The 57,671-nt window shown below is 41.1% G+C and carries 43 protein-coding genes and 1 pseudogene (1 of these 44 running past the window's edge); 15 read left to right on the top strand and 29 right to left on the bottom strand.

Annotated elements, in window-relative coordinates:
• The 6 genes from H6G18_RS13335 to H6G18_RS13310 form a co-directional block, all read right to left on the bottom strand.
• Window positions 1–1,633 carry the 5' portion of a M16 family metallopeptidase gene (locus H6G18_RS13335; RefSeq protein WP_190407582.1) on the bottom strand. 1,133 nt of this gene lie to the left of the window's left edge, so the window shows 1,633 of its 2,766 coding nt (coding positions 1–1,633); the start codon lies at window positions 1,631–1,633; its stop codon lies beyond the left edge, outside the window.
• 243 nt (window positions 1,634–1,876) lie between these two features.
• Window positions 1,877–2,518, bottom strand: a complete 642-nt coding sequence (locus H6G18_RS13330) for a Uma2 family endonuclease (protein ID WP_190407581.1) — start codon at window positions 2,516–2,518, stop codon at window positions 1,877–1,879.
• A gap of 212 nt (window positions 2,519–2,730) precedes the next feature.
• Window positions 2,731–3,456: a SagB/ThcOx family dehydrogenase gene (locus H6G18_RS13325; RefSeq protein ID WP_190407580.1), complete on the bottom strand. Its 726-nt coding sequence runs from the start codon at window positions 3,454–3,456 to the stop codon at window positions 2,731–2,733.
• An 18-nt stretch (window positions 3,457–3,474) separates the two neighbouring features.
• Window positions 3,475–4,821: a YcaO-like family protein gene (locus H6G18_RS13320; protein WP_242040301.1), complete on the bottom strand. Its 1,347-nt coding sequence runs from the start codon at window positions 4,819–4,821 to the stop codon at window positions 3,475–3,477.
• Window positions 4,785–5,918, bottom strand: a complete 1,134-nt coding sequence (locus tag H6G18_RS13315; protein ID WP_242040299.1) for a TOMM precursor leader peptide-binding protein — start codon at window positions 5,916–5,918, stop codon at window positions 4,785–4,787. The genes H6G18_RS13320 and H6G18_RS13315 overlap by 37 nt, the downstream gene beginning before the upstream one ends.
• Window positions 5,919–6,115: 197 nt before the next feature.
• Window positions 6,116–6,481, bottom strand: coding sequence for a hypothetical protein (locus H6G18_RS13310; protein WP_190407578.1), 366 nt, complete (start codon window positions 6,479–6,481; stop codon window positions 6,116–6,118).
• Window positions 6,482–7,418: 937 nt separating this feature from the next.
• Between H6G18_RS13310 and H6G18_RS13305 the strand changes: the two genes are divergently transcribed.
• From H6G18_RS13305 to H6G18_RS13295, 3 genes are all read left to right on the top strand, one after another.
• Window positions 7,419–9,248, top strand: coding sequence for an ABC transporter ATP-binding protein (locus H6G18_RS13305; RefSeq protein WP_190407577.1), 1,830 nt, complete (start codon window positions 7,419–7,421; stop codon window positions 9,246–9,248).
• 69 nt (window positions 9,249–9,317) lie between these two features.
• Window positions 9,318–9,731: a hypothetical protein gene (locus H6G18_RS13300; RefSeq protein ID WP_190407576.1), complete on the top strand. Its 414-nt coding sequence runs from the start codon at window positions 9,318–9,320 to the stop codon at window positions 9,729–9,731.
• A 141-nt stretch (window positions 9,732–9,872) separates the two neighbouring features.
• Window positions 9,873–10,790 carry an all3515 family Zur-repressed PEP-CTERM protein gene (locus H6G18_RS13295; RefSeq protein ID WP_190407575.1) on the top strand — a complete coding sequence of 306 codons (918 nt, stop codon included), beginning with the start codon at window positions 9,873–9,875 and terminating at the stop codon, window positions 10,788–10,790.
• A 78-nt stretch (window positions 10,791–10,868) separates the two neighbouring features.
• Here H6G18_RS13295 and H6G18_RS13290 read toward each other — a convergent pair whose 3' ends face one another.
• From H6G18_RS13290 to H6G18_RS13275, 4 genes are all read right to left on the bottom strand, one after another.
• Window positions 10,869–11,783: an alpha/beta fold hydrolase gene (locus H6G18_RS13290; RefSeq protein WP_190407574.1), complete on the bottom strand. Its 915-nt coding sequence runs from the start codon at window positions 11,781–11,783 to the stop codon at window positions 10,869–10,871.
• A gap of 18 nt (window positions 11,784–11,801) precedes the next feature.
• Entirely contained in the window at window positions 11,802–12,236 is a 435-nt protein-coding gene (locus tag H6G18_RS13285) for a SufE family protein (RefSeq protein WP_190407573.1), read from the bottom strand.
• 484 nt (window positions 12,237–12,720) lie between these two features.
• The gene (locus H6G18_RS13280) at window positions 12,721–13,842 is read right to left on the bottom strand and encodes a site-2 protease family protein (RefSeq protein WP_190407572.1); all 1,122 of its coding nucleotides are present in this window, start codon (window positions 13,840–13,842) and stop codon (window positions 12,721–12,723) included.
• A 154-nt stretch (window positions 13,843–13,996) separates the two neighbouring features.
• Window positions 13,997–15,937 (bottom strand): FAD-dependent oxidoreductase, encoded by a 1,941-nt coding sequence (locus H6G18_RS13275; RefSeq protein WP_190407571.1) that lies wholly within the window; start codon window positions 15,935–15,937, stop codon window positions 13,997–13,999.
• A gap of 316 nt (window positions 15,938–16,253) precedes the next feature.
• Between H6G18_RS13275 and H6G18_RS13270 the strand changes: the two genes are divergently transcribed.
• Entirely contained in the window at window positions 16,254–16,769 is a 516-nt protein-coding gene (locus H6G18_RS13270) for a hypothetical protein (protein WP_190407570.1), read from the top strand.
• 274 nt (window positions 16,770–17,043) lie between these two features.
• Here the strand turns inward: H6G18_RS13270 and H6G18_RS13265 are convergent, their stop codons facing one another.
• The gene (locus tag H6G18_RS13265) at window positions 17,044–17,997 is read right to left on the bottom strand and encodes a Rieske 2Fe-2S domain-containing protein (RefSeq protein WP_190407569.1); all 954 of its coding nucleotides are present in this window, start codon (window positions 17,995–17,997) and stop codon (window positions 17,044–17,046) included.
• Window positions 17,998–18,295: 298 nt separating this feature from the next.
• Between H6G18_RS13265 and H6G18_RS13260 the strand changes: the two genes are divergently transcribed.
• Window positions 18,296–18,946 (top strand): TetR family transcriptional regulator, encoded by a 651-nt coding sequence (locus H6G18_RS13260; RefSeq protein ID WP_190407568.1) that lies wholly within the window; start codon window positions 18,296–18,298, stop codon window positions 18,944–18,946.
• A gap of 10 nt (window positions 18,947–18,956) precedes the next feature.
• On the opposite strand, the gene H6G18_RS13255 is transcribed toward H6G18_RS13260, so the two are convergent.
• The 5 genes from H6G18_RS13255 to topA form a co-directional block, all read right to left on the bottom strand.
• Entirely contained in the window at window positions 18,957–21,590 is a 2,634-nt protein-coding gene (locus H6G18_RS13255) for an HD family phosphohydrolase (RefSeq protein ID WP_190407567.1), read from the bottom strand.
• Window positions 21,591–21,763: 173 nt separating this feature from the next.
• Window positions 21,764–22,699, bottom strand: a complete 936-nt coding sequence (locus tag H6G18_RS13250; RefSeq protein ID WP_190407566.1) for an ADP-ribosylglycohydrolase family protein — start codon at window positions 22,697–22,699, stop codon at window positions 21,764–21,766.
• 178 nt (window positions 22,700–22,877) lie between these two features.
• Window positions 22,878–23,321, bottom strand: coding sequence for a type II 3-dehydroquinate dehydratase (gene aroQ, locus H6G18_RS13245; RefSeq protein WP_190407612.1), 444 nt, complete (start codon window positions 23,319–23,321; stop codon window positions 22,878–22,880).
• A gap of 25 nt (window positions 23,322–23,346) precedes the next feature.
• On the bottom strand, window positions 23,347–23,469 hold the full coding sequence (locus H6G18_RS13240) for a DNA topoisomerase I (protein ID WP_190407617.1): 123 nt from the start codon (window positions 23,467–23,469) through the stop codon (window positions 23,347–23,349).
• A 286-nt stretch (window positions 23,470–23,755) separates the two neighbouring features.
• Window positions 23,756–26,401, bottom strand: a complete 2,646-nt coding sequence (gene topA, locus H6G18_RS13235) for a type I DNA topoisomerase (protein WP_190407565.1) — start codon at window positions 26,399–26,401, stop codon at window positions 23,756–23,758.
• A gap of 1,058 nt (window positions 26,402–27,459) precedes the next feature.
• On the opposite strand from topA, the gene H6G18_RS13230 reads away from it, so the two are divergent.
• Together H6G18_RS13230 and H6G18_RS13225 are read left to right on the top strand one after the other, a co-directional pair.
• Window positions 27,460–27,759, top strand: a complete 300-nt coding sequence (locus H6G18_RS13230) for an RNA recognition motif domain-containing protein (protein ID WP_190407564.1) — start codon at window positions 27,460–27,462, stop codon at window positions 27,757–27,759.
• Between the two features lie 92 nt (window positions 27,760–27,851).
• Window positions 27,852–28,994 carry an NAD(P)/FAD-dependent oxidoreductase gene (locus H6G18_RS13225; protein ID WP_190407563.1) on the top strand — a complete coding sequence of 381 codons (1,143 nt, stop codon included), beginning with the start codon at window positions 27,852–27,854 and terminating at the stop codon, window positions 28,992–28,994.
• Here H6G18_RS13225 and H6G18_RS13220 read toward each other — a convergent pair.
• The 3 genes from H6G18_RS13220 to ilvD all read right to left on the bottom strand — a co-directional run bounded on the left by H6G18_RS13220 (window position 28,991) and on the right by ilvD (window position 35,711).
• Entirely contained in the window at window positions 28,991–29,725 is a 735-nt protein-coding gene (locus tag H6G18_RS13220; protein ID WP_199311678.1) for a hypothetical protein, read from the bottom strand. The genes H6G18_RS13225 and H6G18_RS13220 overlap by 4 nt on opposite strands.
• Window positions 29,726–29,898: 173 nt before the next feature.
• The gene (locus H6G18_RS13215) at window positions 29,899–33,702 is read right to left on the bottom strand and encodes an ExeM/NucH family extracellular endonuclease (protein WP_277875588.1); all 3,804 of its coding nucleotides are present in this window, start codon (window positions 33,700–33,702) and stop codon (window positions 29,899–29,901) included.
• Window positions 33,703–34,022: 320 nt separating this feature from the next.
• Window positions 34,023–35,711, bottom strand: a complete 1,689-nt coding sequence (ilvD, locus tag H6G18_RS13210; protein WP_190407561.1) for a dihydroxy-acid dehydratase — start codon at window positions 35,709–35,711, stop codon at window positions 34,023–34,025.
• A 583-nt stretch (window positions 35,712–36,294) separates the two neighbouring features.
• Here ilvD and H6G18_RS13205 point away from each other — a divergent pair.
• Both H6G18_RS13205 and H6G18_RS13200 read left to right on the top strand, forming a co-directional pair.
• A complete protein-coding gene (locus H6G18_RS13205; RefSeq protein WP_190407560.1) occupies window positions 36,295–37,533 on the top strand; it encodes a glycosyltransferase in 1,239 nt (412 codons plus the stop codon).
• Window positions 37,534–37,618: 85 nt separating this feature from the next.
• Window positions 37,619–39,226 (top strand): glycosyltransferase family 39 protein, encoded by a 1,608-nt coding sequence (locus H6G18_RS13200; protein WP_190407559.1) that lies wholly within the window; start codon window positions 37,619–37,621, stop codon window positions 39,224–39,226.
• A gap of 20 nt (window positions 39,227–39,246) precedes the next feature.
• On the opposite strand, the gene H6G18_RS13195 is transcribed toward H6G18_RS13200, so the two are convergent.
• From H6G18_RS13195 to H6G18_RS13180, 4 genes are all read right to left on the bottom strand, one after another.
• On the bottom strand, window positions 39,247–39,867 hold the full coding sequence (locus H6G18_RS13195; protein WP_190407558.1) for a TenA family protein: 621 nt from the start codon (window positions 39,865–39,867) through the stop codon (window positions 39,247–39,249).
• Window positions 39,868–39,920: 53 nt separating this feature from the next.
• A complete protein-coding gene (locus H6G18_RS13190) occupies window positions 39,921–40,691 on the bottom strand; it encodes a pentapeptide repeat-containing protein (RefSeq protein WP_190407610.1) in 771 nt (256 codons plus the stop codon).
• Window positions 40,692–40,906: 215 nt separating this feature from the next.
• Complete coding sequence (dtd, locus tag H6G18_RS13185) at window positions 40,907–41,359, bottom strand: D-aminoacyl-tRNA deacylase (RefSeq protein WP_190407557.1); 453 nt, start codon at window positions 41,357–41,359, stop codon at window positions 40,907–40,909.
• Between the two features lie 80 nt (window positions 41,360–41,439).
• Entirely contained in the window at window positions 41,440–42,567 is a 1,128-nt protein-coding gene (locus tag H6G18_RS13180) for a CobW family GTP-binding protein (RefSeq protein ID WP_190407556.1), read from the bottom strand.
• A gap of 173 nt (window positions 42,568–42,740) precedes the next feature.
• Here H6G18_RS13180 and cysS point away from each other — a divergent pair, with 173 nt between their 5' ends.
• From cysS to H6G18_RS13160, 4 genes are all read left to right on the top strand, one after another.
• Complete coding sequence (cysS, locus tag H6G18_RS13175; RefSeq protein WP_190407555.1) at window positions 42,741–44,201, top strand: cysteine--tRNA ligase; 1,461 nt, start codon at window positions 42,741–42,743, stop codon at window positions 44,199–44,201.
• 24 nt (window positions 44,202–44,225) lie between these two features.
• Window positions 44,226–45,662, top strand: coding sequence for a TldD/PmbA family protein (locus H6G18_RS13170; protein WP_190407554.1), 1,437 nt, complete (start codon window positions 44,226–44,228; stop codon window positions 45,660–45,662).
• 71 nt (window positions 45,663–45,733) lie between these two features.
• The gene (locus H6G18_RS13165) at window positions 45,734–47,080 is read left to right on the top strand and encodes a TldD/PmbA family protein (RefSeq protein WP_190407553.1); all 1,347 of its coding nucleotides are present in this window, start codon (window positions 45,734–45,736) and stop codon (window positions 47,078–47,080) included.
• Window positions 47,081–47,871: 791 nt separating this feature from the next.
• Window positions 47,872–48,198: an STAS domain-containing protein gene (locus H6G18_RS13160; protein ID WP_190407552.1), complete on the top strand. Its 327-nt coding sequence runs from the start codon at window positions 47,872–47,874 to the stop codon at window positions 48,196–48,198.
• Here H6G18_RS13160 and H6G18_RS13155 read toward each other — a convergent pair.
• The 5 genes from H6G18_RS13155 to H6G18_RS13135 all read right to left on the bottom strand — a co-directional run bounded on the left by H6G18_RS13155 (window position 48,195) and on the right by H6G18_RS13135 (window position 53,690).
• Window positions 48,195–49,331, bottom strand: coding sequence for a PP2C family protein-serine/threonine phosphatase (locus H6G18_RS13155; protein ID WP_190407551.1), 1,137 nt, complete (start codon window positions 49,329–49,331; stop codon window positions 48,195–48,197). The two genes, H6G18_RS13160 and H6G18_RS13155, sit on opposite strands and share 4 nt — an antisense overlap.
• Window positions 49,332–49,443: 112 nt before the next feature.
• On the bottom strand, window positions 49,444–50,211 hold the full coding sequence (locus H6G18_RS13150; RefSeq protein ID WP_190407550.1) for a DUF1350 family protein: 768 nt from the start codon (window positions 50,209–50,211) through the stop codon (window positions 49,444–49,446).
• 109 nt (window positions 50,212–50,320) lie between these two features.
• Window positions 50,321–51,046 (bottom strand): hypothetical protein, encoded by a 726-nt coding sequence (locus H6G18_RS13145; RefSeq protein ID WP_190407549.1) that lies wholly within the window; start codon window positions 51,044–51,046, stop codon window positions 50,321–50,323.
• A gap of 148 nt (window positions 51,047–51,194) precedes the next feature.
• Window positions 51,195–53,087 carry a M48 family metallopeptidase gene (locus H6G18_RS13140; protein WP_190407548.1) on the bottom strand — a complete coding sequence of 631 codons (1,893 nt, stop codon included), beginning with the start codon at window positions 53,085–53,087 and terminating at the stop codon, window positions 51,195–51,197.
• Between the two features lie 6 nt (window positions 53,088–53,093).
• The gene (locus H6G18_RS13135) at window positions 53,094–53,690 is read right to left on the bottom strand and encodes a LemA family protein (protein WP_242040298.1); all 597 of its coding nucleotides are present in this window, start codon (window positions 53,688–53,690) and stop codon (window positions 53,094–53,096) included.
• 734 nt (window positions 53,691–54,424) lie between these two features.
• Between H6G18_RS13135 and H6G18_RS13130 the strand changes: the two genes are divergently transcribed.
• A complete protein-coding gene (locus H6G18_RS13130) occupies window positions 54,425–56,083 on the top strand; it encodes a fasciclin domain-containing protein (protein ID WP_190407547.1) in 1,659 nt (552 codons plus the stop codon).
• Window positions 56,084–56,816: 733 nt separating this feature from the next.
• Complete coding sequence (locus H6G18_RS13125) at window positions 56,817–57,200, top strand: DUF6632 domain-containing protein (RefSeq protein ID WP_190407546.1); 384 nt, start codon at window positions 56,817–56,819, stop codon at window positions 57,198–57,200.
• Window positions 57,201–57,482: 282 nt separating this feature from the next.
• On the opposite strand, the pseudogene H6G18_RS13120 reads toward H6G18_RS13125, so the two are convergent.
• A pseudogene (locus H6G18_RS13120) lies at window positions 57,483–57,671 on the bottom strand (photosystem II q(b) protein); the annotation flags it as partial.

Genomic DNA, 57,671 nt, shown 5'->3' with positions numbered 1-57,671 from the left:
CTTTTTTATTACCATCAAACTCATTCCCTGCGTTCACTTGTCCACTCAAGTTAACAGTGGGAACACTATGATCAGGTAATAATAGTAGGCGCAAACCATTTGTCAGAGAAAATTGCTGAGGTAAAGATTGTTTACTAGTATCTGTAGTTGATGTAGCCGCAGGCAAATATTTAGCTAATTCTGCGGGGTCTACTGGCTGACCAGGGTCGAATTTTTCTACAGTGCGACCGGAAGCATCAGAAATTGCGGGTTCACTATCTAATTGGGTTGGTTCAAAATAACCGATAGTTTGTTTTGTCGGGTTGAGGTAGGTTTTCGCTACTCGTTGGATATCATTTGGTGTCACCTTGGCGATCGCACTCAAATATTGTTCAATGTAGTGATAATCACCCGCTATTGTTTGGCTATATCCTAATTGACTGGCTTGGCTGGTAATGTCCTGATTCCCCAAAATAAACGAGGCTTGTAATTGTGTTTTCGCCCGATTCAACTCTGCGGTGGAAACCGGTTGCTGTTGTAGTTCCTGTAAAGATGCTTGCAATACTTGGTTAATTTTTACTAACTCTTGTCCTTGAGCCGCAGTTGCACTAATCTCATACCAGCCAGGCTCGATCAGTTCCACTGCACTACCACTAACAGAACTGACAAGCCCAGACTCTACCAAAGCCTGATAAAGTCTAGAACTCCGCCCACCAGTGAGGATAGCATCCATCACATCAATTGTCGGTACATCAGGATGTTTGACATCTGGTAAGGGATACACAGCTTGCAATAATGCTGCACTTCCTGGCTGCTTGAGGACAATTGGCGCTTTTGTAGAAGATGCAGCAACAAGAGTTTTTTTATCGCCTTCCTTCGCCTGTCCTCGCCGTGGTAATTTTCCAAACACTTCTTTGACAGTCTTGAGTGTAGGTATTGTGTCAAAGTCTCCGGTAATAACCAAAGTGGCATTATCTGGACTGTAATAAGTTTGGTAATAGTTCCTTACCTGCTCCAGAGTAAATTGTTCAACATCGGCTTTAGTTCCACCGACAGGTAAACCATAGGCGCGGTTGGGGAAAGCAGCCTGCATCACTGCCCGACTTAACCGATAATTAGGTGAGTTTTCATACCCTTGTAACTCAGAAATTACTACCCGTTTTTCACTAATTAATTCTTCTGCACCAATTAAAGCATTTTCCATGCGGTCTGCTTCTAGGATTAGCAGTGCTTTGAGTTTATCTCTCTGCACTGTGCCAAAATAAGCCGTTTCGTCGTAGCTGGTGAAAGCATTAAATTGACTACCCAAAGCACTAAATAAACGTCCAAACTGTACTGGACGGTCAGTAGTACCCTTGAACATCAAATGCTCAAGCTGGTGAGAAATACCACTTTCTCCCTTCTGCTCATTGCGTGAACCAACTTTATACCAAACCTGTACACTCACCACTGGCGCAGTATGCACTTCCTTAGTGAGGACAGTTAAACCGTTATTTAATCGAGTTTTTTGTACTCCTTGGGTAAAGGATAGACCAGATACAGGTGCAACATCTGGTGTAGGTGTTGCTGCATAAGTAAAATTACCCGCAATAGGCAAAATACTAAACAAAAGGCTGAGGACAAAACCTATCAGCATATATAAACGTAGTTTCATAGACGATGTACACTTTTAAGTTATTAGTGTAACGAGCGATCGCTCTCATCGTCTCTGATTCTTTTGACTTTTGACCGAAGAGGCAGGGGAGCGGGGAGCAGTTCTTGCTAGGAGAAAGATTCTGGAATTCCCCCTGCCATTGGGTCTCATACCCCTCCATACCCCTACGGGGAAGCAAGCTACATGGATGGGGTTTCCCCCTGCTCCCTTCCCCCTGCCCCCTGCCTCTTGTTGACCAAGAGATTAGGTGTCTTTTTCACCCATCTGTCCCTTTACCCATTCCCTGATTACTTGCCGGAAAACCAGTCTTCCTGCCATACGATATCTTTCAATTAATGAGGGAATTTCTTGAATGTTCAGAAGAGGAAACACTAAACTTGTTTCGCTTTCGATATATTCTTCACCTTGCAACTGATAAATCTTGATTTCTCCAGTGTCATAAGACCAAATTTCAGGTACACCTAACCGCCCATAGATGGGAAAGCGATCTAAAGATTTACTGGTGAGATCAATTTCTAAAGCTAAATCAGGTGGTGGGTCTTGATTTAAATCAAACTTGAGCTTACCTCGAACTAAAGCTTCGTTTTGGAAGTAAAAACAATTATCAGATTCTATCCCAGCCTTTTTTAGTTCTCGTCTCCATGTAGTTAAGCCATAACATTCAAAATCTAGCTCTAAAACTTCAGCCGTATCTTTGATGATGTCACCAATTATTTCTTTGTAATATTCGTGTTCTGGTAATGGTGTCACGATTTCTAACGTACCATCATCATAAGCTATCCTGGCTGCCCGACTTTCACCTAAGTCTACCAATAAGTTTTCAAATTGTTGCCAACTGATATTGTATAGAACCACTCGATCAGCGCGATGTTCAGTTAATAGCATAACTCTTCGCTTTCATCAGTGAGCAATTTAGTACTGATGATTGATTAGCTAAAAACTTATCTTAACTTAATCCTATCAATTGTTATCAAAAAATTAGGTCTAAAACCCCGTCGTTCTACGACGGCCTTAAAGTAATAAGTAAATACTCATTACTCATTACTCCTTACTCCTTACTCCTTACTCCTTACTCATTACTCATTACTCATTACTCATTAATAACTACCAACAGCGACACAGTAAAGCGCAGCATGACGCTGTCCATCAATACCCAACATAGCATTTATACCCATGTCATAGAACCCACCTAGACAAAGACTACCAAGTCCCAACTGCACAGCCATCAGACATATATTTTCTGCCTGATGACCAGCTTCCAAAAGCGCAAAGCGGTAGCCACGCGCACCATATTTGCCCATCGATCGCATAAAAACAGATGTGAGGAAAAATAGAACATTGGCATTTACAATATAATCTTGCTGCAATAAAGGTTCTACAAAGTCTGTGGGAACTGCTTCACTGACCCGATGTAGCCCGTGTCCTCGTGGTTCATAATGATATAGTCCGGGCGTTAAATCTGCAACTGCTTGTGTGGAAACAAAAATTTCCATCGGATACAGTCCTCCCGCAGACGGGGAGTTACGACCTTCATAGAATTGACCTTCTACTTGACGTAACCCGTTAACTCCACATCCTGCATCAAGCAACTGAGCCAAGGAAGTAAGTGGCATAACTTTATTCTCAAACGATCGCACAGAATAGCGTCGCCGCAAAAGCTCAGTCAAAGGGTTATCACCTGGTGCTTTCGGCAGTTCTAGAAAAGGAGCCTCCGGCATATACCGCAGTTCAGTAGCCGGAACACGCTTGACATAACTTTTAGGTACTGGAGAGTTTAAATGATATAGAAGAGCTAACTCCAAAGGTTCATTGGCTTGGTACATTGTTGCGATTTCCTCGTTTTAAGCCATAGGATGTGGGCAAGGATTCAAGTCTTTTTCTGTACGTCGTCCCCCATAACCTAACCTTTCTGGCACCTCAAACAACCGCCGAGTACCCAATGGTTCTTGTCCGTAACCAAAATATATGGGAATTAGTTCACTGGCCAAAGTCCGCACTACTCGGAAACCAAGGGATGCAATATCAGGGGTAGTCATTTCCACTAAATATGATTCGCTACCGACTGAACGCAGCTTGGTAATTACTGATTGCAACTTTTCTGTTTCTACTTGAGAAGTGTAAGTTGGTAAATCTTCGGCTTTGAGACATTGGTCATGAGCAAACAAAAAGTCCAACTCACCTAACCGATCTGTGGTGTAGAAGAAAGCACTATGATCATCCAAATATTTAACATCATCGTATTTATGGAGATTAGCACCAGCGCCGCCAGCCATGCGATTGATGTCACCGAAGCGGGATTGACAAACTTCAAATATGGCCTTGCGGAGGGCTGTAGATCCATCCAGATGACATCCTAGACCAGTGGCTACAGCCGGACTTTTCCCTGAACGGTCAATGATCATGGCCATCACAACAGGGACTTGAATATCAGTAGTCAAATCAAAAGCAACTAACTCAATATCAAATCTGGCGTAGTGGCGGGCAAATTCGGTTTCAATTCCTGGTCGGTGATCAAAATAGATGCGGGGAGCAGGTAAGCGATTTAACCACGTAATTATGAAAGCATCGCGCTCAATCAACTCACACAAGCCGCTATAAGCAGCAAACTCTAGAGAAGGGCCACTAGCCATACCATTAGAACTGGCAGGTAAAATAAAATCTCCTGGTTGATCACTTTCCCAGTCTAAATAAACTAAGCAAGCTGGGACTAAAACTTTTTGGTTGCTTGCCAGCGCCAGGGCGGAAATCCATGAAGTCTGGATTGTCGGATCAAAAGCTGGATAAGGAAAATTGGGTTCAGAGTATTGTTTGTCAGAAAAAGAGAAAAAAGCGGGAGGTTGGACGGCGCACTCACCTAAATCTTCGTAGTTACTAACAATCATCTGCCTATAGTCAACAATACTACCGCAGTATCTCTCTACGGCTTCGCCAACAGCACCAATAATTGCTTGCTCATCAGTCATACCCCTGCCTACGCCAGAGCGTAAATCCTCCTGCTGTTGGCGAAGCTGGAAATTTGCTAATTCAGCTTGCCACAAAACTGGAAACTCAAACTCTGTATAAGGCTTGGTGAACCTATTGATGGTGCGGATAATTCCCGTATGGGGGCTAACTAAATCGCGCCAGCGTGGACTAGCGATCGCTGCATTCACTATGTTCTCTCCTGTTTTCGGGAACAATGGGGACAACCTGGTTTTTTTAGCACAACATTGTGAGTCAGCTTTGTGCCGAGCAAGTCTAGATGTAGCATTTTCCCATCAGTGGCGATCGCTAGTCCAAGCAACATTTTCAAAGCATCAAGAGCTAAGTAACTACCAACCAACATTTGGGCGATCGGTAAATTTTCTCGTAGCCGTGGTTGAGAACGCCGTTCTCGGTTAAGCAACTGCTCAATTGCTAATTCTGCCTCTGGAAGTTTGGCACAAGCCATAGATCGCATCCGATAGCAGAGATAGCAAGGGCCGTCCTGAGCAAAGACCAAAGGCCCTACAGTTCCCTCAACACCAGCAGCGCCCCCCGGTAGCAATGGGCGCTGCATCTTTAGGCATAATCTATTCAGGCGGTAGGCTAAATTAACTGATACTGCATCGGTAGCGACAATTACCAAGTCAACATCATCAAGCAAAGGATTGACTGTTTCATCGTTAGTTAAAGGATCTGTGACAATCTCAGTTTGGGTAGATTTGGCGATCGCTTCGATCTGTCGGGCTGCTTCTACACCTCGAAAAGCACCGATTTTATTAGATACTGAGTCTGTCATCATCAGGGAATCAGACGCAAGTATGTAGGCATCATCGCACAGACGGAGAAAACCGATACCCGCAGTAGCTAGATTTGTTGCTGCTACCAACCCTGAACCTCTAAGTCCGAAAACAGCAATCCTAGCGTTAGCTAAATGCTTCTGAGCATCCCTTTGGTCAAAGCCTAACTCATGATAAAGACTGAGCTGAGGGAGTAAATAAGCATGACTATCTAAATCAAGCTGATCCTCCAGAAACTCCTCTACCAAGCGATTGTCAATCAAAAATTCCAAACATTGATTCAGTGAAGAATCTGTCAATTTTTCCCCAATGACAGCCCGGATTTCTCCTATTGTTTGGGAGCCATCTAGTAAAGGGAATACAATCTTTTCCACATCATGCAGTGCTTGACCCTTCACTGTCAATGTTCGCCGCGTCGTATTGAAAATCATAGTTTCTTCGTCATTGCAATCTGACGGGATAACGTGAATGACGACGTGTTCTAGTAGACGCAGCCGCTTATTATCGTTTAATTTCATAAGCATTGTTTGATTGTCCCCAGTTCCACTGAATTAAATGGAAGGTAACAGGTAACACGATTTTGGATTGAAAACCGCTTGGTGAATTTGGGTTTTCTCTGTCCATCTGTCGTCATCATTTTTCCAATTGGTATAACAAGTGGCAGAGAAAATAATTACCTGTTACCCATTACCAGCCACAACTAGATAACTAGCAACTTGGGTTAGTATCCAAATTCCATATCATCAGTTTCTTCTATCTCGTCTGATACGGTTCCACTAGCGCCAAATCTACATCCATGACAAGGTTTACATCCTCCACAAGGTCTACATCCTCCACAAGGTCTACATCCAACACAAGGTCTACATCCCCCGCAACCACCACAAGGTCTACATCCTCCACAGCCACCACAACCACCACAATTAGCAAACCATCTTTGATTGGTTGCAGAATCAAGAAATCCTGGTATTTGTAATTTTTCTAAAGCTGCTATTTCCTCATCAGACAACAGAAGTTGTTCTAGTTTGTCTGCTTTGTCTACCAGACGCATTTCTATTGTTTGTTGAGTCAGTGTTTTTTCTGCAAGCATGATTCCTTACTCCTTTGAATTTACAATTCAATGTCTGTCTGTAAATCTGCATTCGAGTCCGGGAAAAATTTTTTCTGACGTTTTTGAGTCAGGCAATTTTCACGGAAGAATAGGTATTTAAACAAGTGAGTAGGAAGGAATGACCAGAAAACAAGACAACGCTTAATTCTTAACTATCATCCCTTTACAGGTCTAGCTAAACAAAAACAAAAATTCAGGCGCTTATTTAGAGTTTTACTAGCCTACAAAAGGTCAAAATCACTTGTTTATAAGTGACGCAAAATTCCAAATAGGATTTATGTCCCTCAAAATCTTACATTTAAGAAGATTTTTGCTGCTATCACTGTGATCAATGATGTCTTTTATGACCCTTTGGTTCTTACAACAATATCTTCTTCTATGGTTTTTTGTTCTTTCCCAAGAAGTATCTTTTTTACTATTGATAGTAGTTAGATTCTTTCCTGAGTAAGATTATTTTCTTGGTTGATAAAGCTTATGAATATCTGCCATCTTGCATTATTTAAATAAAAAAACCTGAAAGACCAGGTAATCTAAGAGTTAAAAGTGATTTTCCCACAGTAGTGGTCAGCTTGTCTGAAAATGTGATGCTATTCCTTTATGATTACCATTTTAGTAAATTGACTATACTACGATTACACGCCGGAGTTTTTCTAATAAATTCATTTTAGGCTAGATACCTCATAGGTATTTCATGAATCTTTAATTATAGAATTGAACTCCGTCGCCCATCCTGGAATATACTAGGTTGTTTTGATATCTGTGTACATTCTCAGGTGAATAGATGTTAACTATTTTTGATATATTCATCCTCTAGAAGTGGAGATAAAACTTTATCAGGGGTACTAATAATAATAGATAACAGAATCCAACCTGTTTGAAATTAGAGAATTATCTAAATAAAAATTAGGTTTAATTGATGAGCGATTTAAGAGTTTGGATTGAAGACTACTCTAGAGCTTTATTTCGTTCTCTGCCTTTATTATGGACAGCAGCACCGAAGGAAATGGTCTTTCTTGTCGCTGTTACTTTAATACAGGGGTTTCTTCCTGCTATAAGTGTTTGGATTACCAAGCTAGTGGTAGATACTGTAGCCACAGCCTTAACAACTGGTAGAGAATTAGGCTATGCAATTCTTGCCCCTTTGGTAGCAGGATGGGTTGGGGCTTTGCTACTAGAAACGCTTCTGTATCCTTGGATATCCGCACTTCAGGGAAATCTCAATGACAAGTTAACGGCTCACATTAGCTTATTATTAATGCGGAAAGCTGATACTTTTTCAGACCTGAGCCGTTTTGAAGATGCTCAGTTTTATGATGAGTTGCAACTTCTCCAACAACAAGTCAGCTATAAACCGTTGAGCTTACTGGAGAATTTGGTTGAATTAACTCGATCTTTTGTGACTTTCATTGTGATAGTCGGGCTACTAGTTCCTCTAGCTTTTTGGATACCATTGGTGATTGCGATCGCTACTATACCCCAGGTAGTGGTTTCTTCCCAGTATGGAAGAACTATTTGGCTAACTTTATTTGAAAATAGCCCCCAAGCTCGGAGAATGGAATATTACACTTCGGTGATGCTGACTGACACCTATGCCAAAGAAATCAGATTATTTGGGCTAGGTTCGTTTTTTATGGAGCGTTACCTGCAAGCATTTCAGTCTTTACATCAATCTATGCGTCATCTGAGGGGGAAACAAGCATTTTGGTCGTCTAGTTTAGCTATTCTTAGTACTTTAGGCAATGGTTTTTCTTTCTACTGGGTGGTACAAAAGGCTTTTAGAGGAGAATTAAGCCCAGGAAGTGTACTTCTTTTCGTACAGTCATTAACTTACTTCCAAAATAATCTAGAAGGATTTGTAGGTAATTGGCTAGATTTGTTTGAAAATGTTCTCTATATGCAGCAGTTTTTTAACTTTCTCGATAGCCCTATCCCTATGCCACTAAGCATACCTGGGGTAAAAGTCCCAACTCCCATTCGTTCAGGTATTACTTTTGAGAAAGTTGACTTTCACTACCCAGATGGTCGATTAGCCCTCCAGAATATTTCTTTTACCCTGCATCCTGGGCAAACAGTAGCCATAGTAGGGGAAAATGGGGCAGGTAAAACTACTTTAGTGAAGTTGCTGACTAGGTTATACGATCCAACATCAGGAAGTATTTTAGTTGATGGTATAGACCTCAGAAATTTCAATTTAGAGCAGTGGCGGCAGCAAATTGCTGGGGTTTTTCAAGATTTTGGTCACTATGCGCTCACCTTGGGCGAAAATATTGCTTTAGGAAACCTAGCTGCTCTAGAGCATCCAGATATTCTCAGATACGCGATGGAAAAAGCTGATATCGTCAGACTAGTTGATCATTTTCCCACAAGGGAGGATACACCACTAGGTAAGCAGTTTGGCGGTACAGAACTTTCTGGTGGTCAGTGGCAAAAGTTAGCTCTAGCTCGCGCTTTTGTCCGTCAAGAGGCTCAATTACTACTCTTAGATGAGCCTACTGCTGCACTTGACCCCCGTAGTGAATATGATTTCTACCTCCGTTTTATTGCGCTGACCGAGGGCAAAACTACCATCCTCATTACCCACAGATTGGCTTCGGTGCGGATGGCTGACAGAATTTTAGTCCTTAAAGATGGTCATTTAATTGAGGATGGCACTCATCAGGCACTTTTACAAAGTGGTGGCGAATATACGGCGCTATGGAATATGCAGGCGCAACATTACGGTATTTCTGATCTACAATCAAGCTGAAAAAGAAGGCAAATTTTCAGTATAATTAACTAGTTATGATGTTAAATAGAATTTAGTCCAAAATTGCCAATGAGGAATCAAATCTGGTACGTCGCTGTTCTGATAGGTGTGATGTGCATCATTCGATTTTCTCTGAGTGCGATCGCTTATGCTGATCCACAGTGGCTAATGACACAATTGGATATTCCCTTAACTTCCAATATCCAAATGCCCTACATCATCCGCGTTTGGGCTATCAGAGATGTCGTCCTGGCCTTGCTTGTTGCATTTGCCAATAAAAACAGTGTGAAAGTGCTTTTATTGGCTTGTGTGGCGATAGATATGACAGATATCTTATCTGCACACTTGAGTAGTGTAGCCGGTTTGTTTAATGAAACACAAACTTGGTCGCTAAAGCTTACCGCAATTGCCGCACTGATTCCAGAACTGGCAGCACTAGCATTACTGGTTTTTCAGAATAATCAAGAACAGAATAAAATCTAGCAAAAGTTACCTTTCTCAGTAAATATTTACAATTTATTTTTAAAAATTAACATTGATTTCTTAATACATTCTTCATTGACAGCTATATGAAAATAATGATAATCGTTATCACAAGTAAATAATACTTCAGGAAAAAGCACAGTGGCTTTACATAGCATTCAAATAGGGCGAGCATCTGCTTCAGTGGTCGCAAGTTTTTTAGTTGCAACCCCAGTCGTGTTATCTAGCAATATTGCACCAGCACAAGCTCATGGTACTCACAATCATGCGGATGAAACTGAGTATTATATCGGGTTGGATGGTTTAAGGGTTCTTACTGGTGGTATGTATGCGGGATTAGAGAACCCCAACTATAATCGGTTGACATTTTTATTTGCACATCGGGAAGAAGATTTTACTACCAATCACTTTCACGGTATTGGAGTTTATAGCTATTCAGGTCTTCTAGATAGTCCAACAATTAACCCAAGCAATACAAATAACAGAATCCCTGAGACATATACAGGACAATTACCTTTGCAATTACTTCCTGGTAAAGGAGCCTTTTCTGGTCGCTTAGTTAATACTGCAACAGGGGAAGAATATAGCAATATCAAAATAGAATCTATAGCAACCCTCGCAACTGCTACAGATGAAGATGACCAATATTTATTTAATAGCTCTGGCGGTCGTTGGCAATCATCCTTAACAGGTGCAACTATTGGTCTACAGTTGCTGGAAATTAGTAGTGGATTAAATATTGCTGATGAGACGGGTGTAAATATTTTCAATTCCGTTGGTGATATTTATACCATCGGCACTGGTGATGATTTTACTTTTAAGCCTAAATTCTGGACTGATGCAGCAGCAACACTAGGTAAATATTCAGCAACATTCAAACTTGTGGATATCAGTACAAATAGTAGTCGCACTCCCTTACTAGAGTCTGGTACATTTAGTTTTGATTTCCGAGTTGAACAAGTACCTGAACCTTCAACCACTGTTAGTTTAGGACTATTGGGTTTACTGGGTTTTTCTTTATCTCAACTAAAAAAACGGACTGTAAAAAATTTGAAATAATCTTGGAAATAAGCAAGTTTGTAGTAAGGACTTTAGTCCTTAGAAAAATCAGAACTAAAGTCCTTACTACGAACCTCTTTAATCACTCTCGGTAAATAAAAAATCTTCAATAGCGGCAAAAATAGCTGCTGGGTATTCCTCATGCAATCCTAAGGAACCGGGAATGACTGCACTTTGCACTCCGGGTATGGCGGCTACAGCGTTCATTTCTTCCCGTGATTTGGGTGGACTGGATTCTCCAATCACTACCATGAGGGGTACAGATAAGGACTGGACTAGTTGCAGAAAATCAGATTGATTGTGTACAGCGTCAATATTACCAGTGACAAAAGCCGCAGAAGCAAATCTGGCTCCTGGTTGTTGAGTTGTTTGCCACTTTTTCTCGATGAAATTGGGTGTGAGTCTATCCGCGTCGGTGAAAACGTGACGGCGGTACATGAAATTTAAGAAGGAAGGTGTGGTGTTAAGTTTGTAGAGGATTTGTCCTAGTATGGGCGATCGCACTAATCCCCTCACTATACCAGCTACCTGTTGATTTGCTCCCATTGTCGGCAAGGGACCGCGCCAAGTGGGTGCAGTTAAAACGATGCGCGAAAAAGCATTTGGCTGTTTTTGCGCTAGTAGCAACACATAACTAGCCGCATGACCAGCCGCTAACACGGTAATTGGGGTAGAGAAAACAGTTTTTACAAAATCTTCCAGAAATTGTTGATAAATTTCTGGTCGATAATCTAAGCCAGGGCGAGAAGATTCGCCGAATCCTGGCCAATCTACTGCTACTACTTGAAAATGGGGAGCTAGTAATCTAGCCATTTCCCCCATTTCTACACGGGTAGATACACTGCTAAAAGCTGGTAATAATAACAGTGGCGAACCTTGACCAAGGGTTTCATAAACCACACGTAATGGTTGACCTTCCCATTGCCAGATAAATTCATCAACTACTCCACCAAATCCAGTAGGTTCAGAGGTGGACAATAAATTGGTAGACATAATTTTGCATCATCAACCCTATGGTTCTAACTTACATTCCAGCGCCTTTTTTTGCATGGTTTTAAATATGTTGTAAAATCCATTGGCGCGGGAAGGTGTCAAACTGACGTTTAAGCCTGTGGCTTGGATGAAATCTGGAGTCAGTGTGACAATTTCTGTGGGAGTCAGCCCATTTAATCCTTCAATTAACAGCGCGACTAATCCCTTGGTTAATTGGGAATCAGAATCTCCTTGGTACGCAACTTTACCATCATTCAAGTTGGCAGTTACGTAAACTTGGGAAACACAACCAGGAACCTTATTTTCTGGCACTTTATCGGTTTCGGGAAACTCTGGCAACTTTTGTGCATACCAGATTAATTGTTCATAGCGTCGCTTGGGTTCGGTAGCACGTTGAAAGCGTTGGACAATTTTAGCTAGTGCTGGTGGTAAAGAATCTAAAGTTGAAGACATAAAATCATCTGCAAATAATCGATCTCACTTTGAGTTTAGATTATCTACTGTACTTCGGTAAGTGATGTATGTATGTTTTTGGCTGATCATCAAACTGTCAGACAAGATTTATACTAATTTTATGTGAGGCTGCACTTAATTTACTCTCAGGCTAATAGCAAAAGTCAGTTAAAACTGACTCAAATAATGTTCCATTTTAACTATTAGCTAAAAAATTTATTTCTGGGTGAGCTAAAAATCTAATGCAAGATATAAACTTATCAAAAATAAAATAGGCTTGGCAAAACACCAAGCCCATACATACCAAGAGTTTACCATACATTGCTAATTTAGTTGTTGTAGTACTTCAATTCATCTATCTATAGAGAGTGTACAAATATTTTGCAGCATTTCTCTATTTGGTGCAGTATAAATTCATAGATCAAAAAAATCCCCCAGAATCTCTGAAGGATAGGAAAAAAGAAGCGTTTTTTCGATGCTAAAACTATGCAGGGTTAGGTTGGGTGCCGTTTCGCAATAACTGGATAATTGCGGCTTTTTCTAAAATTCCTACTAGCACACCGTTGTCATGAATTACGGGTAGGGTAGACAATTTTTGTTGTTCAAGTAGTTGGACTACTTCTAACAATGGCTGATTTGATTTGATGGTTACGGACTGAATCGGGCGCATGACTTGTTGAATTTGGGTTTCAGCCCACAATGTAGTAGGAATGGTTCGCAAGTCATCAAGAGCGATCGCACCTACTAATTGTCCTTCATTATTGGTGACTAAAAACCGTCGCCAGTTTTGTCCCTGAACGATTTGTTCATCAGCAAATTCTCTCAAGCTGAGATGGTCGCAAACAACGGGGCTATCAGTGGTTACAGCATCTGCGGCTGTTAAGCCTGTCAATTTTTCTTGTACTCTAGCAAATTGGGCTGAATTACCTGCATTTTGCAGTAAGAAGAAGCCGATTAATAAATTCCAGACGTTGGCGAAGCTACCAAAGTATAGTATGGGGAAGATACCAGAGGCGATCGCTATCCAACCAAAGATTTGTCCAACTCGACTAGCAAAGGTGACGCCTTTGTAGGGATTACCTGTTAATTTCCAAACGATCGCTTTGAGAATGTTTCCGCCATCCAAGGGTAAGCCAGGAATCAGGTTAAACAATGCTAATGCTAGGTTGACTGAGGCTAGAACTCCTAGAATTGCAGCCAACGGCCCTGTGATGGAGGTAGTCACACCGATGATTGTGACGATACCACACAATAATAAACTGACTAGAGGCCCAGCGATCGCTACCCAAAAGGCTCCGGCTGGTGTTTTTGATTCTTGTTCTAAACTAGCCAAACCACCAAATATAAATAGTGTGATGGAGTTGACGTTAATTCCTTGACGGATGGCGACAAAGCTATGTCCTAATTCATGGGCGACGACAGAAGCAAACAATAACAACGCTGTCGTCAATCCCAGTATCAAAGCCAATCCCCCGGATAATTGGGGAAATTGCGCTGAGAGTCCACCGCCATAACTCCAGGTGACTAAGCCCAGAACTAAAAACCAGGACGGATGGATATAAAAAGGAATACCGAAGAGATTACCAACGCGAATTGTGCCATTCATGTCGTTTACCTAGAATTGCAAAGTGCGAGTGTTTTGTGTTTGTCTTCACTCGCTGTTCTCAGTGTAACGAAGTGTTAAGCAATTTTAATCTTTCTCATGGTAGTGGTGTCCGTCTGTTTAGGTGTGGTTTTTCGGGTATTTTTGTTTTCAGGGGCTAAATTTGCAATAATCCCTCTGGATTCACCGAGAGGAGCGATCGCCTCTGCAAACCTTCCCGGTGTAAAATCTCATTGGCTGCTAATAAACCGCTACTCACGGCGCGTTCCATTAAACCGCAGGGGAAGGGCATTTTCACCCAATCACCAGCAAAAAATAAATTAGAAATATTACTATTGGTTTCTGGACGTTCTCCATAACTATTGGGTGGATAACCAGAAAAGTTATGTTGATTCACCAATTCCCGATGCAGTAACTTTGCTTGTTGCAACTCAGGAACTATCTGATAAAGTTCATTTTCAAAGGTTGTTAACAACGCTTCCTGTGTGGGAAATTCTTTTTCTTTGTAACAGTAAGCGTGCAACTCTATCACACTACCACCAGTTTTTTGTGACCAATCAATGAATTGTTGTTGAATGCGATGATATAGGGTGATGCTGTCGGTTAATTGGTATCCGGATAGAGAAGTAAAATTACTTTGTTCCCACTCAAAATCTTGATCAAACCAAAAACGACACACAGCAAAAGGATCAGCGATACTTAATTTTTCCACTTGCGATCGCACTCTTGGTTCTACATCACCACTAATCTGCTTAAATAATTGCTGTACCCCAGGGACATCGGTAGCAAAGACATAATAATCTGCGGTAATTGTTTCCGGTAAAGGTGCATCATTACTTGTGGCTAATAGTTGCAATTCATCATGCTGTTTCTGGACAACTTGCAACTTTTGTAAATCTCGTTTAGCTGGGCCTTTGATAACTCTACCATCAGCCGCAAATTCTGCCCCATGACAAGGACAACGAAACTTTCCATCGGCGGATTTTTTGACAGTACAACCTTGGTGAGTGCAAGTTAGAGAAATTGCTGATTCACTACCAGATTCTAAAGCAAATACTTCATCAGCCGCACCAAAATATTCTGTTTTCTCTTCAGTAATAATTGAGTTTCGTTTTACCCAAAAAGGTACATTAGTTTGATTACTACCAACATAATATTTCAATTCTTGGATTTTACCATCCTGATATTTAATTTCGCTGACTGTAGCATCGGTGATAACTTTACCGTCATTATTTTGAATATTCTTGGCGATGGGTTGGACTAAACTTGTCCCCATATCGTCTTTCGTACCATTAAAAGCTAGTCCCTCTGGATTACCAAAAAAGTAAAAATGGAAGAATTGCATTAATTCTCCCACACTCATAGTATCTGGTGCATTCAAACTAGACTTAGCAAATGGCAGAAAATACAAGTCGTATAAACCTTGAGGAAATTCTGTTTTCACCCAATCAGCAACCGATATATTATCAAAGCGTTGATAGTTCTTATCTCGCTGAAAACCTGTGATTGCTTGGAATACTTGTAAGTGTTTAAATTTAGTTAAATTAATCCCCCATTGGAGGCGGTTAGGAGAAGCGATCGCTAAGTCTACAATATTCCAAGGAAATGCTGAATGACTAGGACGGAATACTTCTGGTTTGTATTTATCACCTCGATAAACAACCGAATAAAAATTTAACGATTGAAAATTATCTTTGATTCCCAGTTCTGCAACTATACTTTTCAAATTATAATACTGGGGAAAAAATCCATGAAAGCCATGTTCCATCATGAAGGTTTCACCCACGGCTTCAATTTGCCAACTAGCAATTTTACCGCCTAGTTGGGGTGATTTTTCTACAAGTGTAACGGCAAACCCCCGTTGACTCAATTCATACGCACAGGCTAAACCTGCCAAACCACCCCCAATCACGATGACACTTTTTGCTTGATTCAGTACCCGTGGTAAATTTAAGGTATCTTTTTGGAACACCGTTGGCTTTGGTTTTGTAAACCGAGAGTATCCTGTTACTCCTGCAACTGCACCAACACCAAACACCTTCAGCAGTGTGCGACGGGAGAAATTAGTAGATTCTGGCAAATTGGGTAATAAAGTCATTGGTGATAAAATTAACTCTTCACAATGAAATACTGGCGTAAAATTATGGCTATGAGTCAGTAAATTTCGGGATGGTTTCCCTGATTTTTGTTAACCCTAAACGGAATTATTTTTGCAGACTCAAGAAAATTGTCAATGGTTTGGCGCTAAATGTGTAACAAATTACCTGATCATCTAATTTCTATGTTAAGTACATTCTTGAGAGTCCGTGTATTAAATTAAGAAACTAAGACTACGGCCTACTCTCCATTTTCTAGGCACTTTCCCATACTCTGCAAGTCAATGTTATTTGTATGAATTAGTAAAATTTACATTAATGCAAAATTGGGTACAATCAACCAAAATTGGCAAAATCTTCTGCTCAATAGTCATTTTAAGTACTATTACTTACGGGGTAACGAAGCTTATAGCCACTACCGCACAAGCACAATCAGCGCCAGGCCCTATGTTTACACCCAATGTCAATCTTAAGGTGCAGCGCACTAGTGGGACTTGTCCGCAAACAGTTGGGTTATGGTGGATTGGGCTACCTTATGAAGGTGGTGCAGAACACACAGTAGTAGCAGATACTAGGGCTTTTGCAGACACAACGCAGTTAACTGCATCTAATAATCAGCGTTTTGTAGAATTTGTCTCACCTTTACGCAGTAATTATGCTTCTTGTGTTGGTCAAGTACGCGGACAGGAATATGCTTTCTATAATGTAGAGTTTAAGAATAAAAAAGCATACTTTCGTGTAGATTTACGCAGGATTAATGCACCAGCACGGCTAATTACTTATAAAACTGTAGCACGTTCTCGTCCGTATGTGCGGTGGGCGATCGCTGACTAGAATCTGACACAAAGAAGCCCACCTCTAAACAAACCTACACCTGTCAGGGGGAAGGGGTGGGGTAATATGGCGAAGGATAAAGGCTTTCAGTTAGTAGGGTGCGTCAGTGCAAGAAAACCTAGCTGTACCAAAAAATTATTCATACTGACGCACCCTACATTTTAGATATTTTATTTTCTGAAAGTCTTCTTAACTGCATCTAATCATCAGCGTTTTTTAGAATTAGTTACGAATAATTAACAATATTTGCTCTTAAATATTTCTTTCTATTTCATCACCAATTACTGTAGAGTTTTTCTGCATAGAACATAATCTCTTCATAAGGTAATCTAATCTTTGGCTTTTGTCTGGGATATAAGTTTTCAACCGTCTCTGTATCTTGTTCTATGATTTTTCCTGCTGCTTGTAAAAATGAATTTTTAAACAATAACTTCATTACAGGATTAATATCCTTAGCATAAAATAGCACAAATGTCTTAGTTCTATTTTCTGTTTCTGGGTAAAGAATGTGAACTTGAGCAACATTGCCAATAGGAGATTTAGCAAAAAGGGCAGTAGTTGAAGGAAAAGCATATTCCAAAGTGTTATTCATAACTTTGGGAATAATTCCTAATGCAGGATTTTTGATGATTTCTCCTAATGTATTATCTGCTCTCAAAATCTCTTGGGCTACTTTGGCGTAGTAGCCATTTTCCTCAAAAGAGCTAACCTTACAAGATGTGATTCTAAATAGGTCTTTATGAGTACCATTTTGATGGTTATAGTCATAGTTGACCATCAAAGTAGTTAAAAAATCTCCTTGGATGCTTTTTTCTCCCGCTACACCGATAAACTCATATTCATTATTTATACTTTGATGTAAATCAGGAATAGGTAATCTTGCTTCAAATCCTGCATAAGTCCAAATACAGTCATTACTAATAATTAGTTCCAATGACTTGGTAATTGGTTGAGTGTCTTTTTCTTCTGTGCGATGGAGTCTACCTTTTCCATCAAACTCTAACGCATGAAAAGGACAAGTAATAGTACCTCTTTCTTGACAAACCCAACCATTTGATAAAGGTGCTTGCAGATGAGGACAAATATTATCAATCGCAAAAACTTCACCTTTTGAATTCTGCCAAATTACATAATCTTGTCCATTCAAGGTAATTTTATTCGGTTTATTAACTCCTAGCATTGATTTATGAGCAATCAACCAAGGCGCACCAGGTAAAATTGGCTGCATTTCACTTTCTCCTAAATATTTGGCAATGTCTAGAAAACTGGTTTATGTATGTTGGATTTAGCTATTACTCACAAGAATAATTGCCAAGTGTTGAGATGCTGGGGATGAATAAACTATGGATGGTAGTTAAAGCAAAAAAATACCTTGTAGCTAAAAAAAATTACTTTAGCTACTCTATGATTTAGTTAATTAATTAAATTTTTAGTTAACACAATCTTAATTTAAACAATCTCATCTTTGATGTCAACTATTAACCAGTTTTTTAGTTAAGATATTGTCGTTAGCATGATGGAGAATCGTGGGACGTTCAACGCAATCAAAATTATCATCAAGAAAACCGCGCCAAGTACGGGATGCTGAGGCGACGAAAAAGCAGATTCTCGATGCAGCAGAAGCAGAGTTTGCCAGAAATGGACTCAGTGGGGCGCGGACAGAAGCGATCGCCAAAGGTGCAGGTGTCACCACAGCGATGATTTACTACTACTTCGAGAGTAAGGAAGGACTATATCAAGCCGTTCTCAAACGCCCAGCCGTAGAAATGCACGAAGGCTTTAAACAGTTAAATCTGGATCAGTTATCCCCAGAAGAAGCCTTGAAAATAGTAATTAAAGAAGCGATCGCCTACGAAGCAGCCCACCCACAACGGGGAATGCTATGGTTTCAAGAAGCCAACCAAAACCAAGGAAAATATTTTCAGTTGGGGAACTGGCAAGAAAATTTCGCCTATTTAATTAAAATTTTAGAACGAGGGATAGCTGAGGGTTGTTTTCGGGAGTTAGATCCATTTATTGTCACCCTCCAGATTGCCGGTGTTTGTAATTTCTACTTCAATGCCTACGAAAACCTCAAGCACATTAAACCAGATGTAGAACTACTAAGCCCAGAGATGATTAAAAATCATACACAAGAAGCGGTTAATTTAATCTTGGCTGGTGTATTGCGGAATTGACACTCCCCTATCACCCTTTACTAGACTTCATCTTCGGGTAAGCAATCCGCTTATGATTAAACTGCTGCCAAACTTCTACAAATATTTCAGCAATTTCAGTCATTTCTTCCCGCGTTAATCCTGAATCAATGAGTTGATTGTCTTGCCATCTGGCGCGGAAAATATTATTTAATACAGTTAACGCCTGTTCAGTATTCACATCCTTGAGCGATCGCAGTGCAGCTTCACAAGCATCAGCTAGCATCACGATTCCAGTTTCCCGCGATTGAGGAATCGGGCCGTCGTAGCGAAAATCCGATTCCTGCACGACAATTGTAGGATCAGCTTGTGCCATTTCTTCTGCCTGATGATGAAAATAGGCAATCAACATTGTCCCTTGATGTTCAGGGATAAAAGCTTGAATCGCTGTCGGTAGAAGATGTCTCCGCGCCATTACCAAGCCTTCGCTGACGTGCTTTTTGATAATTTCTGCACTCTTCCAAGGGTCTTTAATTTCGGTTTCGTGTTTATTTGGCCCCCCCATTTGGTTTTCAATAAAACCTAAGGGGTCGTGCATTTTTCCAATATCGTGATATAAAGTCCCAGCCCTGACTAATTCCACATTACAGCCCAGCTTTTTCGCCGCAGCTTCCGCCAGAGTAGCTACAAACAGTGTATGTTGAAAGGTTCCTGGTGTTTCTGTCGCTAGTCGTTTTAATAAAGGTCGATTGGGATTTGCCAATTCTGCTAATCGAATTGGGGTAACTAAATCAAATAGCTTTTCTAAATAAGGACTTAAGCCCAAAGCTACAATACTCCAAGCCAGCCCAGATAAAGTGAATAACCCTGCTTCTTGGAGTATAAGATACCAGGATGAACCAAAAGCAGCACCAATCAAAACTTTAATCAGCAGGTAAACGCCACCCTGAGTCCCAGCGATCGCCACACCCAAAAGTGCTAGTTCTTCACGCGATCGCAGTCGATGGGCGATGTAACTACCTAAAATTCCGCCAGCCGCACCAGCCAACAGTCCAACGGCGCTGATTTCCATGCTTATGGGTAAGATGAACACGAGTAATCCGATAACTGTTGCACTCAACGCCCGCCCATAGAAGCTACCCAACAGTAAGCCTACAGCACCCCAAGTAGTGTAAGATACACCCATTGCCAACAACCCAGGTGTACTGAGGGTAAGCAACAAAACTAACAGGCGATCGCGTTGGCGTAATGGGGATTTACACCGTTTCTCTACGAAAGCAAATAGACAAATTCCTCCTGTCACCATAGTTGCTAACTTCAGCAAAGCTAGCCAGTTGTTTTCGCGGCTAATCAGTTGATAATGCTCTAGTACCTCAAAATCCCATTCGGTAATATTTCTACCCTTACCCACAATTATCGTGCCTTGTTTTACCTCAATTAAGATAGGCTCAACAACAGATGCTGCCTTTTGAGCATATTTTCTGGTTTGTTCCTCATCTTTCTTCAGATTCGGTTGCAGCACTGACAATAACAGTTTAGTTGCCAAAGATTCGGCATTTTTGGGGACAAAAGCTTGCACTTGTAGACTTACTGCATTTTGCAAAACGCTTTGTGGCAAACCTATAGGAATACCTTGGGCTAAAATCCTTTCAGCACCTTGGCGAATTCCCTTTTGTGTTTGTATCCATTCATCGTCTGACAATTCTAGGAGAACGGTTTCATGGTAAATTGTCTGTGTCGTGATCGTGTCTATACTGAAGAGTTGGACACTAGCTTGGGCGTAAGCTTGCCTAGCTTGAGTAATTTGAGTGATCAGTGAAGACAAATTTCGCTCAGTCGTTGTGAAACGATAAGTAGCTAGTTCTGCTAATGCCTGAATAAACTCAGTTTTTGTAGAGACTTCAACGCCTTGTGACTCCACAGAGGACAAACTTTTGTTTGGGAGATGAGAATCCATAGAGATAGCCCAGACTTGGCTTTCCTGACTTGGGTAAACTCTGGGCGAGGGAAATACCGAAGAGATTTCTGTTCTAGTATTGAGTAACTTCTGTGCAATCTTCTGTTTTCGTAAGCGTTGGTCTCCGACCGACAGTCCTTGGTCATCTCTACCTTCCCTGCGGGGAAGCAAGCTGCGCGAAGCGTCCCGCAGGGTTACGCGGAGTGTATCGGCGACAGAGACTGTACTAAGCCCTGGCTTGTCCCAGTGCAACCCCAACTTTTTTTGACCCGTATTTTCTAAAGCAACCAGCATCATTTGCCATTCTGCGTCAGGACAAGAGCGCAGATAATGCTGGCTAGATAAAGACAAAACCGAAGTATCATAAAAAGGAAAAGAACCTGCGGATATGCGGATTTCGTTCCCTTGATCCAGAATTTTTTGTAAATTTTGGTCGATTTGTGCCGTAATTTTGGCATCGACCATTAACACTTGAGTTGATCCTCTACTAGCTGCTTTGCGTTGATTTTCAGTTTGTTTTTTATCCTCGATACTAGCAGTATAAGGCGCTCTAATTGTCTGTGGTGCAACAGTTCCTATTTTCAGCTTTGGCTGATTGTATAACTTATTACCCATTACCCCGGTAAGTGATACAACCGCGATCGCCCAAACAACGGAGGAACGCTTTTCATGCACCCAACCCAGACTTATTGCATCTATCCAACTCTTATTTTTGAACGATTTTGCCATTTTTGCTAGGTCTCTCAGGCTAAAAAGCTGACGCAACCAGCTTTTTTCCAAGTTTACAAATTTTTTAAAAGGGTGAGAACTGGGGAAAAAGGTAGAGTTTTAGAGTTTTTAAGTAAGTTTTCTTCTCTGCTCCCCTGTTTTCTATCTCCCTCATCCCTCCTAATTCCCAACTTTTAACGCCCGCGAATGACGCGAGGCGCTGCATAAACAGAAAGTGGAACTGATTGATTAGAGATGATACATCCTGGGTTTGGAACCTCCCGGGGATGTAGGGCAAGATTATACACTCCTGACCACACTGCCGCAAGGGCATCGGCTAATTCTAGCATTTGCCAGAGGTTGCTTTCTTCGTTGCCTGTTGAGTTCGTTGGTAAAAGTGAAATCTGCCAATAAGCAGGAATACCCACAGTACTGTTATAACTTCCAGATAACGCACCAGTAATAGTTGTGATAGTTTGTGAGTAAACAGATTCTAGTTGCAAGCTATGTAACACTGAAAAACGAAAGTCTTCTAAAGTGCCAAGAAAGCAGTAAAATGCCACAGCAACAGCATGAGAAAGTTCTTCTTCTCTACTCAACTCAGCTTGTAATCTTTCTAATCCAGCCCTCTGTTCTAAAAGTTTGTGTATTATTAATAATTTTTGTGGGAGTAATGTCTGAGTTTCTCCAATAAAAGAGATGATTTGAGGAATGAGGGTTTGGGGTTGTAGCTTTTCTGTGAGTGATTGAGCGATCGCATACCCCAATGCCAGTGTAATATCACGAATAATTGGGTCATCGTCCCAGCTTTTTAATACTCCCAGGCAATTTTGGCGCAGTTTAACTGGATTTTCGTGAAAAAACAGTGCCAAGGGGATTGAGGCAAAAATTCTTTTTATTGTAATACTTGAGATTACAGGCGAAGTGATAAATTCTTTTTGATAACGTGTCAGCCAATTATCTAAATCTAACTTTCCCAGGGTAATCAAACTTTCAGCACCAGGAGTAATAGCACCCGCGAAGTTAGGATAAGCCTCACGGCAATTTTTTTCCCCTCCCTTAGCTAAACTTTCCCCTAATACTCCTCCAAGTAAAACACCCCTGAACCTACTAACCAGCGAGTAGCGCATAATCTTTACAAGTTAAAAGTTAAAAGCAAGTTATTCCACCTTTTTACTTTTAACTTTTTTGAATGGGAAAGTGCTGATACCAGCTACTACAACGCACTTTTTCAACAACTTGACGACTGGCACACACTGTGCAATAAATAACAGTTATTTTCCCACTTGGCAGAAAGCTATATCCCTTTCATTTCCGCAAATGCTCCACCAAAGCTTGTAAACCCAAAAGGTAGCTCTGCACACCAAAACCACTAATTTGACCGATAACCACTGGGGCGATGTAAGAATGATGGCGGAACTCTTCTCTACGATAGATGTTGCTGAGATGGACTTCTACTGTAGGTAAATTTACAGCAGCGATCGCATCTCGTAAGGCCACACTAGTATGGGTATAGGCTCCCGCATTTATCAAAACGCCTTGATATTTCCCCAAAGCCTCATGAATAGCATCCACTAACACTCCTTCATGATTTGACTGTAGGGGAAACACTTTTGCCTGTAACTTTAGCGCTGCTTCTGCCAATAAGCTATTAATCTCAGCCAAAGTTGTAGAGCCATAAACTCCTGGTTCTCTTTGTCCCAGCAAATTTAGGTTTGGCCCATGCAGCACCAAAATACTTAGAGGTTGCACTGTCAATTTTCGTACCTTCAGGCTTCTAGCGACGACGCGAGCGATGGGCTACGCCCCGCCGGTGGCGATCGTTTACAGGAATCGGAATCAGTTCCGGTTCCTGCTCTGCTTCTGGCCCTAACAGAGACTCAATAAGCTTGCGGGCCAATTCTTTCAGCTTTTCCAGTACCTTTTCTATATAGTCCATTAAACTGACCGCTCCTGAGATACTACCTCAATTTTGACTAACAGCTACGCAGAAACTGGCGTAATTTTGCACCTCTGGCCTACAACTGGACTGACACATATTTTGGTATTGCAGCCGCAGGCTAATTTTAAAATTTTCGTGTTGTTATCTCCCTTACTTTTTAGAGTATCACATTAGCAACCTATCAGACTGCATCCAAGGATGGTCAAGAGTCATTAGTTTGGACTGTTTATTATGGACTATTGACTTATGCCCCCTTTTTTTTCGTAGCAGCGCTGGACGATTTCGCAGTTGATTTAGATTTAGTAGTAGTGGTTTTACTAGTTTTGCGTGTAGTTTTAGCAGTTGACGCTTTAGAGGCTAGTAATTCCAGGGCTGTAGCTAGTGTTACATCTTCAACTGATGTACCTTCAGGAAGACCTACGTTTGTTTTACCGTGCTTGATATAAGGCCCATAGGGGCCGTCGTAGATATTTATTGGTGCATCATCATCTGGATGTGTACCTAATTCCCGTAAAGCGGCTTTTGACTTGCTACTAGTAGAACCACGGCTCTTTTTTGGTTCGGAAATCAATTCTAGCGCTCTTTCTAAAGAAATTGTTAAGACATTATCAGTTGCTTTGAGAGAACGGTAGTCTTTACCTTCTTTACCTTGGTCATGGACGACGTAAGGACCAAAACGCCCTAAACTAGCTTGAATTTTGCCGCCAGTGTCAGGATGTGTTCCCAACGTCCGGGGTAATGCCAAAAGACCAATAGCTGTCTCTAAGGTGACGTTTTCTGGAGTAACACCCTTGGGTAGAGAAGCTTGTTTGGGTTTGGGGTTTTCATCTGATTTATCACCCAACTGGACGTAAGGCCCGTAAGCGCCAATTTTCACGTAAATTGGTTCACCAGTTTCGGGATGACGGCCTAGTTGGTCTGGCCCGACAGTTTTTTGTCGGAGGATTACTTCAACTTGTTTAGGGTCGAGGTCGGCTGGTGTTAAATCTTTGGGAATGGAGGCGGTAACTATACCATCACCATTTTCCACTTCAATGTAAGGCCCATATTTACCAATACGGACTTTAGCATCTAAGTTTTCTAGTTCTACAGTTCTGGCCTGGCTTGCATCAATTAGGCTTTCTCGTTCTTTAACCAGAGTTTCCAGTCCTTTATCCCCTAGATAAAATTCCCGTAGGTAGGGTAGCCATTCCGCTTCACCATCAGCAATATCATCCAAAGTTTGCTCCATTTTGGAGGTAAAGCTGGGATCGACGATATCAGGGAAGTTTTTTTCCAAGAGGTCAGTGACGGCGAAAGCAGTAAAGGTGGGGATGAGAGCGTTATTCACCAGTTGGGAGTAACCCTTATCGATAATTGTGCCAATGATGCTGGCGTAGGTACTAGGACGACCAATACCTTCACTTTCTAGGGTTTTGACGAGGGTCGCTTCGGTGTACCTAGCTGGAGGTTGGGTTTCGTGACCAACTGCTTCGATATTTTGACAATCTGGATGATCCCCAACTTTCAGGCTGGGTAATATTACCTCTTGGTCTTCCAAAGCCGCTTCTGGGTCATCGGAACCTTCAACGTAGGCGCGTAAATATCCAGGGAAATCAATCCGCTTACCGGAAGAGCGGAAACCAGCGTCTTCAACTTGCAACTGCACGGTAATTTGGGTTTGGCGAGAGTCAGCCATTTGACAGGCGACAGTACGCTTCCAAATCAAATCATAAAGGGCAAGTTCTCGACCACTTAAACCGGTTTCTTGGGGGGTGCGGAAGCTGCTACCAGCCGGACGAATGGCTTCGTGGGCTTCTTGTGCGCCTTTAGATTTGGTGGTGTATTGCCGGGGCTGGGGACTGAGATATTGTTTGCCGTATAGTTGTTCTACACAACTACGAGCAGCTGCGATCGCCTGTTCTGACAAATGTACCGAATCTGTACGCATATAGGTAATGTACCCTTGCTCGTACAAATTCTGGGCAATCCGCATGGTGTCCCGTGCTGAAAGGCGCAGTTTGCGGTTAGATTCCTGCTGCAATGTCGAAGTGGTAAAGGGTGGCGCGGGTTTGCGCGTCACGGGACGTTCTTCTACTTCTGAGACATTCCAAGGTTTACCAGTGAGCCTTTCTTGGAGGGCGACTGCTTCTGTTTCACTCAGCAGCACTACATTGCGTCCGGCGGTAATTCTACCAGTAGAAGCATCGAAATCGCTCCCAGTCGCCACTTTCGTGCCTGCTAGGTTGATTAACTGGGCGGTAAATGGGCTTTTATTTTGCTCCAGGTATGCCTTTAAATCCCAGTATGTACCTTCATGGAAGGCGCGGCGTTGGCGTTCTTTGTTTACCAGCAGTCGCACCGCTACAGACTGTACTCGTCCCGCAGATAATCCCCAGGCGATTTTTTTCCACAATAGAGGGGAGAGGGTATAGCCCACCAAGCGATCCAAAATCCGCCGTGTTTCTTGGGCGCGAACTAGCTGCTCATCAATATTGCGACAGTCTTTTAAAGCTTTTTTGATGGCTTCTTGGGTAATTTCATGAAACACCATCCGCTTTGTCGGCACTTTTGGCTTCAGTAATTGGTATAAATGCCAACTAATGCTTTCGCCTTCCCGGTCTTCGTCAGTTGCCAGAATCAGTTCATCAGCATCTTTCAGCGCTTCTTTGAGCTGGGTGACAACTTTCTTTTTGTCTTTGGGAACAACATACACGGGTTCAAAGTCAGCGTCCACATTTACCCCAAGCTGCGCCCATGTTTCCCCTTTAACATTGGCGGGAATTTCACTAGCTGACTGGGGTAGGTCACGCACATGACCCATCGACGCCTCTACCCGATAGTCTTTTGGCAGGTAGTTGCGAATGGTACGAGCTTTGGTTGGAGATTCGACAATGACGAGAGTTGACATGGAATTTCAAAAAAAAGAATAGCTGTGAAGCTAAACAGTCAAGTTGGGGTACTTTCGACGAAATGTCAAGATGAAACGTCACGATTGCTTGAGATTGAGCCTCATCAAGATTGTCTGTTGGGTTGAAAATCCTTCAAACTTCGGGTGTAGTCCTTTCTAGAGGATATGTTAGAAGAATGCTGATGGAATTTCCAGCTATTTCCATCTTTAACTTATCAAACGCACAATTGGCGACTAGAGTTTTCAAAATAGGCTGCGAGTTTAATACAACGATACCCTAGCTTTGGGAAAGGGCAAGAGGTAGGGGAGTAGAGAGAGATGAGGAAGATGTGGGAGATAGCGGGAGCAACTTGCATACAAAAAGATTTCCCCTTTCCCCCTTTACCTTGCTCCTCTGCCCTTTTGCTAGTAGCCAATATCCTGTGCCAAAATTAAACCAAACTTGAGAGAAAAATCGAAGTGTGGTTGGTACTTAGCACTAGAAGCAAAACTTATGTAAGAGTTTTTTTAGGCGAGGCTATTTATTACCGATGGGAGAAGTTACTGGAGAAATGATACCTCAATTAACTTAGGAAAAATTGTATTTATCGGCTGGGCATCTTGCCTACTCTACAAGAATCATCCCTTGATTCAGCAATGCCATCTCACTTTTGGATGTCCCTATTGAGATAGTTAAGCAGAATATACCCTTTTGCAGATTGACAACCCCATTGATATTGAGGCAACCTACTTGTTAAAAATGACTTGCCCCAGCACAAAATTCATTCACGTTTTACAGGTTCCACCTCAAATCCAATCAGCCCGTAGAGTGATTCAGTAGATGATTGGGGAATCGCTCCAGAAAATTTTCGTTGCACAAACTAAGTTTTTAGATAAAAAGTCTTGCATTATACCATATTTCAGCATAAAAATGCCCATTTATGCTTTACGAATCATGAAAATGTGATAATATCATAATTGGAGAAGTTGAGTTCGGTGATAAGTATCTTGTTTTTAGTAATAATTGCAAGCGGCTCTCCGGATAAACATCTCTGCATCAATGGATTCTGGAGAGTTTCATGTCAATATACGTAGGGAATCTGTCCTACAACGTCACTCAAGACGACCTTACTAAAGTATTTTCCGAGTATGGTGCCGTCACACGCGTTCAGTTACCCACAGACAGGGAAACCGGACGGCTTCGCGGTTTTGGTTTCGTAGAAATGGAATCATCAGACGCAGAAGATGCTGCCATTCAAGCGCTAGATGGTGCCGAATGGATGGGGCGTGCAATGAAAGTTAATAAGGCTCGTCCACGGGAAGAGAGAGGCGCTCGCTCCGGTGGTGGTAGTTGGGGAAGAAATAATAGTGGCTACTAAAGTCAATATTAAGTCTTAAGAAAATTTAGTTTTTGTTAAAAACAAATCATCCCATAATCAGCAGATTAGTAATTAACTAATCTGCTTTTTATATGAAAACTTACGACTGGATTGTGGTTGGTGGTGGAATTGCAGGTGCTGCACTCGCCTATGAATTAGTGAAAACAGGCTTTAGTGTACTTTTATTAGAAAAAGATGCTGTACCCCAGAATGCTACTCGTTACAGTTATGGTGGACTTGCCTATTGGTCTGGTAGTACCCAGCTTACTCGTCAATTATGCCAGGAGGCACGCGATCGCTACAATATCCTGTCTCAAGAGTTAGACGCTGATATTGAACTGCGGGAATTAGATTTATTACTGACAATTTCTGCGGACAGTGACCCAGAAACCACGGCAGCATCGTATGCTCAGTGTGCAGTACCACCACGTTTACTCACTGTAAAAGAAGCCTGTGAGTTAGAACCACTGCTCAAGCCAGCAGCAATTGCAGGTGCTTTAACTGTCAAACATGGTCATATTAATCCGCAAAACACAGCACAAGCCTATATTCGAGGCTTTTTGCGTGCTGGCGGTGAGTTGCAGATAGGTGAAGTATTGCAAGTAATGTCAGGTGGTGTTAAAACAACTACTGCAAACTATGACGGTGCTAATGTAGTAATTTGCGCTGGTGGACTCAGCCGCAAGCTACTCAAATCGGTGGGTATTCCAATTAGGGTGTATTTTACCCATGCAGAAATAATTGAAATTCCACCTGTTGATTTGCGATTAAATACTTTAGTGATGCCATCTAATTTGCAGAGATTTAAATTAGAATCTGCTTCTACTAAAGTTGATGAATTGTGGGATGAACCCGATAATCAGCTAATATCACCAATATTAGACGTGGGTGCAATTCAGTTTTTAGATGGAAGTTTACGCTTGGGTCAAATTAGTCGTGTGCTTACAGATACCGATGCTTTTGTAAATCCTGAAGAGAGTGAAAATTGGTTGCGTCAAAGTATCAGTCAAATTTTACCAGCTTTGGGAAATTTACCAGGGAATTGGCATCATTGTTTAGTAGCATTTAGTAGTAATGGATTATCTGTGATTGGTGCTGTTCCAGAATTTGCAGGCGTTAATATTTTTTCCGGTTTTAGCAATCCCCTAGTTTTTATACCACCTTTGGCACAGCGCTTTGCTCAATTTTTAGCTGGTGCAGAAGATGAAATTATTAACCAAATTTCCAATTTTTAGATTTGACTGCGAGTAAATTTTACTTCTGGAAGAGTTATCTCGATGGTATCTGAAGGAATTAGCTTTTTAGCCTCTTGTAAAAGCTCTCTTTGCTCCTGTTGAATTGCTTCTAATCGTTGAAAAATTTCGTTTAATCTTTGCTGTTTGTCTGGAAAAATAATTTGATTATTACTAACAGAAAAATGTGATTCATCATTTATTGTCTGATAATTATTGATTTTTTGTATAGCGAAAGTACCAACTTTACTAAAAGAGAAGATGCCAACTTTAATTAAACCCTGAATTAGTTTTAATGGTACTTGGAAAATTGACCAACTAGCAGTTTCAATCAAGCGCATAATTGCTTTAATAATGCTCCAGATAAAAGCTATAATAAATAGCAAAATTACCAAACTGATAATTGGGTGATTGGTTGCCCAACCTAATATTTGCAACAACCGCAAAAATGTAGGATGTTGTACTAGCAAATCATTTACAGAGGAAGCGATCGCTGTTTGCATTGCTGTTGATGTTGTACTCTTAAATTGATCAGCCGCTTGCAAATTTTGATCTAAGTAACCTTTAGCGTGATCAATTGTTGTAGTCACTACACGAACTGCTTTATCTGTCGTTTGGGTAGCAGTTTCTTGTAAAGATTGACCAAGTTGCTGTGCTGAATCAACAACAGAGTGAACGCTTTGGTTAACAAACTCTGGTGTTGTTTGCCAATTTTGTAGAACTTTTATGGGCATATTGGTATCTATTGGCGATGTTATCTTTTATCAAGTAAGATATCTTCATTTCTATTTTGGCAAAAGCTATGGCAAGACAAAAGCAAGTATGAACAATTTGATCACAAAACCCCCAACTTCTTAAAAAAGTTGGGGGTTGGAAAATCTTGATACTGACGAATCAGATAAGACTGCTATGCAATCACAGTAATATCGCTACTCGTGAGTGCTGCTTGATTCGATAACAAACCTATCTGAACTTTGGCTGCACTGCCAATACCATCTTCATCAAAGAATAGTTCGCCTGTAGTATTGTCATAGATAAAGCGATCGCTTGCTGTTACTGCACTACTACCAAGACGGAATAGACTGGGGTCAAGTGTACCCAAGGCTTGGTTTAGTCCAAACTCTGAGAGGGAAAGCAAGATTGTATCTTGCCCGACTCTCAAGTCGGTAATAGTGTCAAATTCTCCAGTACGAGTATCGCTTAAATAGAAGCGATCGCTACCGTTACCACCAGTCAATATATCGAATCCTTGACTACCGACTAGCAGATCGTTACCGTTACCACCAATTAAAGTATCATTGCCAGCACCACCATATAAGGTGTCATTACCATTACCACCATCGAGGTAGTCGTTACCGTCATCACCATAGAGGATGTCACTATCGTTACCACCTAGTAAGGTATCATTACCCCTACCACCGTAGAGAATATCATTACCATTTCCTCCTGACAGCACGTCATCACCATCGCCACCATACAAGGTATCGTTACCGTTACCACCTCTCAAGGTATCATTGCCACCCAGACCCCGGATAATATCATTGTTATTGGTACCTATGAGGTTATCGTCACCGGGAGTCCCAATAAAGCCACCGCCAACAGCATGGACAGAGACGCTCACAGATGCTGTTGCAATGCCACCCTTACCATCACTGATGGTATAAGTGAAGCTATCATTACCGACGTAGCCCATATCTGGGGTGTAAACAATAAAGTCATCAGCAAAGTTGCTTGGTGTACCATTGTCGTTGATAACGGCAATACCATTAGCTGGTATAGAGACTAGCGTGATTTGCAAAGAATCATTATTGAAATCACTGTCATTAGCCAAAACATCAACATTAACGGCAGTATTTTCATCGGTAATGGCGATGTCTTGGACGGCGGTAGGGGCAGTATTTAAGTTCAACCCTACAACTACTGGGTCATGGTCTGATGAACGGAAAGGATCATCATTGTATAAGCTGTTGATCTGTGTTGTTGACTTGAAGTTGGTGTTGTAATCGAGAACATTGGGTTCATCAGCATTAATATGCCACTTGGCAGCGTCAGTGACTTGTGATACTAAAGAACCATTGGCTAAAGCATGGTCTAAAGAACCCCATTGACCATTGAAAACAAATGAGTAGGAAGTGTTGGGTACGAGGTTAGTGTATCCGGCATTTTCCAAAGCCCTAATTGGGTCTTCCTGGGAGTAGGCGTTGATGTCGCCCATAATCAGGTAATCTGTGTCAGTAGTACCTGTGGGATTTGTGGCTAACCATGCTGCCAAATCTTCAGATGCACGGGTGCGTGTACCATTGGATAAACCTTGACCGTCACCAGCATCAGCATCACCAGGATTTCCAGAACTCGAACCCTTCGATTTAAAGTGATTGATGACGGCTGTGAATTGTTCGCCGGTGGAGTTTTGCAGGAAAGTTTGGGCTAAGGGTTTACGGTTATTGTTATCAAATGCAGCTTGACCAAAGTCATCAGGGACGGTGGCGGCTGCACCTACTGGGGTGACACTACCAGGTTTGTAGATAAAACCAACAGCGATCGCATCTGTACCTAACCGAGGTAAACCCGGATCAATAAAGGCATAAGTACCAGCACCAGCGATCGCATTCAGTCCGTTGACTAAATCTTGGATAGCACTGTTTGCACCGTAACCATCATTTTCGATTTCAATCAGACCGACAACATCAGCATTTAATCCCAGGATGGCAGCAATTGTTTTATCACGCTGACGGTTGAACTCAGTTAGGTTTTCAGCACCCCGTTGTTCAGGACTAGTAAAGCCGCTACCAGTACCATCACCGTTGAAGTAGTTTAGAACGTTAAAGCTGGCAACTTTTAGTGTACCGCCGACATCTGGGGTGGTTGTTGGGCGGGGATTCGCTGGTGTAAAGTCTACACCTGTTGAGGTTTGGACACGATACCCTTCAAAACGGTGGTCTAAAACGCCAGTGATGGTAGCAACTGTATCGCCACCGCGTAAGGTATTAGTAGCGCTTAAAGGTTCACCACCACGACCAAAGACAATTGGTTCTGGGTTTTGCGTCCCTCTACCGTCATCTAAGATAATCCTTCGTGTGGCAATCTCTTGTAAATAAGCAGAGTAGCCAGCAACACTGGGGTCATTAAATTGGGTATATTGTTCTAGTCTCCCATCTGTACCAGGTTGGTCACTAGCACCAGTAGACGAAAGCACAACCTGACCAAAACGACCTAGTTGGAAATGTTCAGTGACAGTTAAATCACCACTCGCAGCACTGACATTGACCAGCATCCCTTCGTAGCGTTCCAAGTCTGCCACACTAGTTACAGGAAACTGGATGTTAGTAGCTGTAGGTAGTATGTCTGCACCCAAGTTAACCACACTACTAACTTGAGATAATTGGGTAAGGCTGCTATTGTTACCACCACTGCTACTGGTAAACTCACTCACCGTTCCAGTCACACGGACTTTATCACCGACGCTACCAGAAAACCGTCCTATGGGGTCGAAAACAAAGATACCTTCAGAGGTTGTAGGGTCATTATCGGTATCTGCATCTTCTTCTTGGACGAAGAAACCATTGAGACCAGAAACACCAGGGAAAGCTGCAACTACAATCCCCTCAATTGTGCGAATACCACCAAAGTTAGAGTCAAAGGCTGCACCGCTACCTTGAATCTGATGAATTTTGGTAATGGAGAGAGAAACATCATTATCGGTGATAGTTGCAGTAACTGAGTCAAGGTTGATTCCGTTGTAGTTAGTATCGTTACTACTGACTGTGTGAGTAATAACACTGCTATGTGTGCCTTCTATTAAATCATCATCAACTGCTGTAACAGTAACGGTTTGGGGTGTATTCCAGTTATCAAGTGTGAAGATGAGGGTAGTAGCATTAGTTGTGGTTTGAGAGTCAGAGGTAATGGTAACTGTAACATCTTCTGTAGGCTTGGTGTTCAGCACGATAGTGTAGGTATCTGTTGCCCCACCTTCAGTAACATTAGTGCTACCACCAGACTCAATTAAGGTGATACCAGGAATTGGTGTCACTGTTTCATTCAGTGCTGTCAGAGAAAAGTCATCAATTGCTAAACCATCATCTGCACCACTAGCATTAAAGTCATTCCAGCGAATCCAAAAAGTTGTACCTGATGGAATAGACAAACCAGTAATAGAAGCACTTACTGCTGTTCTGTTCGCAGGATCATTACCATTTCTTAGTCCTACTGTTCCAGCACTATTGGGTGTTGTGAAGTCGAGCGTATCAACATCAATCCATGTTCCCGTTGTCAAAGAAGTAGCATCTAAGCTGTATTGAAAATCTAGTCTATCGCTTCTGCCTGCTGTTCCTAAGCGCCACTGCTCACCAGTGTAAGCAATATCGAGTGTAGTGATAGTAGCACCTGTGTTATTGGTGAAGCTAGAACCAAATGTCGGTATTAGACTACCTGATTGCAATGTACCAAGCGCTCTGTCTGTACTTCCAGCAGCACCAAAGCTGTATGTATCGCCAGCATTAGAGCTACCAGTACCTGCTGTATAGGTTGTATTTGCATTAGTTCCTGACTCAGTAAATACCCAGTCACTAGGTAGAATAGAGCTAGTACCAGTATTAGCTAATGTATCAAAATTCTCAGTTACAGCTATCCCTAGAGTATTAATATTTGCCATGTTTCTGTTAGTAAGTAATGGTTCCCAGCAGCCAGCCATAGCTTGGCTTGTTGACAAAAGCGAGCAAGTTTTCTTATCGACAAAAATTTAGTGGGCAGTAACTTTAATCGTGTAAACAAGCACTAGAAATTTACTGAAGCAAGGTTAAGAACATACTAGGAGAAGGTAAAATCATTAAGCATTTATTAAAGATTTTTCAGCAAAAATACTCATAAAATAAAAAAACTCCACCCATACAAGGACGGAGTTTCTATATATAGTTAGTTGACAACTGGTACTCAATTAAGCTGAGTAATATTATTGAGAATTTCTGGATTGATCTAAATCCTTGAAATTACTCACCCGAAATTGGTATGACACGCTCATAGCTCAATCATCTAGGCAAACAAATCTAAATCTGTGACTGCACCAACACTACTAGAAGCAACTAACTTGGCATATTTTGCCAGTATGCCTTTCGTATATCGGGGTGGGCGGGGTTGCCAATTGGCTCGACGACTGGCTAATTCTGCATCGGTAATGTTTAACTGTAACAGGCGTGCATCGGCATCAATTGTGATGCTATCACCTTCTTCCACAAGAGCGATCGCACCACCAACGGCTGCTTCTGGTGCAACGTGTCCTACTACCATCCCGTAAGTACCACCGGAGAAGCGGCCATCGGTAATTAACCCTACAGAGTCACCTAAACCTGCACCGATAATAGCCGAGGTGGGAGCTAACATTTCCCGCATACCAGGGCCGCCTTTGGGGCCTTCGTAGCGGATAACCAAAATGTCACCAGCTTTAACCTTACCTGCCAAAATTGCATCTAAACAGGATTCTTCCGATTCAAATACCTTGGCTGGCCCGGTAATGACTGGCTTTTTCACCCCAGTAATTTTGGCTACAGCGCCTTCTGTTGCCAGATTACCTTTAAGTATAGCCAAGTGACCTTGGGCATACATGGGGTTATTCCAAGGGCGAATTACATCTTGGTTGGGAGATGGTTCTTCTGGGATATCTGCTAAGACTTCGGCAATGGTTTTACCTGTGATGGTAATGCAATCTCCGTGGAGTAAACCATGCACAAGTAACATTTTCATGACCTGGGGAATCCCCCCGGCTTTGTGCAAGTCTGTCGCTACATATCTACCGCTTGGTTTCAAGTCACACAAAACGGGTACACGACCACGGATAGTTTCAAAATCATCTAGATTTAGTTCTACACCAATGGCACGAGCGATCGCTAGAAAGTGCAGTACGGCATTGGTGGAACCACCAACCGCCATAATTACAGATATAGCATTCTCGATAGATTTACGGGTGATAATCTGCTTGGGTAACAGTTGATGGCGAATCGCCTCTACTAATACCTTGGCTGATTCTTCCGTGCTATCGGCTTTTTCTTCGTCTTCAGCTGCCATTGTCGAGGAATAGGGTAAACTCATCCCCAACGCTTCAAAGGAAGATGACATCGTATTTGCTGTGTACATCCCACCGCAGGAACCAGCACCAGGACAAGCACTGCGTTCGACTGCTAATAGTTCATCTTCGTTAATTTTACCGGCGCTGTATTCACCCACAGCCTCAAAAGAACTGACTACGGTTAAGTCTTTACCGTTGTAGTGTCCTGGTTTAATTGTCCCACCATAAACAAAAATAGCAGGAATATTCATCCGAGCGATCGCAATCATTGCCCCTGGCATATTCTTATCACAGCCACCAATGGCAATCACCCCATCCAAACTTTGCCCATTACAGACGGTTTCAATTGAGTCAGCAATTACTTCTCGTGACACTAGGGAATATTTCATCCCTTCCGTTCCCATCGAAATACCATCACTAATGGTAATTGTGCCGAATATTTGCGGCATTGCACCAGCATTTTTTATACCAACTTCTGCTCTTTGTGCCAGTTGATTTATCCCCATGTTACAAGGGGTTATGGTGCTATAACCATTGGCAACACCGACAATAGCTTTGGTAAAATCTGCGTCCTGAAAACCAACTGCCCGCAGCATTGCTCTATTAGGCGATCGCTGCACCCCTTGTGTGATAAACTTACTTCTCAAGTTCTCCGACATCTTTTTTCCTTCAGCGCCTTCATCGCTTTTGTTGCGATTGTATTACCTGTATTTTCTCATGCAGATGATGCCCTAACTTGCATCCTTCTTTCGGGAAAATTTATCTATCTTCCACCACAAGTAGTATAGATGAAGAATTTTACTGCGCTATGTTTGTCAGTTGTTTTTGATCTGGTTTAACGCCTCATCTCCCTATTCGGCCACCAGTTGTTATTGAGAACTGTTCACTGATTAGTTGCGATTGACAAAATATCCACCCACAAGGAGATAGATATTTTTAATCATGGGGAGAATGTGAGTCTACCCATACATATGAGTATTTGTCAATCATGCAAATGGCAAATTGTAGAAAAATTTAAATAATGAAAACATACTTGCTGTTCAACGGCATCAACAAATGAATCTAACGCTTATATGTATTTGAGCCAGTAAGATTTAGACATCAGTAGATAAAAATGCTATCTAGAATAGCTGATTTAACCAAAAAAGATATCAAGATTTCATAAAGATTATTTTCTTATTCAGGCATACTTCATCAGATACAGTTAATCTCATAAAAGAATCTTCTACCACCTGAATTCTAATGAGCATCAACAGAACTCAGTCATTGTTGCCAGTACCCGCAGGTAATTTACAAGTCCCTGAGTTTCCACCTAGTAATTCGGGTGTTACCGATCAATCCATCCAGTTTTCTCTCATTATTCCTACTTATAAAGAAAGTGGAAATGTTAAAAATGTGGTTGAGATATTAAGTCAGATACTGGATGAGTTTATCCCAGGAGATTACGAACTAATTGTTGTAGATGATGATAGCCCAGATGGTACATGGGAAGTAGCTCAATCTTTAATAGGAGAATATCCACAGTTACGGGTAATGCGACGACAGGAGGAAAGAGGACTGTCTACAGCCGTAATTCGTGGGTGGCAAGCTGCTAGGGGTAGTATTTTAGGGGTAATTGATGGAGATTTGCAGCATCCACCCCATGTATTACAGGAACTTTTGCGTGCAATTCACAGGGGAGCAGATTTAGCAGTAGCCAGTCGTCACGTAGATGGGGGTGGCGTGAGTAGCTGGAGTTTTATCAGACGTTTTTTGTCTCGTGGGGCGCAATTATTAGGACTAGTTATTCTACCAAGAGTCTTGGGTAGAGTATCAGACCCCATGAGTGGTTATTTTATGGTACGTCGTAACTGTATTACCAATGCCACCTTTAATCCTGTAGGATACAAAATTTTATTAGAAGTAATTGGGCGGGGTAAAGTCGGTGAGATTGCAGAAGTAGGTTATGTATTCTGCGAACGCCAAGAAGGTGAAAGCAAAGTTACTTGGAAGCAATATATAGATTACATCCGCCATTTAATTCGCTTGCGAGTCTCCACCGGCAGACTGCAAAAAATTAATCACAGCTTTCCCCTCGATAGATTTATCCGCTTTGGTTTAGTGGGATTGAGTGGGGTATTTGTAGATATGGTGCTACTTTATCTATTAAGTGACCCAACAACACTAGCCTGGCCGCTAACCCGCAGTAAAATTATTGCCTCGGAAATTGCCATTTTCAATAACTTTCTCTGGAATGATGCTTGGACATTTGCAGACGTGTCTATGCAGCAACAACATTGGCATCAACGTTTGAAGCGATTTTTGAAATTTAATATTGTTTGCCTTGCGGGGGTGGTGCTGAATGTATTGATATTAAACATCGTGTTTAATTATCTCATTCCCAACCGCTATATTGCCAACCTAATTGCGATCGCTATAGCTACTGTTTGGAACTTCTGGGTTAACTTGCGACTGAGTTGGCGAGTCACTCAAGTCAAATAAAAAATTTGTTTTAGCTATTTTCTTGTAACGGAAAGTGATAAATATACTTTTCGTTATATTTTTTTGATAAATATAATTGTTGGGAATGAATCATCAATACAGATATCGATTTCAAAGTGCCATTAATTCACCCTACATTGCTGTCATAGCCATCACTATGTTGGGTGCAATTCTTCGCTTTCATAATTTAGGAAAAGAGCCACTTTGGGTAGATGAAGCAGCTACTTGGCGGTTTGCACAAATGCCACTTTCTCAGCTTTGGGGTGAAGACGCTATAAGGGAAACAAACCCACCACTTTACTATACACTACAACATTTCTGGTTAATTTTCGGACAATCAGAAATAGCTTTACGCAGCTTTTCAGCTATTATTTCTACCATAACTATTCCACTATTGTATGGTGTAGGTCGAATATTAGGTGGTCATTGGCTAGGATTGATTGCATCAGCATTACTAGCAACTTCAACTATTAATATTCAATATAGTCAGGAAGTAAGAGCTTATGGGTTGATGGGTACAGCTGCTACATTGTCAATTCTGGGTTTAGCGTATCTATTTACACATCCTTTTCAAGCTAAAATAATAATTGGTAAAGGTTTAATTTACAGCTTTCAATCTCATAATTTTATTAATTCAGATAAATCTCAACAATTAGTCGCTGATTTATCTTGGATAGCCTATATAATTGGTGTTTCCATCGACCTTTATTGCCACAACACAGCAGTATTGCTATTAATTATAGCTAACATTATTGCTTGTGTTTGGTGGTTAACAACTGGTAAATTTAACAGGATATTTTTCGTCAATTGGATTCTTGCTAACTGCATACCGCTACTTCTCTGGTCTTGGTGGATTCCCAAAATATTAAAGCAGGCGTTAGTAACTCTTAGTAGTTTTTGGATTTCTACCCCAACTCTGGGTACTTTTTTTAGAACTCTAACTGAACTTTACTCTAGTGAATATTATTTGTTAATTATTGTTGCCTTAGCATCTTTGGGAATCTGGTATTGGCGACATCAACCAATAAAAATAATCCTTACTCTAGCATTGAGTATTGGTACTCTTTTTCTAGCATTTTTAATTAGTTTATGGAAACCAATTTTCATAACTAGGATTTTTATCTGGACTACCATACCTTCATTCTTGATTATTGCTGCTGGTGTATTAAAATTGCGTAAAAAATCATTAATATCTGTAGCATTGGCAATTTTACTAACTATGCAAATTTACTTTACAGGAAGCTATTATAAACAGTATAAAAAAGAAGCTTGGAATCAAGTAGCCACTTATGTAATATCTCTGGCTAAACCAGATGATATGGTCTTACTATTTCCCAGTACTATAGACGCGGCATTTCAATATTATTTTCAACCATCATTGCCAATCACTCAGTACGGTTTAAGGCGCTGGAAATTCAATATACCGCGCTTACCCCATACACGAATCACAGAAATAACAAGCAACAAATTAAATCATATTATTCAAGAATTTAATAGAGTTTTGGTAGTTATTAGAAACCGTAAATTTGAAGATCCACAAAACATATTAATTGCAGAAATTAGTCAAAATATGGCTCTCGTAAATCATCGTTACTTTAGTCAAAAAATTGAGGTTTTATTGTTTGAAAAATCTCAGCCTTTAAATAAGGAAAAAACAATATCAAATAAACTCAAAGATACGTCAAAGTTATAGTTGAGTCATCACATAGATTATTAAATCATCCAAGCTGCTTCAAAAAATTCCCTCTCACAGAACATAGCATAGCGATAAGTTGAATGAGTTGAGGCATTAGCAGTAGCATAATTTTCTACTAAACCCTCTAATTGTTGTGCCAATGGTAAAAAATCTCCGCTACTGTAAGTGCGAATCCAGTCAGCATAACGATGATGAGGAATACCATTAATAGCTAACTGTTCTCCCAAAAAAGCATACAAACGCATACAAGGAGACATAGCCGCAGCAGTTAAACCCACATCGCCACCCCAAGCAGTCGCTAACAAAAAATCAGTATAGCGACGGGTGGCTACTCCTGGTTGCACAGAGTGTAAATCGACTCCCCATTTTGCTGCATAGCTTTCATGTAACCGCAGTTCTGCCAACACACCACCAGCCAAAGCGTGAAATGTGGTAAAACCAACCCAATCTGGTGATTTGGCAGCAGCAATACTGTAAGCACGGGCAAAAGCTTCTAAGAAAAAAGCATCTTGTCCTACATAATAAGCAAATTTTTCCTTCTCCAGACTACCATCACCAATACCTCGAACGAAAGGATGCTCCAGGCAAGCTTCTACTAAGTCTTGGTTGGCTGTCCAAAGTTCTGTAGATAGGGTCATTAAAATAATTTGTAATTCGTAATTAGAATATACGAAAATTCAAGACTCAGCACTCAAAATGATAAGAACTGTAGCAAGACTGAACCTAGACTTCCTAAAAAGTCGAAAAAACTGGGTCTACCAGCACTGACTTTTTCTGTATATGGTGTTTGTAATTCTTTGATAAAAGCCTGGGATGTTTGTATTCCCGTAGCGTTATCTTGAGATGTAAAAAGTTTTTCGGCTATTTGAGCATCTTGGGCTGCACCTTGCCGATCAAACAGTTGGTATCGAGCAACACCACGAGCTAGATATGCTCCTGCGTATTCTGGTTTAGCAGCGATCGCTTGGTTAAAATAATTAATAGCTTGCTGTTGATTGCCTTTTTGTGCTTCTGCTACACCCCAAGCATAGAATTCGTCTGGTGAGGCAATTTGTAGTGGTATTCCCACTGCACCTTGAAAGTTAGTTCCCTGCAAATATGCACCAGTAAATTCTGCATTACTTAAAAACGTACCTCTTAAATCAGCACCAGCTAAATTTGCCCCGCCAAGTTTGGCTTCACTTAAATTCACTCCAAATAAACCCGCACCGCTTAAGTTTGCACCCCGCAAATCAGCACCAGCTAAGTTTGCACGGCTCAAATTTGCACCTGCAAGGTTAGCACCACTTAAATTACCTCCAGATAAGTCAGCCATGACTAAGCCAGCACCACTTAAGTCACAGTTTTGACATTGTTTAGTCGCCAATAACTGTCTAATATGTTCTTGATTTGCCGCTTGGGCAATATTGGTGAGACTAATAGTGGTTATAAAAGTAGTAGCGATAAAAATTAAGTTTTTCATCATCAATTTCCGATATTTTCTGCTCAGTACTCGAACAGGCTCAAGCAAATTTATACTTCAGCTTATGATATGAGTCATTTGAGCCGTTTGCCCTCCGTATAGACCGACCTAATTTAACTATTAACAATACTTATAGATTGAGTTAAATGTAGAGATTTCTTACCTCTGTATTCTCCGCGTCTTTGTATTTAAATAAACCGACGACACAGAGTAATTTACTCAGCTTCTCGCTCTAGTATCAAAGTTACGGGGCCGTCATTTTCCAGGGTAACTTGCATCATGGCTCCAAATTTCCCTGTTTCTACTTGTAAACCACTAGTTCGTAACTTGGTGACAAAGCAGTTATACAATTCTTCAGCTAGTGAGAGAGTAGCTGAACGGTCAAAGGAAGGACGGCGACCTTTGCGACAATCTCCGTAAAGAGTAAACTGGCTCACCACTAATAACTCACCACCAATTTCTTGGACAGATTTCTGCCATCTGTCCCCACCGTCTTCATCGGGAAACAGGCGTAACTCTAAACATTTGCGTGCTATCCATTCGAGTTCGGTATCTGTATCAGTATCGGCAATACCCACTAGTAAGTTTAATCCTCGGCCAATTTTGCCAACAACTTCACCATTAACAATAACTTGAGATGATTTTACTCGCTGAATAACAACGCGCATAGCAATCATTTATCCTTTATTATTAGTCACTAGTCATTTTAATCACCAATGACTAATGACTAATGACTAATGACTAATGATTATTTCCCAAAACCTTGACCACGACTGGTAGAAGGGAGACAAACACAGTTTTCTAACTGAGTCAGTAAGATTTCTCGATCTAAATTTTGCCCAATTAATACTAATTGGTTTTTTGGTTCACCTTTCCATTCCTCATCATCTAAAGTGAAGCGTTTACCACACAGGTGGAAAATGTGACGCTTGGGACTTTCATCAAACCACATGATACCCTTGGCGCGGAAAATGTTTGTGGGTAGCTGGTTATCGAGAAAATACTGAAACTTGCGAATGGATAATGGTTTATCACATTGGAAAGATATAGATGTGAAACCATCGTTTTCTAAATGGTCGGAGTGGTGATGGTGGTCATGGTCATGATGGTCGTGACCGCAAGTTGAATGGTCGTGGTCATGGTCGTGATGGTCGTGACCGCAAGTTGAATGGTCATGGTCATGGTCGTGATGGTCATGACTATGGTCGTCGGCTGCATCATAGTACTTGTCCGACTCAAATAGACCTACACTTAAGATTAAGGGAAGGGGAACTTGCGATCGCTTCGTCCTTAAAATTCTCGCACCTTCTTTGACTTCATTGATTTTTCTTTCCAAGTCATTCAAGCTGGCTTCATCCACCAAATCTGTCTTGTTCAACAGAATTACATCACCATAGGCAATTTGGCTATAAGCTGCTTGAGAGTTGAATAAATCTAAACTGTAATTGGCTGCATCCACTACAGTGATAATCGAATCCAACCGAGTTAAATCCCGTAGTTCTGTACCCAAAAAGGTTAGGGCTACTGGTAGGGGGTCTGCTAGTCCAGTTGTTTCCACAACTAAGTAATCTAGCTTTTCTTCCCGTTCTAAAACTTTGTATACGGCATCAACTAAGTCATTATTAATAGTGCAGCAGATACAACCATTACTCAGTTCCACCATATTCTCATCAGTGGAAACGATTAACTCGTTGTCAATGCCGATTTCTCCAAATTCATTTACCAAAACGGCGGTTTTTAGTCCCTGTTGATTGGTGAGAATATGATTTAGTAAAGTTGTCTTGCCACTACCGAGAAATCCAGTGATAATCGTGACTGGCATTCCTTGTTTGGGGGCATCCATAGGTTGAGAATTAGAGGTAACTGCTGATTGCATAGCAATATGATCGCAAAATTAGAAGATACGAGAGAAGTTTCAGAGCAGCTGCTTTCGAGCAGAACGGCAAAATGGTAGCGTAGATAGTCCAGAAAACACTAGCATAGGGATGCTGGATTATCTGTCCAGCTGCTTTACCCTATTATTGCGTATCTATTCTAAGTTACTGTGTTATGACCCTAACCATTTACAATACCCTCACCCGTCGCCAAGAACCGTTTGAAACCGTAGAGCCGGGTAAGGTTAAGATGTATTGCTGCGGCGTGACAGTTTATGATTATTGCCATTTGGGTCATGCACGTTCTTATATCGTTTGGGATACAATTCGGCGTTATCTGATTTGGCGCGGTTTTGAGGTTCGCTACATTCAAAATTTTACCGATATTGACGATAAAATTATTAACCGTGCCAAAGAACAAGGTTTAACGATGGAGGCGCTTTGTAACCGCTTTATCGATGCCTATTTCGCAGATATCCGCCGCTTAAATGTCATGGATGCGGATGAGTATCCCCGCGCCACGGAGCATATTCCCGAAATTCATGAATTAATTCAAATTTTAGAACAAAAAGGTCTGGCTTACGCTGTCGCTGGAGACGTGTATTACCGCGTAGAACGCTTTCCTAGTTATGGCAAACTTTCTGGTAGAGAACTGGAACAAATGCAAGCTGGTGCTAGCGGTCGGGTAGATGGGGAAGATTCAGAACCCAAAAAGCAACATCCTTTTGATTTTGCCTTGTGGAAGGCGGCAAAGCCAGGGGAACCAGCGTGGGATTCTCCTTGGGGTCAAGGTCGTCCAGGGTGGCATATTGAATGCTCTGCCATGATTCGTTCTCAGCTAGGACAGACAATTGATATTCATAGTGGTGGTGGTGATTTGATTTTTCCTCACCATGAAAATGAAATTGCTCAGTCAGAACCAGCTATGAATAAGCCATTGGCGCGTTACTGGACACACAATGGCATGGTAATGGTGAATGGTCAGAAAATGTCGAAATCCCTGGGGAATTTCATCACCATTAGAGAATTATTGGATGGAGTTGGTAGCTGGAAAGGCGACCCTGTAAACCCAATGGCTGTAAGATTGTTTGTTTTGCAAGCACATTATCGCAAGCCTTTAGATTTTACAGAAGAAGCGATCGCTAACGCGGAAAATAGCTGGAAAACTCTCAAGGAAGGGCTACTCTTTGGCTATCAATACGGCGAGAAACTGGGTTGGGGTAAAGAATCTGAGATTATTCCCGAACTCGTCGCCCGCTTTCAAGAATTAGGTGATGATGATTTTAATTTCTCTGGTGGGTTGGCGGTATTGTTTGAATTAGCTAAAGAACTCCGCCGTGAGGGTAATATTCTTGTTCATGAAGGAAGTACTAAAACCCCAGCAGATGAACTCCAACGCCAATGGAATACCTTGATTACCTTAGGTAAAGTTTTGGGTTTAGAAGTCACACCGGATACTGAAACATTGACACAAGTAGGTTTGAGTGAGCAAGAAATTGAAGCCTTGATTCAACAAAGACAGGAAGCAAGAAAAGCCAAAAACTTTGGCGAAAGCGATCGCATCCGTAACGAATTGCAAGCTCAAGGTATTACCTTAATTGATAGCCCCCAAGGTACGCGTTGGCATAGAAATTAAATTTATGGAATTTTGAATTGAATTATGTGGTCAGAATTAACAAAAGCGATCGCTAGTTTTAAAACACCTGCTGATTGGATCGGTATTAGAGTAGTTAAGGAAAAAGCTGCAAGCCATTATGTCCGTGATGGTTTGCCCCAAAGTAACGGCAAATCAACCACCGTCGGAGCGATGCTAGAAGTTCTGGTTAATGGCTCTTTGGGTTATGCTGCTACCAACTCTCTAGAATTGCCATCCCTACAAGCGGCAGCAGAAATCGCCTACAAACAAGCACTAGCAGCCAGTCAGTGGTATATATATCCCTTCCGGGAAACAGAACGTCCCAAGGTTGTGGGTGAATATAATTCGCCATTTTTAGAGCCATTAGATGCTCTCAGTCCTGGAGAAATTAATGATTTACTGGTAAGGATTTGCCACACCCTCAAAGTTGACGAAAAAATTGTGCAAACCACAGCCAGCGCCAACACCAGTGAAAAAGAGAGTTGGTTTGTCAGCAGCAACGGTTCTGAGGTATATCAAAAATTTGTATCTATAGGTACTCATTATGGGGCGATCGCTCAAGATGGGGCAATTGTCCAACAACGTACCAACAATGGCTGGCAAGCACACTGTTATCAAGGTGGACTAGAATTGCTAAAACAAGACCACCTATGGCAAAGGGTACGCCAAATTGGCGAACAAGCCATAGAACTCTTAACAGCCGCAGAATGTCCAACCACCCGCACCAATTTGGTTTTAGCTCCAGACCAAATGATGTTACAAATTCATGAAAGTGTGGGACATCCCCTAGAAATTGACCGAATTTTAGGAGATGAGCGTAACTATGCTGGCGGTAGCTTTGTCAACACCAGTGATTTTGGGCAACTAGTCTACGGTTCCCCATTAATGAATATTACCTTTGACCCCACCATTGTCGGTGAATATGCCAGCTATGGATTTGATGATATAGGTGCAGTCGCCACCAAGGAATATGTCATCAAAGAAGGTGTACTGCAAAGAGGTTTAGGCAGTTTAGAAAGTCAAGCCAGAGCAAAAGTTGCGGGGGTAGCTTGTGCGCGTGCTTCATCATGGAATCGCCCAGCAATTGACCGCATGGCGAACTTAAACTTAGAGCCAGGAAACGCCACTTTTGATGAAATGATTAGTAATATTGAACACGGCGTTTATATGGAATCTAATCGTTCTTGGTCAATAGACGATCGCCGTTATAAATTTCAGTTTGGCTGTGAGTATGCCAAATTAATTGAACATGGTAAGCTGACTAAAACTCTGCGTAATCCTAACTATCGAGCCACAACACCAGAATTTTGGCATAGTCTAGTGCAGATTAGTGATGACACTCACTGGCAAATGTACGGCACACCTTTCTGTGGTAAAGGCGAACCAAATCAATCTATATGGGTAGGACATGGTTCACCAATTTGTGTATTTGCTAATGTAGAAGTTTTTGGGGGAGGGTAATCAATTCAAAATTCAAAATTCAAAATTCAAAATTCAAAGTTCATGTTGCCCTATATTCCCTTTTTATATTCATGAAAATTGAGGAAATATCTACTTTAGAAGTTGGTTTTAATCAACTGTTAGAAACTCTGCTGATTAAAAAATTAGAAAATGAACAATTCACTATCAAAGTTAGTAGTGAACGCAGTCAATTTACTCGCTTCAATCAAGCAAAAGTTCGCCAAACTGGTTATGTATCAGATGGTTGGATTGAACTAACTCTGATGACAGATCAGCGCACCAGTTTTCGCCAGTTTCCTTTTACTGGAAATTGGGACAAAGATTGGCAATCGGCATATCAAGCATTGCAAGAACTACGTGATGAACTGCCTCTCTTGCCAGTTGATCCCTATTTAGTTTTACCAACAGGAACTAACACCAGTCGGGAAATACATATAGGTAATATATTGGCAACAGAAGCAGTAGTAGCAAATGTATTAGAACAAGTTAGGGAGTTAGATTTCACTGGTATATATGCTGGAGGAGTAGTTATTAGAGCTTATGGCGATTCCAATGGACAAAAACATTGGTTTGCTACTGATTCTTTTACTTTAGATTATTCTTTATTTATTGACTCTGGGCAAGCTGTCAAAGGTACATTTGCTGGAAGTGATTGGAATGTAGAAGTTTATACAGCAAAAGTTAGCGAAGCTAAACAGCAATTAAAACTGCTATCTAGCCCAACAAAAGAATTACCAAAAGGGCAATATAAAACTTATTTTGCACCTGCGGCTGTTGCTGATTTATTGACTATGCTTTCTTGGGGTGCAGTTAGTGAAGCGGATATTCAACAAGGCAATAGTGCGTTAGCTATGTTGTCACGCAAAGACAAACAACTTTCCCCTCTATTTAGTTTGCAAGAAAACTTTGGACGGGGGTTAGTACCGCGATTTAATGAACTGGGAGAAATTGCAGCACCAGAATTATCAATCATTGATAAAGGAATTTTAGTAAATACTTTAATTAATTCACGGACAGCAAAAGAATATCAAAAAACTGCCAACGGTGCGAATAGTTCGGAAACTTTGCGTGCGCCAGAAATTATTCCGGGAAATTTAACTTATGAGCAGATTTTACCAAGTTTAGATACAGGATTATATGTATCGAATTTGCATTACTTGAATTGGAGCGATCGCCCGACTGGTAGAATTACTGGTATGACCCGTTACGCCTGCTTTTGGATAGAAAAAGGTGAAATTATTGCCCCCATTGAAAACTTGCGTTTTGATGAAAGCCTCTATCGCTTTTGGGGAGAAAATTTAATAGATTTTACCAATTTTCAAGAATTTATTCCCGAAGTAGGAACCTACGAACGTCGCCAACTAGGAGGTAGTCTGGTTCCTGGGATGTTGGTCAATAATTTTACTTATACTTTGTAGTCATACAGCGTTTCTCTGTTGGGTGAAAGTACAGATTGGGGATAAAAGCTAGATATCAGAGACTAGGGGGTTTCAATACGGTTCGGATAAAACTCGATGCTGCGAGGGAATTTTCGCTGCGCTAACCTCCTCGCTCTTCTGCGTTTAAAAAATAAATCTACGATGGGTGAGTCTGCGTAGTCTTCAGCTATTCCGTATTTAAACTGTATCACCTAAATTAGGTTAACTCTTGTCGGGTGGGTATCCCTCCCAAATATTTAATTTAGGTGAATTTTAGCTTATTTACAGGAAACTGATACGCTTAACCCCCCAAGGAAGCATAGCAAAAGAGATTTGATGATGTTGCGTATAAAATTTATATCTTAGAGACAATTTATAAAGTAAATGTTAAATTTGTGTGGTAAGTTAAATTGCAACGTAACGCACAATTTTGCTGATTTAATTAGCCAATTTTCCCAATCTAGATTAGTTAATAATATTCTGTGATTAATTTCTGAATAAATTAGGGTTTTGGGTACAAGATATACAAAACAATATCGAGAAATTGGGTTATGTTCATATGTCTTACCGCAATTTTATTTCGTTAATTAGATTCATAATTTCATGAAGATAAATCTAAAAGCGATATTGATTGATGGGGGTAAAACTGAAGCGACTTTTATTGTCAAATGGAGTCTATAAGCCATAAGTAAGCCTTATTATTCTAATTGGCTTTACTAAAATTATGCGTGTTGCTATATAATATTGGCAAATTTAGTACATTCCCTTACAACAACTCGGTTGAAAATACTATGAATCAGCAAGTACAAGTTATTAAACTCAGTGGAATTATCAATACGGCAAATTCACAGGAATTGCGAGAGAACATTACCCATATTCTGAATAGTGATACTAAAATTGTTCTAGTTGATTGTCAAGATGTAACTTTTATGGATAGCTCTGCTCTGGGAGCTTTAGTATTAGCTTTTAAAACACTGAGAGCCGCAGGTACTAAACTATTTCTCTGTTCGATTAATGAGCAGGTCAGAATTTTATTTGAATTAACTGGTATGGATAAGGTATTTGAAATTTTTAATAACCAAGATGAATTTAATCAGATGATACTCGCTAACCATTAATCGAATTTTATTTGTAGGATTGATAAATCATCTTCAAACGTATCTTTGGAGTTCAAAGCGGTGAGGCAATTCAATACATGATCTAGTTGATAATCGTCATTATGATGTACGCTAGCAAGTATTTGAATAAAAGCATCCAGACTCCAAAGTTTACCATCTAATTTAGTGATTTCATAAGCTCCATCACTGAAGATATAAAGGCTACTCAATTTTTCGACATCACAATACTCATCAATATATTGAGCTTCTGGAAACATACCAACTGGCATTCCAGGTGTTCTTAAAATTTGAATTTCTGTACTATTAGGAGATGTTCCAGATATTAATATTGCTGGTGGATGACCAGCACTAGCATAAATCATCTGTCGTTTAACACAGTTATAAACACCATACCAGATAGTAAAGTATTTATCATTTTGATAATTCATCTGGAAAGTTTCATTTAAACCTTTAAGGACATCGCTTGGTTGGTAGTAATTGAGATTTTTCAGGGCGCGAGAACGCAAAAGGTTTAAAACTGAAATTGAAGGAAGAGCGGCTTTTAATCCGTGTCCGGCTGTGTCTAGGAGATACATTGCTAAGGAATCGTCATCTAGCCAGTAATAATCAAAACAATCGCCCCCGAGTTGGCGAGAGGGGATAAATCGGGAATGGATGCTAATCGGTGCATCTATCGGTTCTGGTAGAAGCGATCGCACGTATTCTGCTGCTTCCGCGAGTTCTTCTTCTAACAGCAGCTTTTGGGTTCGTAAATCTCGACTCAATTGATGCAGTCTCAATCCGGCTCTGACTCTTGCTTTCAATTCGTTTTGCTCAATAGGTTTGGTGATAAAATCATCAGCACCAGCATCTAACCCTTTGACGCGATCAGCTACAGAATCTAAAGATGTTAATAAAATAAAAAATGTAGTGGATAAATCCGGATCTGTTTTGATGCGGTGACAAACCTCCAGTCCATTTAAGCCTGGCATAATCCAATCACAAATAATTAATGCAGGATGACAAGCCAGTGCTTGAGTAATTCCTTCTTCACCATTACAAGCAGTGACTATTTGATAGCCCTGTTTTTGTAAAATTCTTTTTAATAATATTTGAATTGATAGATCATCATCAATTATGAGGATTTGAAACATAGTTATTAGTCAATAGTCATCAGTCATTAGTCATTAGTTCTCTTCTCCCCCTGCTCCCTGCCCCCTGCTAAGTCACTTGCTCCCTAGCCTCTACTCCTTGCTTCCCTGCCTTTTACAGTGGTGAAAGAGGATTTAACCACAAGAGTATGGCACGGTTTAGCTGATTTAAGTCACGATATACTTCTTGTTTGAACCACTGCCCTAAAGCATCAAAGGGGGTGAATGATGTCCCTGTTTGCCATTTGACATCTTGCCCTAAAGGCGTGGTGTGTGTTCCTGGTAAAGTCTGGACTGTGACCATTTCTGGAAAGCGTGCTTGTAAAATTTTGGTTAAAGCGGCTGATTGGTCGAGATTATCGTTATTAAATTTGATTAATAAGTTGCGACGGACGTTGTAGCCCTCCTGGACTAGTTTCTTGGTTTCCAACGGCGAGGGAGTAAATTCAATCGCCAAAGCAGTGTTGAATTGCTCCACTAAAGGTATAGCATCCTTAGCTGCATAGTTATTGAAGGAGATTAAAATATTGCCTGCCCGTTCTACAGGGAAAAGACTACCAATGAGTAAATGGAGTTTACACCCCATACTATGTCCAATTCCGTAGGTAGGCAGGTAGAGTTTGCGTAATGTGCCAGAGTCATGTAATCGTTCTACTGTGCGCTCAAAGTTCAATAGTACAGAGTTGGCGATCGCAATATGATCCAAAGTATTGACAAAAGGCGTGGCGATAACTACAAACCCTTTATTTGCCAATTGTTCCAATAACCAACGGTAAGTCAGATGGGGAGCAGTGGCGACAAATGCACCTCCCAAGAAATGAATGATCCCGACTGGATTTCGGGGAACTAGCACCCAGTTACCTCTAATTTCTTTCCAATCCATGCGTGTAGGCGATCGCTTAATTTACACTTCTTTATGTTAAACGGTGGATTGGGGATGAGAGAGACAAGGTAGGTAAAATTCTTCCTCATTTCCCTGACTCTCTCGCCCTTCATGTATTAGATTGGCTTTGTAAGCTTTTCATTTCATATTGCACATCTAAGGCAATTTGCAATGCTTCATTTAGTAATCTGCCGTGTTCAGTAGCTTGTTCGGTCACCTGCATGGCAGTTAATGTTGCTAAATTGTTGGTAAATAACTCTGTATTACCGAGAATAAAGTTCTTATTTTCTCTCAATATTCTTTCTGTTCTCAAAGCTCTAATTAAATCGGCTTTTGTTAGTCTAAGTGCATCGATAACTTTTTTTCTTTCCTTAATATTTACCCCTACGTTACCAGCATCTTCTATCTGGTCATTAATATCTATGGCTTTGATAACAGCATTATATCTATCAACATCATTTAAGAGAATTTCTAAAGAATTGGTCATATTTTTTTTGATTATTTTCTGCTGGTTACGCCACCAGTAATATAAAAATGTCTGTGTACCTATTCCTCCTAACAAACTTAAAATTATTAATAATAACCAGGATGGTATCTCTATCCATGTAGCAAATATCTTAATAAAGATATCAAATAGTAAGTAGGCAAAAATAAATACAGAAAAGCTCAGAAAAATTACGGTAGCACCTTCGGAGCCTTTAATTTGAGTTACGATTTTTTTACAAATCTTTTTAAAAATATTCCTGATAATAATTAATTCGGATTTCACAGGTAGATTAGTCAAATTTTCTAATTCTTTATGACTAATCTCCAAATCTTGTAAATCATTACGCACAGCTTTCCCCAAGTTCAGCAAAATAGTTATTTAGTACAATATAACAACCAATTTTAGGGATTGCTGAGACGGCTGTAATTTTGTCTCAAAAATTTTATACTTCTCCAAAAAAATGGAATTTTTTAGTATAGGTCAGATATGCTTGTTGTCAAGAAGATTTGTCCTTGGTAACGCCACGTTGGGAATTTAAAAACGGTGGAATTGGACAGTCTAAGGTCATGGCGATCGCTCTTAATAAATCTGCTTCGGGGTTGGTAACTTTATTATCTAGTAGTACTGTGTGAGCGCAGGCATCGACGATAGCTTGCTTAAGTTTGGGAGAAGCAAGGCGGAGGCGTTCCACACTCTTTTTAACTTCCGAGAAATTACAATCTACAGGTGTATCTGATTTTTCTTGTCGTGCGGCTCCAGGTAGGCGAAAAACTCCAGAACGAAAAGCATAAGCAATATCGTCGGGTTGGCATTGTCCTACACGGGCAATTGCTGACAGTACGATAATACTATCTGACCAAATCTCTTCTATGGACGTAAATTCTACTTTTGTTGTTGCTGCAGGATCTATACAAGATTGCAGGCGATGCCATAGAACTAACTGCAAGACAAAATGCCACAGTGAAAAATTGCCAGTGGCTACGACTAAACCTTGGATACATTTGCACAATCGATGACAATCTTTAGAAGAAAATTTACGTAATGCAGGTACTGTTAAATCAACCAATGGTAAATGCAGCCTGGGGTCTAATTGACTGATTTCGTTCCTAAATATCAAAGTTTGTTCTACAACCTCGGCAGGTTGTACTTCTCGCAGCCAAGCCAGTTGGCGTTCTTGTACTTGAGAATTTGCTGTATCTAATGCTAAGGCAAAAGCGATCGCCATTGCACTTTGCTGTTCCCTGACACCCAAGCGGAGGGATTCTGGCAACTGGGATAACAACGCTTGAGTATGGGCAAAATGCTCTGGTGCAACGCTCCCTACTTGGTTGACTACCTGTTCTGGGGTAATTGTATTACCACCTGCAAAACTCATTGCTAGGGAATCTGAGGAACGGGAACGGTGGACAGGCGGTGGCATTGCTGCTAGATCACGGGTGTTCAAACCCCGGACGCGGCGGATGCGTTCTGTCAGGGGTGGGTGGGTTGACAGCATTTCGTCCCAAAAAGAAGGGTTGAGGGCATTGCCAAAAAACATATGACTGGCGGCTTCTGCACGAGGAGAAATTAGGCGTGAATCCAAGCGTTGGAGTTTTTCAAATACTCCCGCAATGCCATCGGGGTTACGAGTGAACTGTACGGCGGAAGCATCGGCGAGGAATTCCCGTTGACGGGAGACGGCGGCTTTGATCAGACGACCGCAGATTAAGCCAATCCAGCCAATTAGCATTAGTGCTAAACCAAAAGCCCACAAGGGCAAACCCTTTTCTTCGCGGGAACTGCTACGCAGCCGCAATAATAACTCCCCGGTTAGGTAAATAAACAAAATTCCGTGTAACATACCCACTAAACGCAAATTTAGTCCCATATCTCCATTGATAATGTGACTAAATTCGTGACCGATAACTCCTTGTAGTTCATCTCGGTTCAGGTGTGCTAAAGTGCCACGGGTGACACCAATGACAGCATCATTAAGTGTAAACCCAGCAGCAAAAGCATTGATGCTAGTTTCTGCATCGAGGATATAGACTAATGGCACAGGAATACCAGAAGCGATCGCCATTTCCTCGACTATATTTAATAGTTGTTTTTCTTCGGCGTTGGCTCTGTCTGCTATGAGGAGCCGTCCTCCTAACTCTTGGGCAATGACTCGTCCACCTTGGCGCAGACAGACAATTTTATACAGACTAGCTAGAGCGATCGCTATAATTGTCAAACTAGCAATGCCCAGAAATAATTGCGGTTGCCACCAAATATGAGGAGCTATACCGAAAAGAAATAACGCAGCAATGTAAATTGCGACAATCATGACCACTATGGACAAGATAAATAACCCTAGTAGCTGCTGCGTGTTTTGCCGTGCCTTGTCTTGATGTTCAAAGAAATTCATAGATACCTAAAAAGACACGCGCGGAGCATTTTTGACTTCGGGAGCAGCTTCTGCTAGTAATTCCGCCAAAGTAAAGTTGAAAGTATTGGCAATTAAATTACTGGGGAACGACTCGCTTTTAGTGTTGTATAGTGTTACCGCATCATTAAAAGCCTGACGTGCAAAGGCAATCCGGTTTTCTGTTGAAGATAGTTCTTCCATGACTTGGCTCATGGAGCGATCGGCTTTCAATTCTGGGTATGCTTCCGAAAGTACCATCAAGCGACTTAACGCACCTGTTAGCGCAGCTTCTGCATTACCCAACTGCTGCATCGCCTGGGGATCACCAGGATTTTGTGAAGCGCGACTACTAGCATTAATTGCAGAGTTCCGGGCGGTGATGACACCTTCTAAGGTTTCTCGTTCATGTTTCATATAACCTTTGGCTGTTTCCACCAAATTGGGAATTAAATCATAGCGGCGCTGTAACTGTACGTCTATTTGGGAGTAAGCATTTTTGTAGCGGTTGCGAAATTTGACTAAATCGTTGTAGCTACTAATGATGACGACTGCAACAATCGCAACTATCGTTACAGCAAATATGAACAACCCGATCAGGCTCATAGGTTTACATCCAATATAAAATTATCTTTTCGGAGAAAATTTACCGTGTAACTCTCACATATCCAAGAAAGTTTGCTGGGATATAAGCACGAGTCTACTTTCAGCAACGGTGTTCCGTCTTCTGTGAAATCAATTACGAAGATTTGCTGAGAGTAAATACCATCATGGAAAAAGTATGATTCCGTAGGAAAAAATGCAGATTAGAGAAGATAATTTCTCAACATCATTATTCTTCTCATAAGAATACTTATTTAGACGTATTCACTTTGGATATTATCAAAATTCTTACAATATCCAACTACCTAAGGTATGAAATAATATCTAGAAAATATAACCTTTAGCTAGTTATTAAAATAGGTTAATCTCTGTAAAAATTCTCTTTAGAAGACTAATAAATTTCGCAATTATAATATTACTAGATGTTGATGATAAATGAATATTTTCGACTCCAGCCCCTTCCATAACCATGCGTATAGCATCTCTTGGCTGCACATCATCCTATCTAATAACTCGATATTTGATTAATAATATTGTGGTTTTCAGTTTAGAAATTGATAACTAAGTTATTAGCAAATTTGATGTTCAGGAGAGAAAAATATTCTTATCGATTTGGTACCGTTGTCAGCCAAAAAATAATGTCTAGACTTTTATTGAATCAACCATACAAGTAGTTGTTTCCCATCGTCAATCCATAGTCTTGTGCAATTATTTACTTGTTTTTGGAGGTCTTTTTCATGTTTAGTTCAGTTCGTCGGTCACTAGCACACACAACATTGCTGGCTTTGGGGATGACAGCTATAACGATAAATCCCTTAATAGTTTCTATCCCAGCTTCAGCGCAAACAATTACGCAATCAAATACCTCTAATTTTTCTGATGTTAGTGCCAATTACTGGGCGCAGCCATTCATCCAAGCTTTGGCAGAAAGAAATATTGTTGCAGGTTTTCCAGATGGGACTTTTAGACCAAACCAAGCAGTAAGCCGTGCTGAATTTGCCACCCTAATCCAAAGAGCTTTTAATCAACAACCAGTCCGACAATTAGGTGCGAGTGGTTTTACTGATGTACCTGCTAATTTTTGGGCATCGGAGGCAATTCGGGAAGCTTACGAAACTGGATTTATTTCAGGTTATCCTGGGAACGTGTTTCGTCCTAATCAACAGATTCCTAGAGTACAGGCGATCGTTGCTTTAAGCAATGGTTTAAATTTGACTGCTACTGGCACTGCATCTGGTGTTATCAATGACTTATATGCAGATGCTTCAGCAATTCCTGACTATGCTGTGAGTGGCGTAGCCGCAGCAACACAAAACAACATAGTTGTTAACTACCCGAATTTAAGACAACTTAATCCCACAACCTCACTGACCCGTGCAGAAGCAGCAGCATTGTTGTATCAAGCTTTAGTTCGGCAAGGACAAGTACAACCCTTAACTAGTAATGTTACAGCTGCTAACTATATAGTAGGTGGTACTGGTACTACTACAGGTGGTACACAAGGTGGTAACATTGTTGCGCTGGCAGCATCGAGTAATTCTTTTAGTACCTTGACTTCTCTATTGAGAACAGCAGGTCTGACAGATGTACTAGAACAACCAGGCCCTTACACAGTTTTTGCTCCTACCAATGAAGCATTTGCGGCTTTGCCTGCGGGTACTTTAGAGCAGTTACAGCAACCACAAAACCGAGAGCTATTGAGAAGAATTCTGCAATACCATGTGGTTCCTGGACAATTAACTGCTAACCAACTCTCCTCTGGACAACTAACAACTGCTGGTGATGCTTCAGTAAATGTGAGAGTTGACACCGCCAACAATCAAATTGCAGTCAATGAAGCTAGAGTTGTTCAAGCAAATATTCAAGCTAGCAATGGCGTTATCCATGCAATTAACGAAGTCTTGATTCCACCCAACCTGACAGGTCAGCAGCCACAAGAAACCCCTCAAGCACAAGCACCTGGTGCTGTGACACCAGGTAGAGCTACTCGTGGTGGTTCTAGTTATATAGGGGTTGCTGGTAACGTTGGTTTAGCTGGTGATAGCGCTGTTAGTCGCAGCAACTTTGCAGTTATCAGTAAAGTTGGTTTAACAAATAATCTATCGGTGCGACCATCGGCAGTGTTTGGAAACAATACCACGGTTTTAGTGCCATTAACTTTAGATTTCAATCCTCGTGAAGTAGAGCCAGGTGTTGTCCAATCATTCCCTGTATCACCTTATGTAGGTGCTGGTGTTGCCATTGATACTGGTAGAGGCTCTAGAACTGGTTTATTGCTGACTGGCGGTGTAGATGTTCCTTTAGGCGACAGATTTACAGCCACTGGTACTGTTAATGCAGCTTTTGTTGGTCAAACTGATGTCGGTTTATTATTCGGCGTTGGCTACAACTTTTAGGTTATAAACTATTTCATTGTCTCCTGAAACAAGAATAGAGATGTTGCAATGCAACGTCTCTATTCTTGTTTCAGACTGGAAAAACCCAATCGCTGAAAGCCTTTCGGAGCTTTACTTTTCAGTTTTTGGCTACAAATTTTAGTTTCTATTAGAAAAGAAAAGCTCAAAGCTTGATGAGATAAAAGTTCCAGTGTTTCGCTACGATTATTGTTTTCCGGAAGTGACAGAACAGGTTTATTTACAATCCATCTCGTATAGATCCCAAATGGATTCTATCCGCAGATTTCTCACTATGGTTTCCAAGTATTGAGAGATTGACGTATTAATTTTAATTCCTGTAGATATTCATTCAGTTTCTCTTTTTGCAGATTCAAAGTATTAATGATTTTGTCTGATTCTACTTCTTTTGTCTGCCGTTCTTTTAGTAGGCTATCAAAATCGTCTTGGAATTTTTTGATGTAATCATTTATTTGTTGCTCTGCAAGTCTAAAGTCTTCTGCAATTTGTTTTTGGGCCTATTATCATCCTGTAGATAAAACTCAAAGACAGCTATGGAAACGGGGGTGCTGTCGGATTGAAGAGTTGAAAAAGCTGTCAATGGAAGTAAGCGCTGAGTGAATAAAGTATTAAAATTCCCAACACTCTAAAACTGAAGTGTCACTAGTGGGATACTATTACAAACTAAGCAGTTTTTTGATAGAGACTGCACCGGAAAATAGCAGAGGTTAGAGCAATGGATGAGCGTCATCGTTACTTACAAATCGCTCTGATTCTTTTCGGAACTGCCTTTTTACTTATTTATCCGCTAACGAAGATTTGGGCATCAGGCTGGTTATGGCAACCTGGTCAGTACGAATATGAACAAATGATCATTGGTGTTTATGCGACGCTTGGTGTCTTTTTGCTGTTGGCTTCTCGACAACCAGAAGCACACCTCAGTCTAATCTGGTTCACTGTTTGGTCAAGTTTAGTGCATGGACTAATTATGGCGGTACACGCAGTAATTGATCCTGCTGAACGTGGACACCTGTTTGGTGATGTTCCAGCATTGTTATTAGTGGCAATTGTTCTTGCCTTCCTTACCCCGCGCAAAGTGGTGTCTAGTGTAAGGGAATAGTGAAACGGGGAATTAGAAATAGAATACTTTGTATGATGGGAATGTCCTTCTACAGTCAATTTGTAGATACAAAGGTTTCTTTGCCTGAAGTCTCTTTAGGAGCAATCAGCGAGACAGTTTGGCGAATGCTACTGAATCATGCCAGAAAATTGCCTAGCAACAATTAAATAATATTTAAATGACAAGCCGAGCAATAAAAAAATTAACACCAAAATAAAAAGCACCCTCCAAAATGGAGAGCGCTTTTTATTCACAATGAAACTCTTGCTTTTCGCGTGAAGATTAACCGTTGATAGCAGGAGCGCTGATAGCAACAGGAGCAACTTCACCAGCAGCCAAGTCTAAGGGGAAGTTGTGAGCGTTGCGCTCGTGCATTACTTCCATACCCAAGTTAGCGCGGTTGATGATGTCAGCCCAGGTGTTGATGACACGACCTTGTGAGTCGATGATGGACTGGTTGAAGTTGAAACC

It is taken from the genome of Anabaena subtropica FACHB-260, assembly GCF_014697105.1.
GTDB classification, from domain to species: Bacteria; Cyanobacteriota; Cyanobacteriia; order Cyanobacteriales; family Nostocaceae; genus Trichormus; species Trichormus subtropicus.
This window is presented reverse-complemented; position numbering and strand designations above follow the sequence as displayed.

What these genes read in the sequence shown, in the direction of transcription:
- H6G18_RS13165 (WP_190407553.1), top strand. Translation starts at nt 45,734, where the DNA reads ATGAAAATTGAGGAAATATCTACTTTAGAAGTTGGTTTTAATCAACTG.
- H6G18_RS13190 (WP_190407610.1), bottom strand. Translation starts at nt 40,691, where the DNA reads ATGAAAAACTTAATTTTTATCGCTACTACTTTTATAACCACTATTAGT.
- H6G18_RS13135 (WP_242040298.1), bottom strand. Translation starts at nt 53,690, where the DNA reads ATGAGCCTGATCGGGTTGTTCATATTTGCTGTAACGATAGTTGCGATT.
- H6G18_RS13130 (WP_190407547.1), top strand. Translation starts at nt 54,425, where the DNA reads ATGTTTAGTTCAGTTCGTCGGTCACTAGCACACACAACATTGCTGGCT.
- H6G18_RS13325 (WP_190407580.1), bottom strand. Translation starts at nt 3,456, where the DNA reads ATGTACCAAGCCAATGAACCTTTGGAGTTAGCTCTTCTATATCATTTA.
- H6G18_RS13330 (WP_190407581.1), bottom strand. Translation starts at nt 2,518, where the DNA reads ATGCTATTAACTGAACATCGCGCTGATCGAGTGGTTCTATACAATATC.
- H6G18_RS13305 (WP_190407577.1), top strand. Translation starts at nt 7,419, where the DNA reads ATGAGCGATTTAAGAGTTTGGATTGAAGACTACTCTAGAGCTTTATTT.
- H6G18_RS13155 (WP_190407551.1), bottom strand. Translation starts at nt 49,331, where the DNA reads ATGTTTCAAATCCTCATAATTGATGATGATCTATCAATTCAAATATTA.
- topA (WP_190407565.1), bottom strand. Translation starts at nt 26,401, where the DNA reads ATGTCAACTCTCGTCATTGTCGAATCTCCAACCAAAGCTCGTACCATT.
- H6G18_RS13250 (WP_190407566.1), bottom strand. Translation starts at nt 22,699, where the DNA reads ATGCGCTACTCGCTGGTTAGTAGGTTCAGGGGTGTTTTACTTGGAGGA.
- cysS (WP_190407555.1), top strand. Translation starts at nt 42,741, where the DNA reads ATGACCCTAACCATTTACAATACCCTCACCCGTCGCCAAGAACCGTTT.
- H6G18_RS13230 (WP_190407564.1), top strand. Translation starts at nt 27,460, where the DNA reads ATGTCAATATACGTAGGGAATCTGTCCTACAACGTCACTCAAGACGAC.
- H6G18_RS13205 (WP_190407560.1), top strand. Translation starts at nt 36,295, where the DNA reads ATGAGCATCAACAGAACTCAGTCATTGTTGCCAGTACCCGCAGGTAAT.
- H6G18_RS13225 (WP_190407563.1), top strand. Translation starts at nt 27,852, where the DNA reads ATGAAAACTTACGACTGGATTGTGGTTGGTGGTGGAATTGCAGGTGCT.
- ilvD (WP_190407561.1), bottom strand. Translation starts at nt 35,711, where the DNA reads ATGTCGGAGAACTTGAGAAGTAAGTTTATCACACAAGGGGTGCAGCGA.
- H6G18_RS13150 (WP_190407550.1), bottom strand. Translation starts at nt 50,211, where the DNA reads ATGGATTGGAAAGAAATTAGAGGTAACTGGGTGCTAGTTCCCCGAAAT.
- H6G18_RS13200 (WP_190407559.1), top strand. Translation starts at nt 37,619, where the DNA reads ATGAATCATCAATACAGATATCGATTTCAAAGTGCCATTAATTCACCC.
- H6G18_RS13290 (WP_190407574.1), bottom strand. Translation starts at nt 11,783, where the DNA reads ATGTCTACCAATTTATTGTCCACCTCTGAACCTACTGGATTTGGTGGA.
- H6G18_RS13310 (WP_190407578.1), bottom strand. Translation starts at nt 6,481, where the DNA reads ATGCTTGCAGAAAAAACACTGACTCAACAAACAATAGAAATGCGTCTG.
- H6G18_RS13160 (WP_190407552.1), top strand. Translation starts at nt 47,872, where the DNA reads ATGAATCAGCAAGTACAAGTTATTAAACTCAGTGGAATTATCAATACG.
- H6G18_RS13170 (WP_190407554.1), top strand. Translation starts at nt 44,226, where the DNA reads ATGTGGTCAGAATTAACAAAAGCGATCGCTAGTTTTAAAACACCTGCT.
- H6G18_RS13220 (WP_199311678.1), bottom strand. Translation starts at nt 29,725, where the DNA reads ATGCCCATAAAAGTTCTACAAAATTGGCAAACAACACCAGAGTTTGTT.
- H6G18_RS13265 (WP_190407569.1), bottom strand. Translation starts at nt 17,997, where the DNA reads ATGCAGCCAATTTTACCTGGTGCGCCTTGGTTGATTGCTCATAAATCA.
- H6G18_RS13300 (WP_190407576.1), top strand. Translation starts at nt 9,318, where the DNA reads ATGAGGAATCAAATCTGGTACGTCGCTGTTCTGATAGGTGTGATGTGC.
- H6G18_RS13195 (WP_190407558.1), bottom strand. Translation starts at nt 39,867, where the DNA reads ATGACCCTATCTACAGAACTTTGGACAGCCAACCAAGACTTAGTAGAA.
- H6G18_RS13180 (WP_190407556.1), bottom strand. Translation starts at nt 42,567, where the DNA reads ATGCAATCAGCAGTTACCTCTAATTCTCAACCTATGGATGCCCCCAAA.
- H6G18_RS13315 (WP_242040299.1), bottom strand. Translation starts at nt 5,918, where the DNA reads ATGCTTATGAAATTAAACGATAATAAGCGGCTGCGTCTACTAGAACAC.
- dtd (WP_190407557.1), bottom strand. Translation starts at nt 41,359, where the DNA reads ATGCGCGTTGTTATTCAGCGAGTAAAATCATCTCAAGTTATTGTTAAT.
- H6G18_RS13125 (WP_190407546.1), top strand. Translation starts at nt 56,817, where the DNA reads ATGGATGAGCGTCATCGTTACTTACAAATCGCTCTGATTCTTTTCGGA.
- H6G18_RS13280 (WP_190407572.1), bottom strand. Translation starts at nt 13,842, where the DNA reads ATGAATGGCACAATTCGCGTTGGTAATCTCTTCGGTATTCCTTTTTAT.
- H6G18_RS13275 (WP_190407571.1), bottom strand. Translation starts at nt 15,937, where the DNA reads ATGACTTTATTACCCAATTTGCCAGAATCTACTAATTTCTCCCGTCGC.
- H6G18_RS13140 (WP_190407548.1), bottom strand. Translation starts at nt 53,087, where the DNA reads ATGAATTTCTTTGAACATCAAGACAAGGCACGGCAAAACACGCAGCAG.
- H6G18_RS13270 (WP_190407570.1), top strand. Translation starts at nt 16,254, where the DNA reads ATGCAAAATTGGGTACAATCAACCAAAATTGGCAAAATCTTCTGCTCA.
- H6G18_RS13255 (WP_190407567.1), bottom strand. Translation starts at nt 21,590, where the DNA reads ATGGCAAAATCGTTCAAAAATAAGAGTTGGATAGATGCAATAAGTCTG.
- H6G18_RS13285 (WP_190407573.1), bottom strand. Translation starts at nt 12,236, where the DNA reads ATGTCTTCAACTTTAGATTCTTTACCACCAGCACTAGCTAAAATTGTC.